57 protein-coding genes and 2 pseudogenes are annotated in these 54399 nt (G+C 63.9%); 34 read left to right on the top strand and 25 right to left on the bottom strand.

Annotated features, from left to right (window positions below; all coding sequences use genetic code 11):
- The 4 genes and pseudogenes from CHB74_RS22270 to CHB74_RS17145 form a co-directional block, all read left to right on the top strand.
- Positions 1-311: pseudogene (locus CHB74_RS22270) on the top strand (hypothetical protein); the annotation flags it as partial.
- 258 nt (positions 312-569) lie between these two features.
- Positions 570-1928, top strand: a complete 1359-nt coding sequence (locus CHB74_RS17155) for an MBL fold metallo-hydrolase RNA specificity domain-containing protein (RefSeq protein WP_010123252.1) — start codon at positions 570-572, stop codon at positions 1926-1928.
- Entirely contained in the window at positions 1925-3451 is a 1527-nt protein-coding gene (locus tag CHB74_RS17150) for a thymidine phosphorylase family protein (RefSeq protein WP_010123254.1), read from the top strand. The genes CHB74_RS17155 and CHB74_RS17150 overlap by 4 nt, the downstream gene beginning before the upstream one ends.
- Before the next feature lie 38 nt (positions 3452-3489).
- Complete coding sequence (locus tag CHB74_RS17145) at positions 3490-4530, top strand: type II glyceraldehyde-3-phosphate dehydrogenase (protein WP_037495007.1); 1041 nt, start codon at positions 3490-3492, stop codon at positions 4528-4530.
- A gap of 104 nt (positions 4531-4634) precedes the next feature.
- On the opposite strand, the gene CHB74_RS17140 is transcribed toward CHB74_RS17145, so the two are convergent.
- The gene (locus tag CHB74_RS17140) at positions 4635-5204 is read right to left on the bottom strand and encodes a hypothetical protein (protein WP_029624233.1); all 570 of its coding nucleotides are present in this window, start codon (positions 5202-5204) and stop codon (positions 4635-4637) included.
- 221 nt (positions 5205-5425) lie between these two features.
- On the opposite strand from CHB74_RS17140, the gene CHB74_RS17135 reads away from it, so the two are divergent.
- The 22 genes from CHB74_RS17135 (at position 5426) to CHB74_RS17025 (ending at position 28765) form a co-directional block, all read left to right on the top strand.
- Complete coding sequence (locus CHB74_RS17135) at positions 5426-6187, top strand: helix-turn-helix transcriptional regulator (protein WP_089220805.1); 762 nt, start codon at positions 5426-5428, stop codon at positions 6185-6187.
- On the top strand, positions 6111-6947 hold the full coding sequence (locus CHB74_RS17130) for a LuxR family transcriptional regulator (RefSeq protein ID WP_245842992.1): 837 nt from the start codon (positions 6111-6113) through the stop codon (positions 6945-6947). Before CHB74_RS17135 ends, CHB74_RS17130 begins: the two co-directional genes overlap by 77 nt.
- 74 nt (positions 6948-7021) lie before the next feature.
- On the top strand, positions 7022-7633 hold the full coding sequence (locus CHB74_RS17125; RefSeq protein WP_089220803.1) for an acyl-homoserine-lactone synthase: 612 nt from the start codon (positions 7022-7024) through the stop codon (positions 7631-7633).
- A gap of 11 nt (positions 7634-7644) precedes the next feature.
- A complete protein-coding gene (locus CHB74_RS17120) occupies positions 7645-8589 on the top strand; it encodes a phytanoyl-CoA dioxygenase family protein (protein ID WP_144033836.1) in 945 nt (314 codons plus the stop codon).
- Positions 8590-8638: 49 nt separating this feature from the next.
- A complete protein-coding gene (locus tag CHB74_RS17115) occupies positions 8639-8980 on the top strand; it encodes a hypothetical protein (RefSeq protein ID WP_089220802.1) in 342 nt (113 codons plus the stop codon).
- Positions 8977-9642: a lytic transglycosylase domain-containing protein gene (locus CHB74_RS17110; RefSeq protein ID WP_089220801.1), complete on the top strand. Its 666-nt coding sequence runs from the start codon at positions 8977-8979 to the stop codon at positions 9640-9642. The genes CHB74_RS17115 and CHB74_RS17110 overlap by 4 nt, the downstream gene beginning before the upstream one ends.
- Positions 9639-9977 carry a TrbC/VirB2 family protein gene (locus tag CHB74_RS17105; protein ID WP_089220800.1) on the top strand — a complete coding sequence of 113 codons (339 nt, stop codon included), beginning with the start codon at positions 9639-9641 and terminating at the stop codon, positions 9975-9977. The genes CHB74_RS17110 and CHB74_RS17105 overlap by 4 nt, the downstream gene beginning before the upstream one ends.
- Entirely contained in the window at positions 9974-10324 is a 351-nt protein-coding gene (locus CHB74_RS17100; RefSeq protein WP_089220799.1) for a VirB3 family type IV secretion system protein, read from the top strand. The genes CHB74_RS17105 and CHB74_RS17100 overlap by 4 nt, the downstream gene beginning before the upstream one ends.
- On the top strand, positions 10311-12728 hold the full coding sequence (locus CHB74_RS17095) for a VirB4 family type IV secretion/conjugal transfer ATPase (protein WP_089220798.1): 2418 nt from the start codon (positions 10311-10313) through the stop codon (positions 12726-12728). Before CHB74_RS17100 ends, CHB74_RS17095 begins: the two co-directional genes overlap by 14 nt.
- A gap of 3 nt (positions 12729-12731) precedes the next feature.
- Positions 12732-13451 (top strand): TrbJ/VirB5 family protein, encoded by a 720-nt coding sequence (locus tag CHB74_RS17090; protein WP_089220797.1) that lies wholly within the window; start codon positions 12732-12734, stop codon positions 13449-13451.
- Positions 13448-13663: an EexN family lipoprotein gene (locus CHB74_RS17085; protein WP_089220796.1), complete on the top strand. Its 216-nt coding sequence runs from the start codon at positions 13448-13450 to the stop codon at positions 13661-13663. The genes CHB74_RS17090 and CHB74_RS17085 overlap by 4 nt, the downstream gene beginning before the upstream one ends.
- 18 nt (positions 13664-13681) lie before the next feature.
- Entirely contained in the window at positions 13682-14626 is a 945-nt protein-coding gene (locus CHB74_RS17080; protein ID WP_089220795.1) for a TrbL/VirB6 family protein, read from the top strand.
- Positions 14627-14969: 343 nt separating this feature from the next.
- Positions 14970-15668 carry a VirB8 family type IV secretion system protein gene (locus tag CHB74_RS17070; RefSeq protein ID WP_089220793.1) on the top strand — a complete coding sequence of 233 codons (699 nt, stop codon included), beginning with the start codon at positions 14970-14972 and terminating at the stop codon, positions 15666-15668.
- Positions 15665-16522, top strand: a complete 858-nt coding sequence (virB9, locus tag CHB74_RS17065; RefSeq protein ID WP_089220792.1) for a P-type conjugative transfer protein VirB9 — start codon at positions 15665-15667, stop codon at positions 16520-16522. The genes CHB74_RS17070 and virB9 overlap by 4 nt, the downstream gene beginning before the upstream one ends.
- Positions 16523-16525: 3 nt before the next feature.
- Entirely contained in the window at positions 16526-17755 is a 1230-nt protein-coding gene (virB10, locus tag CHB74_RS17060) for a type IV secretion system protein VirB10 (protein WP_089220791.1), read from the top strand.
- Between the two features lie 3 nt (positions 17756-17758).
- Positions 17759-18763 (top strand): P-type DNA transfer ATPase VirB11, encoded by a 1005-nt coding sequence (virB11, locus tag CHB74_RS17055; protein ID WP_089220790.1) that lies wholly within the window; start codon positions 17759-17761, stop codon positions 18761-18763.
- Positions 18747-20711 carry a type IV secretory system conjugative DNA transfer family protein gene (locus CHB74_RS17050; RefSeq protein ID WP_089220789.1) on the top strand — a complete coding sequence of 655 codons (1965 nt, stop codon included), beginning with the start codon at positions 18747-18749 and terminating at the stop codon, positions 20709-20711. Before virB11 ends, CHB74_RS17050 begins: the two co-directional genes overlap by 17 nt.
- Complete coding sequence (locus tag CHB74_RS17045) at positions 20701-21585, top strand: LPD7 domain-containing protein (RefSeq protein WP_089220788.1); 885 nt, start codon at positions 20701-20703, stop codon at positions 21583-21585. Before CHB74_RS17050 ends, CHB74_RS17045 begins: the two co-directional genes overlap by 11 nt.
- 353 nt (positions 21586-21938) lie before the next feature.
- Positions 21939-23174, top strand: a complete 1236-nt coding sequence (locus CHB74_RS17040; RefSeq protein ID WP_089220787.1) for an EVE domain-containing protein — start codon at positions 21939-21941, stop codon at positions 23172-23174.
- Positions 23175-23210: 36 nt separating this feature from the next.
- Positions 23211-24134, top strand: a complete 924-nt coding sequence (locus CHB74_RS17035) for an aminotransferase (RefSeq protein ID WP_218821454.1) — start codon at positions 23211-23213, stop codon at positions 24132-24134.
- Entirely contained in the window at positions 24134-27835 is a 3702-nt protein-coding gene (locus tag CHB74_RS17030) for a DEAD/DEAH box helicase (RefSeq protein ID WP_089220785.1), read from the top strand. Before CHB74_RS17035 ends, CHB74_RS17030 begins: the two co-directional genes overlap by 1 nt.
- Before the next feature lie 6 nt (positions 27836-27841).
- On the top strand, positions 27842-28765 hold the full coding sequence (locus tag CHB74_RS17025; RefSeq protein ID WP_089220784.1) for a DUF2726 domain-containing protein: 924 nt from the start codon (positions 27842-27844) through the stop codon (positions 28763-28765).
- Between the two features lie 12 nt (positions 28766-28777).
- Here CHB74_RS17025 and CHB74_RS17020 read toward each other — a convergent pair whose 3' ends face one another.
- Entirely contained in the window at positions 28778-29521 is a 744-nt protein-coding gene (locus tag CHB74_RS17020) for a helix-turn-helix domain-containing protein (protein WP_179220890.1), read from the bottom strand.
- A gap of 222 nt (positions 29522-29743) precedes the next feature.
- On the opposite strand from CHB74_RS17020, the gene CHB74_RS17015 reads away from it, so the two are divergent.
- The 6 genes from CHB74_RS17015 to CHB74_RS16990 all read left to right on the top strand — a co-directional run bounded on the left by CHB74_RS17015 (position 29744) and on the right by CHB74_RS16990 (position 35169).
- On the top strand, positions 29744-30925 hold the full coding sequence (locus CHB74_RS17015; RefSeq protein WP_089220782.1) for a hypothetical protein: 1182 nt from the start codon (positions 29744-29746) through the stop codon (positions 30923-30925).
- Positions 30926-31005: 80 nt separating this feature from the next.
- The gene (locus tag CHB74_RS17010) at positions 31006-31383 is read left to right on the top strand and encodes a hypothetical protein (protein WP_144033835.1); all 378 of its coding nucleotides are present in this window, start codon (positions 31006-31008) and stop codon (positions 31381-31383) included.
- Between the two features lie 21 nt (positions 31384-31404).
- Positions 31405-31956 carry a hypothetical protein gene (locus tag CHB74_RS17005; RefSeq protein ID WP_089220780.1) on the top strand — a complete coding sequence of 184 codons (552 nt, stop codon included), beginning with the start codon at positions 31405-31407 and terminating at the stop codon, positions 31954-31956.
- Positions 31957-32066: 110 nt separating this feature from the next.
- Complete coding sequence (locus CHB74_RS17000; RefSeq protein ID WP_089220779.1) at positions 32067-32261, top strand: DUF6961 family protein; 195 nt, start codon at positions 32067-32069, stop codon at positions 32259-32261.
- Positions 32258-34036 (top strand): class I SAM-dependent methyltransferase, encoded by a 1779-nt coding sequence (locus CHB74_RS16995; RefSeq protein WP_179220889.1) that lies wholly within the window; start codon positions 32258-32260, stop codon positions 34034-34036. The genes CHB74_RS17000 and CHB74_RS16995 overlap by 4 nt, the downstream gene beginning before the upstream one ends.
- Positions 34033-35169: an AlbA family DNA-binding domain-containing protein gene (locus tag CHB74_RS16990; protein ID WP_089220777.1), complete on the top strand. Its 1137-nt coding sequence runs from the start codon at positions 34033-34035 to the stop codon at positions 35167-35169. The genes CHB74_RS16995 and CHB74_RS16990 overlap by 4 nt, the downstream gene beginning before the upstream one ends.
- A 23-nt stretch (positions 35170-35192) precedes the next feature.
- On the opposite strand, the gene CHB74_RS16985 is transcribed toward CHB74_RS16990, so the two are convergent.
- From CHB74_RS16985 to CHB74_RS16950, 9 genes are all read right to left on the bottom strand, one after another.
- The gene (locus CHB74_RS16985) at positions 35193-35396 is read right to left on the bottom strand and encodes a hypothetical protein (protein WP_089220776.1); all 204 of its coding nucleotides are present in this window, start codon (positions 35394-35396) and stop codon (positions 35193-35195) included.
- A gap of 279 nt (positions 35397-35675) precedes the next feature.
- Positions 35676-36725, bottom strand: a complete 1050-nt coding sequence (locus CHB74_RS16980; RefSeq protein WP_013849905.1) for a nucleotidyl transferase AbiEii/AbiGii toxin family protein — start codon at positions 36723-36725, stop codon at positions 35676-35678.
- On the bottom strand, positions 36718-37326 hold the full coding sequence (locus tag CHB74_RS16975) for a DUF6088 family protein (protein WP_013849904.1): 609 nt from the start codon (positions 37324-37326) through the stop codon (positions 36718-36720). The genes CHB74_RS16980 and CHB74_RS16975 overlap by 8 nt, the downstream gene beginning before the upstream one ends.
- 167 nt (positions 37327-37493) lie before the next feature.
- The gene (locus CHB74_RS16970) at positions 37494-38615 is read right to left on the bottom strand and encodes a relaxase/mobilization nuclease domain-containing protein (RefSeq protein WP_013849903.1); all 1122 of its coding nucleotides are present in this window, start codon (positions 38613-38615) and stop codon (positions 37494-37496) included.
- Entirely contained in the window at positions 38608-39144 is a 537-nt protein-coding gene (locus CHB74_RS16965) for a plasmid mobilization protein (protein WP_016743824.1), read from the bottom strand. The genes CHB74_RS16970 and CHB74_RS16965 overlap by 8 nt, the downstream gene beginning before the upstream one ends.
- Positions 39145-39374: 230 nt before the next feature.
- Positions 39375-40322 (bottom strand): ParB/RepB/Spo0J family partition protein, encoded by a 948-nt coding sequence (locus CHB74_RS16960; RefSeq protein ID WP_013849901.1) that lies wholly within the window; start codon positions 40320-40322, stop codon positions 39375-39377.
- Positions 40322-41086: a ParA family protein gene (locus CHB74_RS16955; protein ID WP_013849900.1), complete on the bottom strand. Its 765-nt coding sequence runs from the start codon at positions 41084-41086 to the stop codon at positions 40322-40324. The genes CHB74_RS16960 and CHB74_RS16955 overlap by 1 nt, the downstream gene beginning before the upstream one ends.
- 12 nt (positions 41087-41098) lie before the next feature.
- Entirely contained in the window at positions 41099-41275 is a 177-nt protein-coding gene (locus CHB74_RS22080) for a hypothetical protein (protein ID WP_013039042.1), read from the bottom strand.
- 192 nt (positions 41276-41467) lie between these two features.
- Complete coding sequence (locus tag CHB74_RS16950; RefSeq protein ID WP_013849899.1) at positions 41468-41860, bottom strand: DUF3768 domain-containing protein; 393 nt, start codon at positions 41858-41860, stop codon at positions 41468-41470.
- Between the two features lie 259 nt (positions 41861-42119).
- On the opposite strand from CHB74_RS16950, the gene CHB74_RS22265 reads away from it, so the two are divergent.
- Entirely contained in the window at positions 42120-42470 is a 351-nt protein-coding gene (locus CHB74_RS22265; RefSeq protein WP_030091328.1) for a hypothetical protein, read from the top strand.
- 138 nt (positions 42471-42608) lie between these two features.
- On the opposite strand, the gene CHB74_RS16940 is transcribed toward CHB74_RS22265, so the two are convergent.
- Together CHB74_RS16940 and CHB74_RS16935 are read right to left on the bottom strand one after the other, a co-directional pair.
- Positions 42609-43130, bottom strand: a complete 522-nt coding sequence (locus CHB74_RS16940) for a hypothetical protein (RefSeq protein WP_013849897.1) — start codon at positions 43128-43130, stop codon at positions 42609-42611.
- Positions 43131-43237: 107 nt separating this feature from the next.
- Positions 43238-43402, bottom strand: coding sequence for a hypothetical protein (locus CHB74_RS16935; RefSeq protein WP_013849896.1), 165 nt, complete (start codon positions 43400-43402; stop codon positions 43238-43240).
- Positions 43403-43708: 306 nt separating this feature from the next.
- Here CHB74_RS16935 and CHB74_RS16930 point away from each other — a divergent pair, with 306 nt between their 5' ends.
- Positions 43709-44143, top strand: coding sequence for a thermonuclease family protein (locus CHB74_RS16930; protein WP_013849895.1), 435 nt, complete (start codon positions 43709-43711; stop codon positions 44141-44143).
- A gap of 75 nt (positions 44144-44218) precedes the next feature.
- On the opposite strand, the gene CHB74_RS16925 is transcribed toward CHB74_RS16930, so the two are convergent.
- The 12 genes and pseudogenes from CHB74_RS16925 to CHB74_RS16870 all read right to left on the bottom strand — a co-directional run.
- Entirely contained in the window at positions 44219-44626 is a 408-nt protein-coding gene (locus tag CHB74_RS16925; RefSeq protein ID WP_013849894.1) for a single-stranded DNA-binding protein, read from the bottom strand.
- Between the two features lie 407 nt (positions 44627-45033).
- Positions 45034-45702, bottom strand: a complete 669-nt coding sequence (locus CHB74_RS16920; RefSeq protein WP_007688068.1) for a hypothetical protein — start codon at positions 45700-45702, stop codon at positions 45034-45036.
- Positions 45703-45814: 112 nt separating this feature from the next.
- Entirely contained in the window at positions 45815-46756 is a 942-nt protein-coding gene (locus tag CHB74_RS16915; RefSeq protein WP_007688069.1) for a DUF2493 domain-containing protein, read from the bottom strand.
- 347 nt (positions 46757-47103) lie between these two features.
- Positions 47104-47844 carry an arsenical resistance protein ArsH gene (gene arsH / locus CHB74_RS16910; RefSeq protein WP_007688070.1) on the bottom strand — a complete coding sequence of 247 codons (741 nt, stop codon included), beginning with the start codon at positions 47842-47844 and terminating at the stop codon, positions 47104-47106.
- Positions 47844-48275, bottom strand: coding sequence for an arsenic resistance N-acetyltransferase ArsN2 (gene arsN2 / locus CHB74_RS16905; protein WP_013849893.1), 432 nt, complete (start codon positions 48273-48275; stop codon positions 47844-47846). The genes arsH and arsN2 overlap by 1 nt, the downstream gene beginning before the upstream one ends.
- Positions 48272-49339, bottom strand: coding sequence for an ACR3 family arsenite efflux transporter (gene arsB, locus CHB74_RS16900; RefSeq protein WP_007688072.1), 1068 nt, complete (start codon positions 49337-49339; stop codon positions 48272-48274). Before arsB ends, arsN2 begins: the two co-directional genes overlap by 4 nt.
- Positions 49336-49776: an arsenate reductase (glutaredoxin) gene (gene arsC, locus CHB74_RS16895; protein WP_007688073.1), complete on the bottom strand. Its 441-nt coding sequence runs from the start codon at positions 49774-49776 to the stop codon at positions 49336-49338. Before arsC ends, arsB begins: the two co-directional genes overlap by 4 nt.
- Entirely contained in the window at positions 49773-50309 is a 537-nt protein-coding gene (locus tag CHB74_RS16890) for an arsenate reductase ArsC (protein WP_007688074.1), read from the bottom strand. The genes arsC and CHB74_RS16890 overlap by 4 nt, the downstream gene beginning before the upstream one ends.
- A gap of 12 nt (positions 50310-50321) precedes the next feature.
- Positions 50322-50741, bottom strand: coding sequence for an ArsR/SmtB family transcription factor (locus CHB74_RS16885; protein WP_007688075.1), 420 nt, complete (start codon positions 50739-50741; stop codon positions 50322-50324).
- On the bottom strand, positions 50713-51636 hold the full coding sequence (locus tag CHB74_RS16880; protein ID WP_089220775.1) for an ArdC family protein: 924 nt from the start codon (positions 51634-51636) through the stop codon (positions 50713-50715). The genes CHB74_RS16885 and CHB74_RS16880 overlap by 29 nt, the downstream gene beginning before the upstream one ends.
- Positions 51637-51728: 92 nt before the next feature.
- Positions 51729-53741 (bottom strand): ParB/RepB/Spo0J family partition protein, encoded by a 2013-nt coding sequence (locus CHB74_RS16875; RefSeq protein WP_007688079.1) that lies wholly within the window; start codon positions 53739-53741, stop codon positions 51729-51731.
- A 111-nt stretch (positions 53742-53852) separates the two neighbouring features.
- Positions 53853-54399 (bottom strand): annotated as a pseudogene (locus CHB74_RS16870) (hypothetical protein); the annotation flags it as partial.

The raw sequence follows: 54399 nt of genomic DNA, 5'->3' as shown, positions 1-54399 counted from the left end.
CTCCGGTTCCGCTTCGCTCCACCTACGGCCGACACTGGCGATGGAGGCTTCAATGCACTAACAATCCCAGCGGGCCACTCGGCGGGGGCCGGTCAACTCTTTCGAGCCGCATCGTCTCGTCCGATGCGGTGCCACATCCGACGAACGCGATCGGCCTCGCGCCGCTTGTCGCCCGCGCGCTCGCGCAAGCCCATGTGGGCACAGCAAACCTCATTCGCCATCGTCGACCGCCCGAGCCCCTCGACAAGGTCGACCGCGCGGGTTTCGACTCCTTCCCCGCCAGCGACCCGCCGCCCTGGACGGCAGGCTGATCCGTCACGCTCATCCTGACAATGACAAGAACAGGCGACGATGACCCAATCAGATACCTTTGAAACGTGGCGCAAGGGTTTCCGCACCATGCTGTCCGCCATTTGCTCAACCTGGCCGCCTCTCGCCGAAAGCGCCGCGCGGCTGCTCGGTCGGTCCCGCAATGAGTTTCTCTCTCCCGCCGAATGCGCTGCCATCAATGGTCGCGGCGATTCCTACGACCTCATCACGCCCCCGCCGGCGAACTCAAAGGCTGCATTATGCTCACCATGACCTCGCTTGGCGCCGCCGGAACCGTCACCGGTTCGAAGCATCTGCTGGAGCACGACGGCAAGCGCATCCTGATCGACTGCGGCCTGTTTCAGGGCATGAAAAATCTGCGCGAACTCAATTGGGAGCCGCTACCGGTCCCGCCCGCCAGCATCAATGCAGTCATTCTCACCCATGCCCATCTCGACCATTCCGGCTATCTGCCGCGCCTCGTGCGCGACGGCTTTCGCGGTCGCATTTATGCGACCGCGGCAACGCGCGACGTGGCCGCGCTCATTCTCAAGGACAGCGGCTATCTCAACGAAAAGGACGCCGATTTCCTCAACCGCATCGGGGCCACGCGGCACAAGCCGGCGTTGCCGCTCTATGGCGTGCGCGATGCCGAGCGTGCGATCGAGTCCTTTACGCCGGTTCAGTTCTCCAAATCCACCGAACTTCCGGGCGGCGCGAGGGTCACCTTTCGCCATGCCGGGCACATCCTCGGCGCCGCGACAGCCGATATCGAATGGGGCGGCCAGCGTATCGTCTTCTCCGGCGATCTCGGTCGCTATTCCGATCCCTTCATGCTGGACCCGGAGGCGGTCGCCCAAGCCGACTACGTCGTGATCGAGTCGACCTATGGCAACCGCATTCATGACCCGACCGACGCCGCCGAAGCGCTGGGCGCAGTCGTCGAACGCACCGTCCGCCGCGGCGGGACGGTCATCATCCCGGCCTTCGCTGTCGGACGTGCGCAGGCACTTCTCTACTATCTCTGGAAGTTGCGGGAAGCGGGCCGACTGAAGAACGTGCCGATCTATCTGGACAGCCCGATGGCCATCAGTGCGTCCGACTTGCTATGCGAACATCTCGGCGATCATCGACTGACGCCACAGGTTTGCCGCGACGCCTGCGATATCGCGACCTATACGCGCGAGGTCGAGCAATCGAAGGCAATCACCGCCAGCCCCTATCCCAAGATCGTCATTTCTGCGAGCGGCATGGCGACCGGCGGCCGCGTGCTTCATCACCTCAAAGCGTCCGCGCCCGATCAAAAGAACACTATCCTTTTCTCCGGCTTTCAGGCTGCGGGAACGCGCGGTCGCGCGATGCTCGAAGGTGCGCGCGAGATAAAAATCCATGGCCAGTGGGTTCCGATCGAGGCGGAAGTCGCTGATCTGCCAATGCTTTCGGCTCATGCGGATGCCAATGAGCTGATGCGCTGGCTTTCGGGATTTCAGCGTCCGCCGAAGCGCGTCTTCATCGTGCACGGCGAGGCGCAGGCCTCGGAGGCGCTGCGCTCACGCATCGACCAGGAGCTTGGATGGGATGCCGTCGTTCCGCGCCAGGCGCAGATGTTCGAACTATGACGAGGCCCGATCCCGGCGCTATTGTCCAGCCGACGTTGCGTGCACGGCGCCTCGGTCTCCACACGCAGCACCAGCCGGTCGTCCTCATGCGCACGGACTGCCACGTCTGTCTCGCCGAGGGACTGGCCGGGCGGCCCCAGGTGTTGCTTTCGGCCGCGGGCCGGGAGGTGCGGGCTGCGCTCTTTCAGGTCGAAGGGAACAGCTTGCTCGGGCCGGATGAGGCCGCCCTTTCGGAAACCGCCTGGGAAATGCTCGGTGTCACCGAAGGCGCTCCGATAGCAGTCACGCATGCGCCGGCGCTCGAGTCGCTCGCCAGTGTGCGCAGCCGCATCTACGGGCATCGCCTCAATGCAGCTGCATTCGCCTCCATCGTCGGCGATGTCGCAACCGCGCGCTACACCGACGTGCACCTCGCCGCCTTCCTGACCGCGAGCGCAGTGCTGCCGCTCGACGAGGAGGAAACAATCGACCTCACCGCAGCGATGATCGGGGTCGGCGACCGCCTGTCATGGGATGCCCCGGTCGTGGTCGACAAGCATTGTGTCGGCGGCCTGCCGGGCAATCGCACCACACCGCTCGTCGTGGCCATTGTTGCTGCGAACGGCCTCATCATGCCGAAAACCTCATCGCGCGCGATTACATCGCCTGCCGGGACCGCCGACACGATGGAGACGCTCGCGCCGGTCGATCTTGATATTGCCGCGCTGAAGCGCGTCGTCGAGCAGGAAGGCGGCTGCATCGTCTGGGGTGGCGCGATCCACCTCAGCCCGGCCGACGACAAGTTCGTGCGGATCGAGCGCGAGCTCGACATCGACACCGAGGGCCAGCTCATCGCCTCGGTCCTGTCGAAGAAGATCGCTGCAGGCTCGACCCATGTGGTCATCGACATTCCGGTGGGGCCGACCGCCAAGGTGCGTAGCGAAGAGAATGCACGGCACCTTGCCGAGCGCATGCGCATGGTGGCCGAGCGCTCAGGCTTGGAGGCGCGCTGCCTGCTCACCGATGGCACCCAGCCCGTCGGGCGCGGCATCGGACCCGCACTGGAAGCACGCGACCTGCTTGCGGTGCTGCGCAATGCGCCCGGGGCGCCGGACGATCTGCGCCGCCGCGCCGCATCGCTTGCCGGCGTGGCGCTTGAGATTGGTGGCAAGTCTGAACCGGGCAAGGGCGCGGCTCTCGCGCTCAAGACATTGGCGGATGGACGCGCCTGGACCAAGTTCCAGGCGATCTGCGAGGCTCAGGGCGGCATGCGCGCGCCTCCGCTGGCCGCGCAGACCCACCCCATCGTCGCCGACCGCGCGGGGCGCGTCGTCCATATCGACAATCGCAAGCTGGCGCGCCTTGCCAAGCTGGCCGGGGCTCCGGACGTCAAGGCCGCGGGCATCTTCATGGAGGCTCGTCTCGGTCAGGATGTGGAGCGGGGCCAACCGCTGCTGCACGTCCATGCCGAGACCGCCGGAGAGCTCGCTTACGCGCTCGATTATGCCGTAGCTGCGGGTGACATCATTCGGGTAGAAACATGAGAGAGACGACCCGAACCTATAGTGGGAGCATGACAAAGATGACCCAGCACGATCCAGTTCGTGTCGCGATCAACGGCTACGGTGTTATCGGCAAGCGGGTGGCAACCGCCGTTTTGGCGCAGAAGGACATGCGGCTTGCCGGAGTGGTGGACATTGCCACGGACTGGCGGCTGCGCCCGCTTGAAGAGCAGGGAATCGATCTTTACGCAGCCTCGTCCGAACATGCCCAGACGATGCGGGGCGCTGGCTTCACCATCGCCGGTACGCTCGACGCGCTCCTCGGACAGGTCGATGTGGTGGTGGACTGTACGCCCAAACGCATCGCCGCGCAGAATGCAGAGATCTATCGGGCAAACGGCCGCAAGTTTATCGTTCATGGTGGTGAGAAGCACGATGTCACGGGACACTCCTTCGTCGCTGAGGTTTCGTTCGACAGCGCGGCAGGACGAGCGGCGACGCGGGTGGTATCCTGCAACACGACCTCGATCGTGCGCACTCTGACAGCGCTCAAACGGGCAGGGCTCCTGAAGCGTGCTCGCGGCACTCTCCTACGACGGGCCACCGACCCGTGGGAAAGTCACTTGGGCGGCATCATGAACACTCTCGTCCCCGAACCTGACATCCCCAGTCACCAGGGGCCGGATGCTCAAAGCGTGGATCCCCAGCTCGATGTCGTGACGATGGCGGTCAAAGTTCCCCAAACGTTGGCGCATCTTCACTATTGGTCGGTACTGTTGACCCGGAACGCGAGCAAGGAAGAGGTGCTCGACGCGTTTCGGGCTTCGTCCCGCATTGCCCTGATCCGAGCCGGCGATGGCCTCGCCGCGATCAATACGGTCAAGGAACTGATGGCCGACCTCGGCCGACCACACGACAATCTTTATGAGGTCGCGTTGTGGGAGGACATGCTCAAGGTAGAGGGCGACGAGCTGTTCTATGCCTATATGGTCGACAACCAGGCCATCGTCATTCCCGACACGATCGATGCCATCAGAGCACTGACGGGCCTAGCGAGGACTGCCGAAGACTCGATAGCGCAAACGAATGAGACGCTTGGCATCCGCGCTGCGTTCTGCTGACAAAGACAAGCCATTTTCTAGCTCGCAAAACTCGGAGTAAGCGGATCTCGACCAATGAAGGGCTGCTTCTGCTGCACGGGGTCGTGGCCATAGCTCCATCCCACTCATTCCACCAACACAAGCTCACCTTGTGCGGACGGAAGCGGCTTTGGCTGGATCGCTGACAGCAGGCGCAGAGCATCGCCAATCAACGTATAGACCGCGTGACGCTGGCCGCCGCGGTTGTGGTGATCAATCCGGTAACCCTGGTAATGCCGGTCCAAGAGGCCCGCACTCACCAATTCCGATACCGCGCGGCTGAGGTTGCTCTTTCCCGCCGTTCGCACCCGAGCGCGCGCCTCCGCCTCGATTGCTTGCCGCCTTGCCGCATCGCCATCCGGTAGGAGGCCGCGCTCGTCGAGGTCGATCCGAACCCGCTCAAAGAGCGCTGCGGCGCGCGGACCACGTTGGGCCATGGGCCTAAGGGCGTCACACAGCCAGTCGCGCAAGGAGATAAGCTCCGTCCCGCGCTTGATCCAGGGGCCGGCCCTTCCGTCTGGCCTCGCGACCTGTGCGATCAGGTTGAGGACCATGAACGCATAACGGGGCCGGCTCGATGCGCTTGCCAACCTCTCGAGCACGACCGCGACATCACAGCCACTAGAAGGTTCAAGAGGCTTGGCTGTTTGAAACATAACATGGTGGAATCAAGCACAAAGCAGGATCAATGTGAATCCCAAATCGGCGATCGCTGCCGGATTGTCGGTCATGACACTTTGCCCACCGGTAAAGTGTCGCAGGCGATCCATTCTGAGCACAAATTGTTGCGAATCGTTCTCAATTCGTCTTGATAATCACGGCGCTCGCCGCTTAGGCCTCGACGGGGAGACCTCTCGCAGACGACCTATCACCCTCTATGGCGAAAAGTATTAAAGACTGCGGCCGCCTTGATGATCTTACGCGCTTTGCAACAGAATGTGGGCGCGCTGGAAACCTCGGCGAATTGCATGGCACGATCGATGCGGCTGCGCGCGAATTCGGCTTCCGCTGGTTCACGCTGCTTCATAACGTCGACCTTAGGCGAGGAGGCGAGGAAACATTGTTTCTCACGACCTATCCCTCGCCCTGGCTCGAAGAAGTGCTCGAAGAGCGCCATTATCTGGAAGATCCCATCCATGCGGCTTGCGCCCGTACCCCGTCGGGGCTCGCCTGGGACCGGATCGGCGATGTGCTGGAGCTTACGCCGCGCCAGCGAAGCATCCTCGACCGCGCCCGAGATCATGACCTTGCATCTGGTTACAGTTTGCCGATCCGGACTCCGGGCGAGCCCGAGGCGATCTTTACCGCCGCCCGATCACGCGACGAGCCGCTCAGCGCGGAGGAGATACTGACGGCCCGTCTGCTCGGCTCGGTCGCTTATGATCGTGCCCGCGAGCTGCTGGGCGAGGCAGCGAAGACATTGACCTGCGTGCCGCTCAGCCCACGACAGGTCGAATGCATCGCACTCGTCGCGCAAGGCAAAAGCGACTGGGAGATCGGCCAGATCCTCGGTCTGAGCCGCGACACCGTGCACGAATATGTTGAATCGGCCCGCAGGCGCTATGGCGTGCGACGACGCACGCAGCTGGTGCTGCGCGCGGTTCGCGATGGTCATCTCAACATGGAAGCGCTTCTCTGAGCTCGCCGGCCGAGTGATGATCGGGCTTGGGCAAGTTCAGGATTTTTGCGCTGTCGCTGGCGTGATCAGGGACAGCGCAGCCTTGTCTGACCTGATGGCCGAAATCACGAAGGCCATGGGCTTTCGGCACTATGCTCTGGTCCATCATGTCGACCTGAAGCCTGCGGTTCGCTCGGTCCACATCGTCGACTATCCGCAAGACTGGGTGGAGCGCTTCCAGGCGAGACGTCTCTATGCAAGCGACCCGATCCACCGCGCCAGCCATCGCACCAATGTGGGCTTTGCCTGGTCGGCGGTTCAGTCGATCATCTCTCTGACGGCCGCCGATCGCTCGATCCTGGCAGAAGCGTACGAGGCCGGGCTGGGCGACGGCTTCACCGTTCCGGCCCATATACCCGGCGAGCTCAATGGATCCTGTTCCTTCGCGATGGCGGCGGGCGAGATGCTCGACCATCGGCAACTGCCGCTCGTGCAGCTCGTCGGCAGCTTCGCGTTCGAAGCGGCACGCAAGATTTCCCGGATCCACGCGCCGCAATCCGAATGTCCGAGCCTGACCGAACGGCAGGCCGAATGCGTGGCGCTGGTCGCGCGGGGCAAGACCGACTGGGAAATCAGCCAGATCCTCGGCATCGGCCAGGAAACGGTGATCCAGCATGTGAAGGATGCGCGCGACCGCTATGGCGTCACCAAGCGCACCCTTCTTGCCATTCGCGCCTTGTTCGACGGGCAAATCAGCTTTGCCGATGTGTTCGGCCGATGATCTCCCCAGAACTGGGGATAACGCAAGAAAGCCGCCTCTGATCGACTGACAGGCCTCACAAAAAGGAGGCTGTCATGCACATCGGGACCGGCTTTTCACAAGCCATGGAACATCACCTGTTTCGCGCCATGTTCGAGGAGCGTAAGCGGGTGTTCGTCGATCTTCTGCGCTGGAATGTGCCGGTCGTCGCTGGCCGTTATGAAGTCGATCAGTTCGACGATGATCGCGCTATCTATATCGTCATAACCGGGGACGATGGCGACCACCGGGCATCTGCACGGCTCCTGCCCACGACGCACGATCATATTCTCGGCACGATATTCCCAAACCTTTGCAAAGAGGCGCCGCCTCGTGGCGCCGCCATTCTGGAGATCACCCGCTTCTGCCTTGCGCGCAAATTACGCGCCCGAGAACGTCTCGAGGTCCGCAATCAGCTGGTCACGGCGCTCGTTGAATATGCCCTTGCCCATCAGATCCGTAGCTTCACAGGGGTCGCGGAGTGGGTATGGTTCCAGCAAATCCTTAGTTTCGGCTGGATCTGCCGACCATTGGGTCTTCCCACGTCCGAGGAGGGGCGAAGCCTCGTCGCCTTGCAAATCGATGTGGACGACCAAACGCGCGAGCAGCTGCGCGCGAACGGTATTTTGCGCCCCGTCGGCCTTTCCGATCTTGCCGCAGCAGCGTGAGGAGAAAAGTCATGGCAACGATTGCGCCTCGCAAAACCCCTGCTGCAACCAGAAGCGATGAGACACTGCGGCGACAGGGCTTCTGCGTCTTGCAGGACGTCGTGCCCGGGTCGCGGATCGAGGACATCAGTCGATCGCTTCACCCGCGTTTTGCCGCAACCCCATTCTGCCAGGGAGGTTTCTACGGGCCCCGCACCAAGCGCTTCGGGGGATTGCTGAAGCGGGCGCCCGCGGTAGAAAGTCTTGTCCGGAACCCTGCCGTCATGCGCTTCGTCCGCGCCTTTCTCGAGCCTTGGTGCGAGACCGTCCAGCTCAACCTTACGCAGGCGCTTGAATTGCATCCGGGAGCGCCAGCGCAATTTCCACACAGAGACCAGGACATGTGGCGCGGGCCGACAGGCGAACTCGAATATCTCGTCAACGTGATGTGGCCGATTACTCCTTTCAGGGCCGAGAACGGGGCCACGCTCATTTGGCCAGGGAGCCACAATGGCGGGCAGGGTGACGGCGGCCAGGAACCGGTCGCCATCGAAGCCGACCCGGGATCGGCGATCATATTTCTGGGATCGACCCTCCATGGCGCTGGCCCGAACCATACTGACGCGGTGCGCCGCGGGATCATCGTCAGCTACTGCCTTGGCTGGCTGAAGCCCTATGAGAACCAGTGGCTGACCTATCCCCCCGACGTGGCCAGTGCTTTCGACCCTGAGCTTGCCGCGCTGGTCGGCTATCAGCAGCATCGCCCCAATCTCGGGAATTACGACGGGCAATGCCCGTCCATCCTGCTCGGGGGCGAACCGCCGGATCATCTGGCCGCGATCGACGCTCTCCGACCCGATCAGGAAGGCGCTCTGTCCGAGTTCCTGCGACAGCAAACCGAGCAACTCCCCCCGGTTGGGGGGATTGCCGAAATCGAGCGGGGTCGGAACAAAAGAGAGGTGAAATCCAACGGATAGCTGACGCCATTTCCCGACGCGGGAGGTGTGTCTCGCGGGGGGAAACCCAATGCAACGTGCGATTTACGGCTTGGCGATGCTTGCCTTCGCCACCGCCCTTCCCACTGCTCCGGCGCGAGCGAACGATCTGGGGTGCCAGGTTCTCATCTGCCTTTCCAATCCCGGTGGCGCGACCCAATACGCGCAGTGCGTGCCGCCGATGACCAAGCTCTGGAAGCGCTTGGCCACCGGCGGCGCCTTTCCCGGTTGCAGTGGCGGCGGTGTCGCCCGCAGTAAGGTCTATGATCGCGATTCCGCAATTCGCCGGCGGGTCGAGATCACGTTTAACGATGGCCGCCGCCAGACCTACTCGCTGGCCAACATCGAGCGACTGAACGGTAGCGTCCAATGATTCTCGACGTCGCCAGCCTCCTGTCGATTGCAGGAGCATGCGCCCCGTCAGTTGCGCCCGAGACGCTCCTTTCGATCGTCCACACCGAGAGCCGGTTCAACAGCCTTGCCATCGGCGTCAATAGTCCCGGCGTGCGCCAGCCAAGACCCGCGACCAAGGCGCAGGCGATTGCGGCGGCCCGAAGCCTGATCCGTCAAGGCTACAACATCGATCTCGGCTTGGGGCAGATCAACAGCGCCAATCTCGGATGGCTGGAGCTTTCGGTCGAAGATGCCTTCGAGCCGTGCCGCAATCTGGCGGCGGCCGCCCGCGTCCTTGCCAAGAACTATCAGGCGGTCATGCGCATCGCGCCGAGCCGAGATCATGCGATCGCGACGGCGCTTTCGCTGTACAATACCGGCGACCGGCGGCGCGGCTTTCGCAACGGCTATGTCGCCAGGGTCTATGCTAGCGCGTCAGTCGTCATTCCCCTGATCCGGGGGACGGCGCCGGTGGCCACTGCATCGGCGATTGCCCCGACTGCGCCGGCCTTCACCCCGCCACCCGACACCACTGTTTCGACGCCGCTCGCTACCGGATGGAACACGGCCGCGCGGGCGAGCCAGGCCTCGCTCATGGTGTTCGGAGACGGGGCAGCATCTTTGAAAGGACTGCATCCATGACAGCAATCACCGCCCCCTTGGGCGGATGGCCCCAGTGGGCGCGACTTCTGGTGCGCATCGTCGGTGTGGCGGCATTGGCGCTGCTTGTCTCGCTATTGCTCAGCGATCCTGCGCACGCGCAAGGCGCCGACGGCATCACATCGATGGCGGAGAACATCAAGACCTGGCTCACCGGGACCTTCGCCAAGACGATCGCGGTGATTGCGGTCGTCATCGTCGGTTTCATGTTCTTCACGGGGCGCGCCAGCCTCGGCCTGCTCGTGACCGTCATCGTCGGAATCTTCATCGTCTTCAGCGCGCAGTGGATCGTCGACACGATCACGGGTGGCGCGTGAAGGGGAGCGCCGCCCCGGACGAGCGGCTACGCGAGGAAACGCTGTTTCTGGCGGTTACGCGACCTACGATGTGGCTCGGCGTACCGCTCGAAGCCTCGCTGCCGATCGCGCTTGCTGCCTGTCTCACGCTGATCGTCAGCGGCAATCCGCTCTATGCCGGCGCCATTGGAGGCGCCTGTCTTGCCGTGGCGCGGCTCATCGTGCGGCACGATGCCAATGCTTTCCGGCTGCTGTGGCTGTGGACCATGACCAAGGCGCGCAGCCGGAACCGCGCCTGGTGGGGCGGAAGTTCCTATTCGCCGCTCCCGGTCGCCGGGCTGAAGCGCAAGGGCTTTGCGCGTGGCTAGCACGGCGACCCAGCTCCCGCCGCGCAAGACGCCGTGGCGCATCTTGCGGCAAGAGGCCGAGCCTGGGCGCTATCTGCCCTACGCACGCCATGTGACGTCCGAGGTGATCGCGCTCGATAGCGGCGATCTGATGATGATGTTCCGCCTCGAGGGGCTCGCTTTCGAAACCGCGGATCCGATCCACCTCAACGACTGGCACGAGAAACTCAATGGCACTTGGCGCAACATCGCCGACGATCGGCTCGCGCTCTGGACCCACATCGTTCGCCACCCGGTCGACGACTATCCCGAAGGTGAATTCCGCTCAGCCTTCGCAGCCGATCTGGACGGCAAATATCGCGCGCGCGTCACCGCCAATCGCATGTTCGTCAACGAGCATTATTTGACGCTGATCATGCGACCCGCAGTTGGTTCGGCCGATCGGACGGGGCTGCTCCTCAAGCGGATCGCCAAGGCGAAGGCAGTCGACGAGGAAGTCGACCCCGACGAATTAGCCCGCTTCGAGGAGAAGGCGCGCGACATTGAAAAGCTCCTTCGGCGGTGCAGCCCCGCGCGGCTCGCCCTCTATGAGAAAAATGGCCTCATATTCTCCAGGCCCCTCGAAGTGCTCGAGCAGGTCATGATGGGCGCCCGGGCCAAGGTGCCGCTGGTCCGAGGCCATCTTGGGTCGACACTCTACGGCGAGCGGCTGATCTTCGGACGCGAGACGGTCGAGATCCGCGCTCATGATGCGAGCCGCTGGGTGGGGATTTTCGGCATCCGGGAATATCCCGCGCTCACCCGCCCCGGTCAGATGAACGCTCTGCTGGGCCAGGATTTCGCGTTCGTCGTGTCGCAGTCCTTCACCTTCATGAGCAAGGCGCGGGCGGCCGAAAGGCTTCGCCGGCGACAGAACCAGATGGCCTCCACCGAAGACGCGGCCGCAAGCCAGGCGCTCGACCTTGAGGACGCGGCCGACGATCTTCAGAGCAATCGGTTCGTCCTGGGCGAACATCATTTCTCGCTCGCCGTGTTCGCTGAGAACCAGAAGCGCCTCGCCGATAATCTGTCGGCGGCGCGGGCCGCGCTCGCCGATGCTGGCCTGGTATCAGCGAGGGAAGGGCCGGCGCTCGAGGCGGCCTTCTGGGCTCAGCTTCCCGGAAATTTCGCGTGGCGGGCGCGGCCGGCGGCGATCACCTCGCGGAATTTCGCCGCCTTGGCACCCTTCCACACTTACCCTGCGGGACGGCCGAGCGGAAATCATTGGGGTTCGGCGATCGCGTTGATGAAAACGGCCGCGCAATCACCCTACTATTTCAACTTCCACGTCGGGGATCTCGGCCACACGCTGATCATTGGTCCCTCGGGCGCGGGCAAGACCGTCGTCCAGAACTTCCTGATGGCGCAGCTCGAGAAGACAGGCGCCCAGCAGATCTTCATCGACAAGGATCGCGGCGCCGAGATCTACGTGCGGTCTGCTGGCGGAATCTATCTGACGCTGAAGAATGGCGAGCCCACCGGCTTCGCGCCCTTGCGGGCGCTTGAATATGGACCGCGCAACCTCGTCTTCCTCGGCCGTCTGATCAGGCAGCTGGTGACGCCGGCTGGCGGTACGCTCGGCGTCACCCAAGAGCGCATGATCGACGAAGGCTTGGCGTCTATGGGGCGGCTCGCGCCGGAGAATCGATCCATCCTCGCTCTGCGCCAGTTGCTCGGCCAGCGCGATCCGGAAGGGATTGGCGCACGGCTTGAGAAATGGTCGCGAGGCGGACCGCTGGGCTGGGTTTTCGACAACGAGAGCGATGCCCTGTCGCTCGATGCGCCGTTCCTCGGTTTCGACATGACCGATTTCCTCGACAATCCGGAGGTTCGGACGCCGATCGTGATGTACATGTTCCATCGCATCGACGGCCTCCTGGACGGCCGGAGGCTGGTGATCGACATCGACGAGTTCTGGAAGGCGCTGGATGATGACGCTTTCCGCGCCTTCGCCCAGGATGGCTTGAAGACTTATCGTAAGCAGAACGCCTTCCTGGTCTTCGGCACGCAGAGCCCAGCCGATGCGCTGCGCTCCGACATCTCGCACAGCATCATGGAGCAGGTCGCGACCAAGATCCTGCTCCCCAACCCCTATGGCCGTGCAGCGGATTATGTCGACGGGCTGGGCCTGACCCAAGCGGAATTCAAGCTCATCCGTCATGACCTGAACCCGGAATCGCGTCGCTTCCTCATCAAGCAGGGCCATGACTCGATCGTGGTGGAACTGGATCTTGGCGGGCTCTCCGACGAACTGGCTGTGCTCTCGGGCACCACGGAAACCGTGACGCTTCTCGATGCCATTCGCGCGGATGTCGGCGACAACCCGGCGAAATGGCTGCCTCTCTTTCACCAGCAGCGTCGGTCTGCATCGATCAGGAAAGGATGAGCTATGGGTAATGGCAAATGCGCAGCGCTTGGCGCCATCGCGTTGGGAATGGCAGGGCCGGCGGCCGCCCAGGGTATCCCGGTCTATGACAGCTCCGGCTATCTGCAGGCCTTGGCCACGGTGAAGAACACCCTGTCGATGATCGATCAGGGGAAGGAGCAGATCGCCGAGGCAAAGCAGCTCTATGGCAGCTTCAACCAAGTCACCGACGTCAACGGCATTGCCTCGTCGCTTTCCACTGACGCCATGCGCCATCTTCTGCCGCGGGAGGCGCGTGACATCAATCGGCTGATGTCTTCGGACAATGCCAGCCTGGGCTCGCTCGGGAGTTCCGCGACCCGCATTCGGAACGCCAACCGCGTCGCCCTGCCGGAATTGCGGCCGGGTGCTTCAGCTTATGAGCGCGCTTCCCGGGACAACCTCCTGCGCAACGGCGATCTCGCAGCGCGTGATGCGGCAATCGCGGAGGCCGCCTATGGCGTATCCGCGCAGCGTACCACCGGCCTTGAGGAGCTGAGAACCTCGCTTGATACGGCGTCGGACGCGAAGCAGGTCATGGACATTCAGGCGAGGGTAGGGGTCGAGAACGCCCATATCCAGAACGATGCTCTGCAATTGCAGGCGCTGCGGATGAGGCAGGATGCAGAGGATCGTCTTCGCTCGCAACGCCAGGGGGAGGAGTCCCTCGCGAAGCTCGAACAATCTCTTAGTGATACCAAATGAAAAGGCAGTCTGTAGGCTTCGCTCTTCTTGCGACCCTATCACTTTGCGCCTGCCACGAAACCAAGGGGAAGGACGAACTCGCCAACTCACCCCAAGAGAGGTCGAGCATTCTGGAGGCTTGCGCCAATGGTACACACGGCGACCCGCAGGAATGCAGCAACGCCAAAAGCGTGGAGAACGCTAGAAAACTTGAACAGTCGCTGGGCCGCTGAAGGTCGCGGAGCCACCATATGTCTTCGACGATATTTTCGACGATCTACGACAATGTTGACGGAAAGCTCGACCTCTTTCTCAATGAGCGGTTGTCAAACGTTGTCGACGTAATTCGCGGACCGTTAGCTGCGGGCCTCGTGATCTACATTGTCTTGTTCGGCTTCATGGTGATGCGAGGCATCATCAGCGAACCTTGGGGCGAGTTATTCGCGCGCATGGTCAAACTTTGTCTCTTATACATGGCCGCCACCACAGTTGCCTATTCCGAATGGATAACCGAACCCCTTTTTCACGGGATGCCAGACGCGATAGCTCAGGCCCTAGCCGGGAAGACGATCGGCACCGCTGGTGCAGTTTTCGACCAATACTTCAGCCAAGTCGATGACGTCATCCGGCTGATCAGGACCGAAGCGGAGACTTATCTCGATATCAACCCGTGGAAGCTTGTGCTCCTGACCTTGGCCATAGTGATATATGCGGTGGCTGGCCTTTCGGCAGCGATTGGCTTCGCAATCACGATCTTCGCGAAGGTCGCCCTTGCAATCATTATCGCCTTGGGACCCATTTTTATCGCGTTGGCTTTGTTCGAGCCAACGCGACGGTTCTTCCATGGATGGCTGGGCCAAGCATTCAACTACATCGTCCTCATGGCCGTAATTATTGCGATCACAACACTAGTATCTGATCTTGGCGCATCGGCGTTGGCTGAAGCGGAAACCAACTCCGATGTCACGATCGCAGCCGTAATATTTGCGGTTTACCTCTTTCTAGGGACTATTTTTTTCTTCCAGGCTCCAGCCATCGCCACAGGAATAGCCGGAGGAGCCGCTGCAGGTGTGGGTGCCTTCGCCGGGACGGCATGGGGCACGATGGCATCTCCCTTCCGACAGCGTCGCGTCATGCGCAACAGCCGCAACTTGGAGCGCGCCGCTCGTCGCGGCGGCACCATTGAAGCGGCGTAGCGAGGCATCATCATTATGACTTTCCTTTTTCCGCGAATTCCCGCCTCGATCTCCCGCCACCGTCCCACTTGCGTGGGTGCATGTCTGGTTATGCTGGCCCTCGCCGGCTGTGCTTCCGGACCCAAGAAGCTCGCGGTGTGCAATGGGCGTCACCTGCGCGATGTAAACATCTACGGAAGCGTCCTGCCCGGCTCGCCGGTGCCTGCCACCACGGCGCCGAGAGCCGCGCCGCCCATACCGCCCCTGTCCCATCCACGAGATAGCGATCCGCCCCCGCCGCCCCCTGTGCCATCGCCGTCAACCTCGGGCGACAAGGTCTCGTTCGCACCTAGGGAGCCGCGCTATGCGAGCTGCTGATGATCAATCGGAGGCCGTGCCGGCGTCGGGATTGCAGCGCTATTTCCGAGACGCGCGAAGCTGGGATCAGGACAGAATCCGGAACGCGCTGCGCTCGACCCGTATCGCGTGGAGCATCGCAGTCATCGCCTCGCTCCTGGCTGCGGCATCGATCTTTGCGGTTGCCGCATTGACGCCCCTCAAAACCGTCGTGCCCTATGTTATTCGCGTCAATCAGACCACCGGCGCAGTGGACGTCCAGACCGCGCTCACCCAGCGGCCGATGCGCTATGATGAGGCGGTCACCAAATATTTCCTCGCCCAGTATGTGAGAACCCGCGAAAGCTGGATTCCGGCAGCGGCCGAGGAAAACTTTCGGTTTGTGACTATCCTCTCGCAACCGACCGAGCAGCAGCGCTGGGCGCGCTTTTACAGCAGCAACAATGGTGCAAGTCCCCAAAATGTCTGGGGCAAGAATGCGGTCGTGCAAGCGCGCGTTCGCAACATTGCCTTCATCAACGATCGGGTCGCCAACGTCCGCTTCACCCGGACAGTCCTGACCGAGACCGACACGCAGAACACCGATTGGATCGCCACGATCACATTCGCCTACGCCAACGCGCCCATGGCGGAGGGCGATCGCTACCGGAACCCGCTGGGATTCCAGGTCGAGAACTACCGTGCCGATCCGGAGGTGATCCGGTGAAGGCGCTCTCTGCCGTCATCATTTGCGCGCTCGTACCCGTAGCGGCGGCGCGCGCGGTCGAGGTTCCGCGAGGTGCTGCATCAGACCCGCGGGTCAAGTTCGTCGAATATGAGGAGACCCAGGTCTATCGGATTGTCGGCACCTTCCGGACGGCAACACAAATTGTCTTGAGCGACGATGAGACGATCCAGCATGTCGCGCTCGGCGATACGGTCTCATGGGAGGTGGCCGTTGCCGGCCATATCCTCTTCCTCAAACCCCGCGAGCGGGCCGGACCGACCAATCTCATAGTCACCACGTCGCGAGGCGGCGAACTGCGCAGCTATGCATTTGAGCTGACCGCCCGGAGCGGGCCCATCACGGGCCGCAACGGGCAAGCCTATTTTCAGGTCCGGTTCCGATACCCCAAGGATGACGCCGCACGCGCGGAGCGTCTCAGGGCCGCGCAGATGGCCATGCAGGCGGCTACCCTGGAGGCCCGGGCCGTTCGCGGCGCCCTTGATCACGCGGTCATCGAGGGGCCTCGCAACATGAACTACAAGGTTCAGGGCGCCAGCGAGCTCCAGCCGTCGGAAGTCTCCGACAACGGGCAGTTCACGGTCCTGCGTTTCCCGGCGAACCGCGAAGTGCCAGCTATATATCTGGTGCGACCCGACGGGTCGGAAACGCTGGTCCCCTTCGACGTCCGCGACGAATTCGTCGTCGTCCATCTAGTGGCGCGTCAATTGCGCCTTCGGCGAGGCGGGGAGGTGCTGTGCATCTATAATCAGGCACCGGAGCCTTATGGGGCCGACCATGGGACGAACACCGGCTCGCCCCATGTCGAGCGCACCATCACACATCCGCAGGAATGAGCCATGGCCGAAGATCCATCCCCTGTTTCGCGCCCTCTGCCCGGCGCCGATGTCACACCGGAAAGGGACGAGATTCTGCACGAGCGCGGTATCGAGCCGATCGGCGGAATGACGCCTGCCAAGCGCAATACGGCTCTGATTTTTGCCGGCACCGCAATGGTGCTCGGCATCTTGTGGGTGAATTCCGGGACAAGCCAGCAGGCCTCCAATCGTGATCTCACGGCCCCGGGCGGGGCGGCCCGTGAACGGCGCGATATCGTCGCGCGGGAAACCGTCGATTACGCAGCCGTTGCGCCGCAGCCTCGACCGTTGGGCGTCGGCGGAAGCGATCCCAACGCGCCGGTTCTCAATCCTCAAACGGCCGTTCCTGGCCCCGACGGTCAGATCGTCCCTGCCATGCAGGCGGGAGCCGCGCCGGGACCGACAGGAGGGGCGGCGGCCCGGCCCAACCTCGCTGACCAGGCGCGACGGTCTACACTCATCGCCTATGGCGGGCGCAATCTCGGCGGCAGGCCCTCTCAGGACCCAGCGGGAGTTCCCTCGGGCGCGCAACCGGCCGAGATTTCAGGAATTCCAGCGAGTGCCGAGGGCGGGGCGCCCAACGCGCTGGACGTGCTGCGGCAGAGTTCGGCGATCGGCGAAGCGCGAGCCTCGATGCTCCCCAATCGGAACTTCCTGATCACCGCGGGCACATTGATCCCTTGCGTCCTTCAGACGGCCATCAACTCCGCGCAGCCTGGATATACATCCTGCCTGATCCCCCGCGATGTCTACTCCGAGAATGGCCGGGTCGTGCTGATGGAAAAGGGTACGCGCGTGCTCGGCGAATATCGCGGGGGGATCCAACAAGGGCAGAACCGCCTCTTTGTGCTTTGGACGCGGGCGGTGACGCCGCAAGGCGTCCGCATCGACCTTGCCTCGCCTGGTTCCGATGCCCTTGGGCGCGCCGGGCTCGCTGGGGCGGTCGACAGCTTCTTCTGGGCACGGTTCGGCGGCGCGCTCCTGCTCTCCCTCGTCGATGATGCCGCCTATATTGCCGGGCAGGCCGCCTCGAGCGGCAACGGCAATTTCAACAATGTGACGCGCGCGCCGAGCGAAGGCGCCGCGATCGCGCTGCAGAACAACATCAACATCCGGCCGGTGCTGAAGAAGAACCAGGGCGAGGAGGTCGGTATCTTCGTAGCCAAAGACTTCAACTTCGCCGACGTCTACAATTTGGAACTGCGGCGGTAAGCCATGCGCGACACCGCGGTCCTTCGCCACTATCTCGAACCGCTCCTTCCGCTGCTGGAGCCGGATGATGTAACCGAGCTAGTCATCAACCGCCCGGGCGAGGCAGGAATCGAGGATCGGCAGGGGTGGCGATGGCATGAGCTGTCTGAACTCGACAGCGAGTGGCTTGGAACGCTCGCCGTCGCCGCCGCAAGCTTCACGCACCAGGACATCGATGGGCAGACGCCGATCTGTTCGACCGTGCTACCGGGTGGGGAGCGCTGCCAGATTGTGATCCCGTCGGTGACGCCGAGCGGCTGCCCTTCCTTTACGATACGCAAACCCTCGACCGTAACCCTGCCGATCGACCAGCTCGCACGCGCGGGCCTCTTTGACACGACGCGCGTGAGCGCCCGGGGGCTCACCGAAACCGACGCCGAGTTGGTCGCCCTGCGTGACGCGGGCGATTGGCCAGCCTTCTTCAAAGTCGCGGTCGCGGCGCGCAAGAATATCCTCGTTAGCGGCGCAACCGGGTCGGGCAAGACGACTTTGGCAAAGGCGCTCGTTCAGCTTATTCCGCACGGCGAACGACTGCTTACGATCGAGGACACGCGCGAACTCATCGTGCCCCATCGCAATGTCGTTCACATGGTCTATTCGAGCGAAGGGCAGGGCCTTGCAAAGGTCGGTCCCAAGCAACTCCTCGAAAGCGCGATGCGCATGCGCCCGGACCGCATCCTCCTGCAGGAGCTGCGCGATGGCACCGCCTTCTTCTACCTGCGCAACGTCAACTCCGGGCACCCTGGGTCGATCACCACGGTTCATGCCGGCTCGGCTGCGGGCGCATTCGAGCAGCTGACGCTACTCGTCAAGGAGTCCGAGGGCGGCCGCGATCTCGCGCGCGATGACATCCGCGGACTGCTCCGAATGCTGATTGATGTTGTCGTCCAGACCCGGCGTCATGGCGGCCGTTTCGAGGTGGAGGAGGTCTACTTCCAACCAAAGGTGGGCGATGCCGGGGCAGCGTAATCGTTGGGCGGTCGGCCTGTCCGTCGCCGGCGGGGCGTTGCTGTGCTGCGCCATCGCCGTGCTGGTCGCCCTCTTTGGACTGGGCCAGGTCGGCCCCAACACGGACATCACCGCCTTGCCCGCGTGGCTGTGGTACTATCGGGCGGACCCGTTGCTTATCGAGTGGTTGAAGCGCGGGGCGCTCGCGGGCGCCGTTGTGGTCGGGATAGTCGCGATCGCGATCTTGCGCCGCGGGCCGGCGTTGCACGGTACAGCCCGCTTTGCGCGCGAGGGCGAAATCCGGCGGGAAGGGCTCCGCGCCGCTGCCGGGATCGTCGTTGGTCGCAAGGCTGGACGTTTCCTGATATTCGGCGGGAGCGAGCATGTCCTGCTCGAGGCGCCCACGCGCGCGGGGAAGGGCGTCGGCGTCGTCATACCGAATCTGCTGACCTGGCCGGACTCGGTGGTCGTGCTCGACGTGAAGCGGGAGAATTGGGGTGCAAGCGCGGGCTATCGTGCGCGCGCCGGACAGGCTGTGCACCTGTTCGACCCGCTCGACGTGGAGGGGCGGACGGCACGGTACAACCCTCTGGCGCACATCAGGCGGACCGATGACACCGAGGTCGTCAACGAGCTGCAGAAGATCGCGGGTATGCTTTTTCCGGCGCCGGAGCGATCCGATCCATTCTGGGCGGAGGCCGCGCGAGCGGCCTTCATCGGCGTCGGCGCCCTGGTCGCATCCAATCCGGGCCTGCCTTTCACGATCGGCGAGATCTATCGCCGCCTTACGACCGGTGATCCCAAAAGCGACCTTCCCGTAACGCTTCAGGAGACCCGCAGGGTCGGCCAGCGCCTCAGCCAAGCGTGCGTGTCCGCGATCCAGGATTTTGCCTCGGCCTCGGACAATACATTCTCGGGTATCAAGCAGACGATCACGGCCCGGCTCAACCTCTGGCTGAACCCCATGGTGGATGCCGCTACCTCGGAGAGTGACTTCGACCTGCGCGAGGTGCGGCGTCGGCGCATGTCGATTTACCTCGGCGTGTCGCCGGACAATATCGACCGCATCGCGCCGATCTACAGCCTGTTTCTGCAACAGCTTGTGGATCTCAACACCCGCGACCTTCCTGATGGCGCGAGCAATATCCCGGTCCTGGTCCTGCTCGACGAGTTTGCCAGGCTCGGAAAAGCCTCGGTGATTGCAAGCGGCTTCTCCTACGTCGCCGGCTACGGCCTGCGCCTGGTTCCGGTCATTCAGAGCCGATCCCAGCTTCGCGCCATCTACGGTCCCGACGTCACCGACGAGATCATCGCCAATTGCGGCCTTGAAGTGGTCTTCACGCCGAAGGAACTGAAGGTCGCGAACGAACTTTCCGAGCGGCTCGGCTTTTTCACGATGAACGTGAAATCCCGCAGCCGCACCATCCACGGACTGCTGGCGAACCGAAGCATCTCGGAATCTGACCAGCGCCGCGCGCTCCTGCTGCCCCAAGAGCTCATGCAGCTGCCGAAAAGCGAGCTCCTGCTTCTCCGCGCCGGCATCCCCCCAATTCGAGGGCGCAAGATCGCCTATTACCGGATGCCGCGCTTCACGCGGCGGGTGATTGCTCCGCCCCTGCTGTCCGCACGTCCAATTGCGGCAATGCTTTCTGCCCCCGCGCCGGCTTCAGCGCAGCATGGCGCTGGCACGCCTGAACGGAGCGGCACCCAACCGCAACCAGCGACAAGCTCGGGGGGCGCCATACAGGAGGAAATAGCGATGCGGGAAATGACCGACGCCGAGCTGGCGGGCGCCGCCGAGATAACGGATGACATGCTGGTTCTAAGCGACCTGGCCGAACTGCCGCCGCCGGGCGATGAGGCCGCCGCGATCGCCTTCGTATCGGCGATGGTCGAGCGAGCGCTTGTGCCACCGACCGGGCCGGCCTCCATATCAGTAATGCAGGAAAGGGCAGCCCATGTCCGCTGAAAAATCCGAGAACCCGCGTAATGCCAGGAAACGCGGCAATGCCATTTCAATCGGTGAGGGTCCCTCCTCGACGCGTTCTAAGACCGGCGCGCCCGACCGCATCCCCGAAGCACCTGAGGCCCGCGGCACTGCCAGGGAGAAGGGTCAGCCACCTTCCCGATCGGTTTCGACCGGCGACATGCCTGAGGCGCTGCAAAAACGCTACTTTTCGTCGACCAGCAAATGGTCGGGCGAGCCGGCTTACTTCACGACGGCCCAGGCCAAAGAACCTGCATTTCGGGACCAGGGGCGACGCCTTGTCACCTCGAACGAGAGCGAAGAGGTTGTGCGTGATCTCGTCGCCATCGCGCGCCATCGCGGCTGGTCGAACGTTCATGTCACCGGCAGCGAGGCCTTCCGCCGGGCGGCATGGCTCGAGGCCAGCCGCCAAGGCTTGGAAGTGCACGGATATCGGCCGAACGAGCGCGATCTGCAAGAGCTGGACCGCCTTCGGCGAGACAATAGCCGCAACAGCATCGCGCCGGCGACCGTTCCGCCAGTCGCCCAGAAGTCCGGTCGAGATGAGGCACACGCTCGCGAGCGGTCCGCGCGATCCCGTCCGGCCGCGGCCGGGTACAGAAACGAACGAGCCGCGCAAAGTCAGCTGAGGATCATCGAGGCGGTGGTGCGAACCGCATTATTCGACGATCCTGCGGCGATCTCACGGGTGATGAACGTCGCGACCAAGAAACTACAAAGCCACATCGAGCAGGGTCATCATATTCGCCCTGCCATGGTCAGGGAAGCGCGCGAGCGAAAGCCGGTCGAAGTTGCATCTACCCGACAGGAATCGTCTAAGGTTCACCCGCCTATCCAGCGATCTCGCAGCCGATAAAAACCAGCCCCATCATTCCACGGTTCCAGATTCGCTCAGCAGCACTCTATCGAGAATTTCAGCATTGCCCCGTCCGTCGGGAATGGCGGACAATTTGGAAAGTCGTCTAGTGGGAAGCTGAACCTGAAAAGCGGTCATTCGATCCCCAGGCCGACCCAAATCCCCAATGTCTCAGTTGCATGCCGCAAAGGTGACACAGTGGGAAGCACGATTGAGGGAAAGCGACAGTGGGTCCAGAATCCGAAGCAAAAAACACGACGGGGGCAAGCCAATCGCGACAAGATAAACTGAAGATACTATGGTGATCGTCTAGGCGCGGGGGCGCCCAACGTGACCGGATTTTGGCGGGGGATATGCAGGAAGACGCCTATAGGGCCTGGCTAGGGACTCTTCCGATCGTCGACAAGACAACGGGCAACCAGACTTCGCGCATTCACCGGCTGGAAATCGCATTTGGCGACCTTGATGTCGCTTTCGACGCCGACGGGATGGCGGCGGTGATCGCTGCGCTCCAATATTCCAGCAAGGACGGCGCGGCGAAAAAACCGCTCCCACCCGGCATTGTCTCGAAAGGCGATTACTACCGAACGATGTCGACGCTGCGCCATGCCGCAGGCAAATATCGCTCGTTTCGCATGTGGCAGGCAGCAAGCCAGCCCGTCATGGCGGTTCCCGAGACCTTCGCGCCGCTGGCACAACCGAAATCCGCTCCGGGCCGATCGGTCCCACCGACGGGATACTGGATTTTCCAGGCCAATCCCACGCGGTGGGATGCTGATGCGTGGGCATCATCGGGCGAGAGGTCGTTGCTCTATTATGTGACTCCGCATGATCGCGATTTGATCCAGCTCGGCGATCTTGGCGTGATCCGCCGAACGGCCCATCAGGGGACTCCGGCTGCGATCGTAGCGCTGGTCGAAGTCGTGGAGGCTACCAAGCAACAGCCTGAGCCCGATCCCAAATTCTTTATCGACCCGGTGCTTGGCGCAAAGCCAGAATATCGCGTGCGCCTCGAGCGCCTCGCCACATTCGATGCGCCCGTCATCGCGAAGGACCTACCAGGCGACGATATTTTCGACCTGCTGCGCAAAGGCCTGCAATGGGCAACGACCCCATTTCCGGCAGCCGGCTTCGCCCATCTGGCGCAGCTGGCCGAGTTCACACCGCTCGACCTGACGGCGATCCGAGGTTCGCGCTCCCACGCAGGGCTGACGGCGTTGCAAGCGATGACCGCAAGCCTTCCTCCGAAGCGGCGCGTCGTGGTCAGCCGTCGGATCGAGCGCGGGCCGATCGGCGACAAGGTGAAAGCTGCACGCAAGCACCGCTGCCAGGTCTGCGAGGCGCTCGGCCGCGACGCGGTCGCGTTCGTCAAAAGCAGCGGTGAGCCTTATGCCGAAGCGCATCATGTGATCCTGGTGAGCACGCTGCAGGCTGGTGTGCTTGAAGCTACGAACGTCATGGTGCTGTGCCCCAATCATCATCGCCAGGCACATTACGGCGTGTTCGACGTGCTCGCGGCCGATGGCGCGGGCTGGACCATCATGGTCGACGGCGAGACGTTGACCATCCCCCAGACCGCGATCTGGTGAGGCTCAATACAAATGCTCCATAACTGTCCTCCCCCGATGCTCCTCCTCAACCGCTGGCTGCGGGGCGCCGCCCGAATGAACGGCAATTACGGACATCTGCTGTTCGAGCAAGCGGAGCCGATCGATGATGGGGTGGTCGCCGAGCTACGGCCCTATTTCGAGTCCGCGCACCTCGACGCGCGTGACGTGTTTCACCGCGCCGCCCGGATCGACTTGCATCCCGATGCCGATGGACCGGGTGGTAATGCGCAATATCCCAATTGTCTTCCGGCGACTGCCAAGAAGGGTCTGTTCGGCGAAGTGATGGCCGGGCTGATGACCCAAGCCTACCAGTTCGTCGGCGGTCACCAATGGTCGATTCCGATCTTCCTGTTTCGGTATCACGCGGAGGTCGAGGCCTATATCTTCGATCTCGCGCGGGATCCGGCGCGCGTCCGGGAAATCTCCGGCCGCCACGGTAACGACTTTATCGCGCTCGGGATCGATCCTGCCACCGGCGAAGTGGTGCGGCTCATCGCCGGCGAGGCCAAATGGCGCGCTTCGCTCACGCCAAGCGTGATGGACGAGATGATGCTCGGCGGCTGGACTGGTCCGCCAGAGGCGCGGGTCCGGGCCAATGATGGCGTCTGGAATGAGCTCAACCGCGGTCTGGCGGCGCCGCAGGGCCTGGAGCAGATGCACCGCTTGCTGTGCGAGAAGGCACGCGAGCAATATGCCGAGGCGATCGTGTCGCTCGATCGCGCTCTGCTGATCGGCGCTGCCCCGCTTCCGCGAACCGATTTGATCTTCGTGGCCGGGAATAAAGCCGCCCGACGAAATCCCGGCGAGACCTACCTGCCGGGTGCCGCGCCACCAGCGGAATATACTGCGGGGCGGCCACTCCAGGTCGTCGAACTCGTTGTCGAGGGTGGCGTCGATCTCATCGAGCGGCTTTATCGCTCGCTCTGGGTCAACCCCTGATGGCGCGGCTCGATGAACAGCGCCGCGCGCTGGCGATGAACATTCGCTTCAATCGCGCCGCCGAGAATGAGTTGACGCCCGCACAGGCCCGCTTGTTCGTTCGAAGCCTGCAAACCTCATGGCAGGTGCCGCCGATCGCATGGGGGCCGCGAGAATCGCATGAGCAGTTCGATGATGCGCGCCGGCTTCTGCATGCGGCAGGGATCTTTCGTGAGATCGACGGCGAGGGCTCGCCGGAATCGCTCGGCTGCTATCGACGCGCGGCAGAGCTGCTCGAATGGCTCGCGCGATCCTCCGATCCGGTGACGCGCGACGTGCCCGTTGGCTTGCTCGCGGCAGGCGCATACCAGATGGCAGGATTGCCGGCGATGGCGACGAGTCTGCTGCGCCAGGGTCGCCACGGCGGCGGCGTCGCGGAGATCTTCGCCGCCTTCCTCGGCGCGGATTTCGAGCGGCTGCTCGCGCGCACCGCGGCTTTTTGGAATGACCACGCAGCGCTGACCGGCCGCGACGGCTCGGGGCCGTTATTGGCCGTCGAAGACGAAGCGGATACCGAAACGGACGACCCTGCCGAGGACGATGCCCAAGCCGCTTTCGTGGTGGGTGAACCGGATGCGGGCGATGCACCGCCCGCGGACAGCAAGATCGGCTGGTATGTGGTGGTCGAGCTGGTGAGGGCCGTCGGTCTCATCGGCGACAGCCTGCGCAGAGGCAATGATGGCAGGCTCGCCCAGGCCATCGACAAATTGTCTGGGCTCAGCGCGCTGGCGACGCGCCTATCCAGCGATGAGCTATGGATCCTGATCAACCTTGTTGAGGCGACCGCGAGGCGCTTTGCGGCCAACAGCCTGCATGGCCGCGTTGCGCGGCTCGCCGCGCGCGCGCCCGAGCAGCAGCTTCGTATGTGGCGGTTCGCCCGCGAGCAGTTCGCCCGCGGACGAGGTGTCTTGTGGACGTCGCAGGTCCAGGGTCTCGAGCGTCTGATCGCGAGCGACAGGTTTGCCCTCTGTACGCCGACTGGATCGGGGAAGACGCTTGTCGCCAATCTGGCGATCGTGAAGGAGCTGCTCCTCGTTGACGCTCCACCAGGGCAAGCGCCGCTGGCGCTGTATCTCGTGCCATCGCGGGCCTTGGCGAGCGAGGTGGAAGCAAAGCTGACGGCTGAGCTGGGGAGCGACCTGATCGTGACCGGCCTCTATGGTGGGGCAGACTGGGGCATCACCGACTATTGGCTGACCGCCGATCGCCCCGTGGTGCTGATCGCAACCGTCGAGAAGGCCGAGGCGCTAATGCGCTATGTCGGCCACTTACTCGTCCAGCGGCTGCGCCTTCTCATCATCGACGAGGCGCATCAGGTGGTTAGCGAGGGCGACGCCGGGGCGCAGGAAGAGCTTGCCTCACACAGCAGCCGCGCGATGCGGCTTGAGGCAATGGTGTCACGACTGCTGGCGATAAAGCCCGACATGGCGCGGATCGCGTTGACTGCGGTCGCTGGCGGCGCCGCGCTCCCGGTTGCCCAGTGGATTGAAGGCCGGATGGACGCGACGCCGGTTGGGCTCAGTTATCGCAGTAGCCGACAGCTGATTGGCGGGCTGCGGGTCGATTCCCGGCGCGCACCGGAAGCCGTGCTCGACATCATGAACGGGCAGACACTCTATGTTCGCGGGCGTGACACACCGGTCTACCTGCCGCTGCGCATCCCGGCGATGCCGCTTCCTGCCGCGATCATCCGGAACAGCTTGCCGCACTACAATCAGCTCTATGTATTGTGGACCGCGCTGCATCTGCTCGAGGGCAATCGGCGCGTTTTGATATCAGTGGCCCAGTCGCCCGAGCGGCTGATGAAGCGCTATGCAGAGGCGTTCGACCTCCCCGGCTGGCAGAACGTGCCGCCTTTCACACCTCCTGCCGACCTTGATGGACAAGCGCGCTTTCAGGAGACCCGCGCGGCCTGCGTCGATTATTGCGGCGCGCAGTCGTTCGAGGTGCGGTTGCTCGATCACGGCATCGCCACGAGCCATGGCCAGATGCCGCAGCGGCTTCGCCGACTTATGACAGATCTGATCGACCGGAGAATCTGTCCCGTCACGCTGGCGACCGCGACATTGACGGAAGGCGTGAACCTGCCGTTCGACATCATATTCCTGACCAGCCTGGAACGGCGAAGCTTTGACGCGCAGGCGCAACAGCCGATTGTCGTGCCGATGTCGACCGCGGAATTCCGCAACCTAGCGGGTCGGGCCGGACGGCCGGGTGCCGCCGAATCAATCGAGGGCATCACGCTGGTAGCTGTACCGGAGGCGCCCTCGACTACGGCACCGGGACAACGCAACGAGCAGCTAAATCAAATCCAGAGGGCGACGCGGGACTATAACAACCTACTCGGCCGGCTTCAGGCTGAAGATGCAGGTGGTGTCGTCCACAGCCCGCTCGTCGTCTTGTTGCGCTCGATCTGGCAAAAGGCAGCGGCGCAGCTCGGCTTGCAGACGTTGGAGCAGTTCCTGGCCTGGCTGGAAGCCACGTTGCCCGAAGCGGCCGGCGCCAATCTCGGCGTCGGGTCGCGAACAACGGCTGACCAGCTCGGCGACAGCCTTGATGAGCTTGACGGGTTTCTTCTCGCCGCAAGCGAGGAACTGACGCGGATTGAGCTGGTGGGGATAGATGGTGCTCGAACCGAAGCGTTCCTGCGCGCCCTGTGGCAACGCACATTCGCTCGGGTCGCCGCCGCCGAGGAAGCATGGCTGGAGGCAAGTTTCATCAAGCGGGGGCGCGCATTTGTCGAGAGGCTCTACCCGGATCCCCAGCAACGGCGGCGGCTCTATCAATATGGATTCACGCCCTATATCGGCCGCCGCTTCGAGCTGGTCGCCCCGCAGCTGATCGCCGAGCTTCAGGGGGCGGCCGAGTATGGTACGTGGACGGCTGAGCAGCGTTTCGCTTTGCTGGTCCGGCTGGGTGAGCGGGTACGTGCCGAGCCCGGGATCGGCTTTCGGGTCCGCGACACGGCCGGCGACCAGCTCGTTCTCGCCAACTGGCGCGGCGTCGTTGGATGGTGGATGCAATTGCCAGGCGCGGTTGCACCTGACGCCGAGCGCCTGCGTGCGTGGCAGCGGTTCGTCACCGAAAATGTCGAGTTCAAACTTGGGGTCGCGGTTGGCGCAGCGGTGGCGCAGGCTTGGGGTCAGAACGCCGGCGCGCTGGAAACGCCCACTCTCGAAACATGGCGCGCAACTAGCGGACTGCCCTGGGTCGGGTTCTGGTTCCGCGAGCTGCTGCGTTGGGGAACGCTCGATCCCTTCGTCGCCTTCGCGCTTGCGCAGGGGTTGGCGGGAACGCGCGAGGAAGCAGCCGCTCGGCGTCCAGCGTTCGAAGCCTGGCTTGTGCAGGAGGGATTCGATCGCGACCCGGAGACGCTGATAGATCCGCAACGCTTCCTTGCGTGGCAGCGGTCGCTCGCGGCAGATAGAGATGCCGTCGACGTGGTACGGGCGAGCGTTGCGCAGCTCACGCATGTGGATGGGCGGCGCGGATCCTATGATGTGCGCCCCATCGTTCGCACGGACGGGATCGACTGGATCGATGCGGCGGGATACTCGGTCGCCCGCTCGCCTTACTCCGCCGCATTGTTGACCGGCCGCCCCGATCGGCACGATTTCAGGGTGACTGCTTGGCCAGCGGTCGAAGTGACCCGGACTTTCTGACGCGCCATGAAGAAACGCCTTTCAAACCTCAACGAGCAACGCATGTATGAGGAGATCATCGGTACGGTTGGCCATTACCGGGCGGAGATCTACCGCAAGGTCCGTGTCGCGGACGTCGTCGATATCAGCGCTCTCCCGACACGTGCCACTGGGACCTATGCATTGCAGGCGCATTTCGACATCTGCGTGTGTGACGAGGATCAGATACCCGAGTTCGTTATCGAGTTCGACGGTGGCGGGCATGATCCGCAGCATGACGAGAAAAAGGACGCGATCGCTGTCGCGGCTAGTCTTGCTATGTTTCGGATCGACGAGACCCTGCTCAACCGCGACCAGCGAGGCATGACTTTCCTCCAATATCTCGTCCACACATGGTTCCTGGGCAGGGAGTTTCGGCGCATGCGCGAGACTGGCGAGATGCCTGCGGACGAACCCTTCGTCATGAGTGGTTTCCTCAAGCCCGACGCCAAAAATATCTTCGACTCCGAATTTGATTTCAGGATGCCGGCCATCGGCAAGCTGAGCCGTATCATGAAGCGCGCAGGACATTGGACCGGTCCCCTCGACCATCTCGGAATGTCGTCGCTCATTATGGGACGCGATGACTCCAGCTTCATCGCATTCGCGGCCGTTCGGCTCGGCGCCAGCGTCGCCTGCGGACGTGCGAGGATCAACGTCGGCACGCCGTGCCTCGGCGGTCTTGAGGAGCTGCCGTTCGGCTGGTCGGCGCTCTCCGACTTTTGCGAAGGCTTGGTGGTCGAGGATCTATGCGACAGCGTCGAGATGACGCTGGCTGGCGGCGGCCATGTTGCTCTGCGCCATGATGATGTGCTTGGTGAAATTCGTGAACTGCAGAACAACGGCTATCATCTGCTGCGCGGCATGAGCGGGCCGGAATCGCCTTCGCTGGAGCTTGCAAAGCGGCCCTAGGGCGTGCGCATTTCAGCGCGCCGGCGGCGGCTCATCAACTTCCATAGCGGTGATCCAGTTCTCGAACGTGTCAGGTTGCGGCGGAAAAATCACTTCGGACCCGGGGTTTTCCCATTTTCCGAGCCCATCCATCACATAAGCGCGATCGATCATCTCGTCCTTAGTGCCGACGCGCAGCACCCCACGGACATAGTCCCATTGGCCCATCAGGATCGGCTGGCCCGCGCCGCAATCGTCATCGACTTCGTAGGCGGTGACGGTGAAACTGGCGCCAGTCACCAGCAGTCCGCGCTCCGCCATGGCCCTCAACAACTGGGTCGCTTCTAGCTCGAGCGTCACCTGGGCCACCGCACCAGACGGAATGCGCTCCGGTCCCAGCGGTGCGCACCAGGCCTGCAGCCGCTCAACAAGCTCCGCCTGCTCAAGGTCGGTGAGCTCGACAAAGCCGAAGTCCAAAGACTCGCTGCGGCCGATCAGGCGAACGAGATGGCGCCCCGTGCTGATCGTCTCGAGGGGCAAATAGGGCTGGTCATCCTGTGCGCTGACGGCGCAGGTCAGGTCGGTCGCTTGCAAGTCGAAGGCAGCGGCAAGCGATGCGATAGTGTCGGCCGACAGCCGCTCGCCTCGCTCAGCGCGCTGGATTGTCGCAAGACCAAGCCCGGAGCGCGCGACCAGATCGTCCTGGGTCATCGCCCGCTCTTTCCGCAGCTTCTTCACACGATCGCCCAGTGCCATGATGGGTGTATAGTGATTCATCCTCGGTTCCTCCATTGTTGGTGGACGGATTGTCGCGGAACTGGTGCCCTTCAGAACACTGCAGCCAGCCTCAACATGGACATCACTCGATGATGCCCACGTTCGAGCGGGGCGCGTATTCGTTCACAATGGAAGACGCAGCCGGGGGAATTAAAATTGGTGTCTTGAACCCAAATTGATGCTGGCCTAGATTGGTGTCGCAACACCAATTGCGAGGCTGCAATGGAACTGCCCAGCGTCACCACCGCGCGCGCCGCTGAAATCGTAGGAATCGGCTATGAAGGCCTACGGTCTCAGCTCAAGCGTGGCTTGCTCAAGAACGTCGGTGTGATGGCGCCCTTCTATGGTCGCGATACCGAAGCTGAAGTCCTCTATGCCAAGCGGTGGCGCTGGTCGAAGTTTGGCGTCCCCGATCTTTGCCTGATGCGGGTCGCGAAGCTGTTGATGGATGCAGGTTGCTCGTTCGACGTCGCAAACGACATCGCCTCGAGTGAGGAATTGTGGCGATGGTTCAATCACGCCAGCGACCTTGCGGGAGCCTATCTGACCGTCATTCCGGGGCTGAACAGCTACTGCCTATACCGGCCGGAAGAGTATGAACGGCTGACCGCAGACCATGCTGACTACGGGGACACCGTGATTCTGGTGAGCCTCGGCGCGATCTATGGAGAAGTGACCGGGGCCGTTGCCGAACGTATCGACGTGGACATATCGGAAATTGTGGACCGTGCTGCGGTTGAAGCGCTCTGCGAGCAGCTGGCTGAAGAGGAAGGTCTCGAGATTTCCGAGTTGACGGCGAGGTTGGCGGACCTGTTCGATCGCCCGCGCGACGAGATCATGTCACAGCTGCTCGCCGAACGGCGCCCGCCCTGGAAAGTCCTGACCGATGAGGTCATCCCGATCAGCGACTTCCTGCGGACACAGGGTATCACATCCGGGCGAATTCGCTTTCCTCAAGACGATAAGGCCTATGATGCATGGGTGAAGCGCGACGGTGGGGATTGGGAGGGTATTGAAGCAACCGTTGCACTGGCGCGCTCGCAAATCCTTCTGGCGAATGCTCAACGCGGCGAAAAGGTGAAGGCGGGTTTTCTCGGCTTGCCGGACAAGACAGCTGGTCCTGTCGTTGCGGCAGCGCTGAAGCGTCCGCGGGTCATGCATTCGCGGCGAGGTGTGGAGGCCCAGGTCGAAGCCGGTATCCGCGCGAGTTTGGTGACGAAGAACAAGCCGCAGAAGTATAGTGGCGGCACGCTCCTCATCTCTGCGCAGCTGATGCGCCTACCGGACGATGGCTGGGACGAAATGGGCGAGCGAATCCGCGATGATGCCAAGGAGATGCCGTTCGATGAAGTTCATGTCATCGACGATCGGCAGGAGCCACCGCGAGTACTTCGATTGAAATGAAATTTTGACGTTAGCTAAGAACCTGGAGCAGCACCGGCTTTCCCTGCACGGGCGCCTCCATGCAAGACAGGAACGAGAACGTGGAAGAGATCGACTTACGGATCGCCGGGGCGATTGCCGCACAGGGGAGACGGCAAGATCAGGCGCCTTCAGCAGAGATCCTCACTCTGCTGTCGGAATTGGCCGATGAGGGTCGTATCGCCGACCTGTCGATAGCCTTCTCGGCCTTCGCGCGCGCTCATCCCGCCAATGCCCCCCATGTCCTGGGCCAGATCGCGGCAAAGGTTGTGAATCGATATTATTATCTAAGACTTAAACTGCCTCGGAAAGCGATCGAGCGCTGGCAAATCGACCACCCCGATTGGGCGGACACCTTTCGCGACCATATCAATGATAGCTCCGGGTTCGTGGCCGTGGTTGAGAATGGGGCCGCCTTGATCCGGCGCCTAGACAGATGATCCTGTTCGAGACGCGCAGCCATGTCTCTTAAGCAACGAGAAGCACTCGTCGATGATATCGTGGAGAAGCAGCCCTCCCTACGCGGGTTTGTGCGCGACCTTTCGACAGACTTGACCGCAGGATCCTGGGATCTGGTGTCGTACAGCTTTCAACGCGGTTTCGAAGCAATGTGGGATTTGGCACGGGCCGATCACACTGGATTGCTGCAGAGACCTTTGCTCGTGCTTTGGCGACAAAGCGTCGAACTCGCGATCAAGTCGGCGGTCCTTGAGATCGCGGGCCGAATCGACGGCAGACCGGACCACAATCTTCAATCGCTGTTTGAACAGTTGCTCCAGGTTCGCGCTGCGGCAGGCTGCTGCGACAACGACGTTCTTGCCCGAGACGTCCAGGCGATGGTTACCTTGGTCCAGTCCTTCGATCCTTTTGCGGATCGCTTCCGCTACCCGGCCGAGAAGGGGGGCAAACCGTACAAGGGGTTTGACGTCGATTTAGATGAGTTGTTCCAGGCGCACTGGATCATTGTAACCTGGTGCGAAGGTGGTGTCGTCGAACTCAAGGGAGATTTTTGATTAGGCGCCGGTGACGCAAACGCGATGCCAATTTGTAGTGGATACATCGCGTGTTACTCAACGCATAGCAAACTGCCATGTAAGCCAGTTGGAGTAAAATTGGAAAGCGCATGACGACTGATCGGGAACGATTTGCCGAGGCGTTGGCTATCGACAAGCTGCATGGCGACCGCGCGCGGCTGTTCGTTGCCCAACGCATCGGCGCGTTCGCGCTCGCAGGCGATGCTGGGGGGGTGACGCGTTTCAACGCGATCGCATGCCGCCTCGATGTGCTGATCGCGGCCGGGCGCCTAGCAAACGCATGAGCGCGAGCGAGGGCGCAATTTCCGGCTATCACGGCCAAGCTGCGCTGCTCGCTCAGCGCTATGACGATCCAGCGCTTTTAAAGATTTACGACCCTATCCGCGCGCTGCTGCCTGAAGTGCGCGACGAACGGCTCGCACTAGATGTCGGTGCCGGCGCCGGACGCGACGCGGGCTGGCTCGCGGACCAAGGCTATAATGTGGTCGCCGTTGAACCGGCAGCCGCGATGCGCGAAGAAGGCCTGCGCCGGCATGGCGGGTCCGCGATCCGCTGGCTCGACGATCGGCTCCCCGCGCTGCCGGCGGTCCATGGGCTTGGCCTCTCCTTCGATCTAATCCTGCTCTCGGCCGTCTGGCAGCATGTGGCGCCCGCGGATCGCCCGCGCGCCTTCCGCAAGCTCGTGACACTGATGAAACCCGGCGCCTTGCTGCTTATTTCGCTGCGCGACGGTCCTGTTCCTCCCGACCGGCCGATGTTCGACGTCTCGCTCGGTGAAATCGAGGGGCTCGCCCGTCTGCACGGGCTCGAGCTCATTCGCGCAGTGCCGAGCGACGACGGCCAGGGGCGCGGCGATGTCCGCTGGACGCAGGTCGTGCTCAAAATGCCCGATGACGGGACCGGTGCGTTGCCGCTGATCCGCGGCATCATCCTCGCCGACGACAAAAGCTCGACCTATAAACTTGCCCTGCTGCGCACTGTCGCGCGGCTCGCCGAGGCTGCGCCCGCTGCGGTCCGCATGTCGACGGGCGACACCGATAGCATCGAGCTCCCGCTCGGCCTTGTTGCGCTGACCTGGATCCGGATGTTCCTGCCGCTGGTACGCAGCGGTCTGCCACAAGCGCCAAAGAATAGCGGTCCCGATGGGCTCGGTTTCGCCAAGGCAGGGTTTCGCGCACTGATGACTGATGGCGTCGCGCCCGTCGATCTCAGGGTTGGTCTAGCCTTTGCGGGCGACCGGGCAGCGGCTCTTAGTGGGGCAATTGCCGAGGCGGCGGCGACAATCGCCGCGATGCCGGCCAATTTCACACGCTTCCCCGGCAGTGATCTTAGGGTATTCGGGGCGGCGCGCGCTCGCACCCGTCCGCGTCAGCAACTGATCCTCGATCTCGAGACACTGGGGAGCTGGGGCAGCTTTACCGTGCTCGGCCACGTCTGGCGCGCTCTGACACGCCTCGGATCCTGGGTTGAACCCGTGCTGGTCGCCGAATGGGCGCGGCTGATGCGTAGCTATGGCGAGCGCATGGGCCGGCTCATACCCGTTGGGCAGGCAGAGGCCGCGCTCGCATGGGAGGAGCCGTTACGCGACACCGCGCTCGGGCGGAACGCAGCAGCGCGGCTGTCGAGCCGCGGCCAACGGATCGAGTGTGTCTGGTCTGGAGTGGCGCTGGGCAGCGCCCGCCTCGATATCGATCATTGCCTGCCTTGGTCGGCGTGGCCGTGCGGCGACCTTTGGAACCTGCTGCCGAGCGATCGGCGCGTAAACCAGCATCAAAAGCGCGACCGCTTGCCATCGTTTGCTACGCTCGCCGATGCACGGCCACGCATCCTCGCTTGGTGGCAGCAGGCATGGCTCAACGACCCGGCACTCAGCGACCGTTTCCGACGCGAGGTTGCCGCTGCCCTACCGGTCGAACCCGACCCGCAGCTTGACGACGTTTACGCCGCGCTTGAATGGCGGCGTCTGCGCCTGCGCCAGGACCAGCAGGTGCCCGAATGGACGCCCGCACGCTTGCAACCCGAAGGAGCCGTGCCCTATGAGATCGGGCCCGCTCTATGATCCCGCGGCCGCTGCAGGACATCACCCGGCGCGATCTCGAGGCATTGGTCATCAATCAGGTTGCCGAACGGCGTACACTTGAGTTCAAGCGGGAGCTCCCCGGTAATAGCGATAGTCAACGCAAGGAATTCCTGGCTGACGTCACCTCCTTCGCGAATGCGCAAGGCGGCGACCTGCTTTTCGGCATTGAGGAAACCAGAGGCATTGCAACCGGCATCCCTGGAATCACCGTTAACGACCCTGACAAGGAGGTTTTGCGCTGGGAGGAGGTTCTCCTCGCTGGCGTCGAGCCGCGGTTACCAGGCCTCCGCCTGCGCTGGATCGAACTCGACGAAACACGCGGCGTCCTGCTGATACGCATACCGGCGAGCAGCAATGCGCCACACCGGGTCATATTCAAGCAAAGTAATCGCTTCTACGGCCGCAAGAGTAACGGCAAATATGAAATGGATACGCACGAGCTGCGCGACGCCTTCACCGCGAGTGAGGCGCTCCCCGTACGGCTGCGCGCGCTCCACCTCGACGCGGTGGACCAGTCGCTTCGCGGCGACTTGCCAATCGGCCTCGGCGAGGATCCGAAGGCGATCTTGTCGCTAATCCCCATCACACTGTTTAAGGAGGGGAGGGACCTCGAAATTACCCCTGAGAACGCCCTCGCCCCGCACAAGCCCTCGGGGTATATGGACGCCATCCGAATGATCGAAGGGGTGCTCCTCCATACCAATCCGGCGGACAACGGCGCCGTGCGGTCGTATGCGATCACCTATCGTGCTGGCCGCATCGACATGGTTTGGACGATCGGTCGTATCGTCAACGAACTTCGCAAGGAAGAGGCCCCGCTGGTCTGGCCCAAGCGGTTCGAGGACGGTGTGATCGATGCTGCGCTTTCCGGTGCAGCGAAGCTTGCGCCGTTCGGCCTCGAAGGTCCCTGGGTGGTGCTCGTCACCGTTACCGGAATCAAAAACTACCGACTGGTGGTCAACAATGAATATTGGTCGGACCCAGCTTGGCGCGAGCAAGTGAGTTTGCCGCCGCTGATGGTCGAGCAAATGGACCAGACGGGTCTGCTGCCGCTGCTGCGGTCCTTCTGGTTAGCGTTCGGCATTGAGCGTCCGTCGGCAAATGGAATCTAAGCTAGCCCCATGCCATCCGCTCATCACACGGGTGGGTTGATGTCGGCCCAATGGGTGACTTCTTCCAGGACGTGCATGCTTTCCGGGTCTTCCCAACTCTCGCGACCGCTATCCCATCGCCCGATCACAGGGACGTCAATCTCCCAGAGCAGCAAGCGGCGCCCGTCCTTCCGGTCCTCCGGCAATGTTGCGATCGGCTCCCAAGGGATGTACTTGGCGGTGATCATTGCAGTTTCACTCGCGTGAGTTCATTGGCCCCGCATTTAGCCCATCTTTGTGCGGGGACGAAACCCAGCTAGTTACCCAGCGATTGTAACCTTTCAGAACCCCGGCCTGAACGCAGCTGGTTTCGGAAATGCCGTTTCGGCTCTGGAGACCCAACTTCGGTGGGTGAACAATCGCTTGCTAAGACGTGGCAAGCTGTGATTTAACATAATCCCTATTATCAGTCTTTTGTCGTTTTATTTCAAATACTTAGTTTACTTGCTCATTCGCGGTCTCCGACATCAACGTCCGTTGATCGTCGCCTCGATCGCCGCCAGACCTTTCATCAACACTTGGAATTTCGGCGGCGCGGCCATGAACATCTCCGACATCGCGCCATAGTCCCGCTCAAGCTTCTCCCAAGTCGCGCCATCGGGCGACAGGCGCAGCGTTCCAACCACGGCGGTGTCATAGGAGGCCGACCTGTCCGCGAACATCAGGCTCTTGTTGTGCACGACCTGCTCGAGCAGATCGATCCGCCCCATCGCCTCGTTCGTGATGCCCGCCTGGTCGAGCATCAGCACGTCATAATAATGGCGCGACATGCCCTCGCGCAGCTTGCCGTTATGATGGATCGCATGAAGGATCGTGACCTTTTCCCAGAAGGTCCGCGCAACGGCCAGCGTCGGCACTGCGGTCACCGGATCCGGCAGTTCCTCGGGAAAGTCTTCGGCCAGATAGGGCAAGATCGGTCGAAGCGCGAACGGTTCCGTGTCGCCGCGGGCGCCAAATTCCAGCTTGATGCGCGGCTTGATGTAACCGCTTTCATCCGCGCCGCCGTAATTCTCGCCATAGGCGAGCCCGTAACCCGAGGTGCGCGGATAGACGAAGAGCAGCGTCTGCTGGTCCTTGTCGTCGGGATCGAGCGCCAGGCTCCAGCCCTCGGCCGTGCCGAGAGCGACTTCGATTTCGCGCGCCAGGATCGGCATGGCGACCGTGGCGACATAAGCCTGTGCCGCCGCCTTGAGCGCCTTGGTCCGGCGCTCGCGCTCCTTGCCGGTAATGTCGCTGTCCATCGGCGAGGCGACTTCGCTGAGCAGCGGCGCCGCGCGGCTGATGGTGAGGTCGATATCTTCGGAGAAGCGCGCGATGATCCCATAGGCTTTCGACAGCGAGGTCCCACCCTTGAAGGTCATGTGACCGGCGAGGTCGGGACACATGACGAGGCGGCGTAGCGTCCAGCAGACCCAGAAATCCTTCTCGATGATGATCGGCGTCAGATCCCGCCGCGCCGCCGCTTCATCGATATAGGCGCGCCGATCCACGGCCGGTCTGCGTGCGAACTCATCCATTGCGGGCGGCGCCGATCTTTAGGACGACGTCGCCCATCCATCCGGGCATCTCGGCCCGGGCCTGGGCGAGCATCCGCATGTCGCGATCATCGAGGCGGGCGGCGAAGTGCCGGATCTTGTCGCTATCGATATTGTCCTTCCCCAGATGCGCGAGCGCCTGCAGAACCGCGTTGACCGAGTCAGGCGCATTGTCGAGCACCGGTGCGCGGCTGTGCTTGAGCGTCAGGCTGCGCCCGCCCGCTTGCCTGACCCGGGTCCGCCCGGTCGTGGCATAGCTGGCCCGGGCGGGAACCTGGGTCGATAGCCCGAGCCTGTTCGCCGCCGCCGCGCCCGACGGTGCGAGCTTGTCCCCACTTTGCGTCGAGAGGGCCTTGGCGACATTGGTGGGATCGGGACTGAGCGCACCGAGCTTGTCATGCTGGCGCGGATAGTCATAAAGACCCCGGCCGATGCGCCGGATGTCGCCGGCGGTCGCGAGGCGCGACAGCGCCATGTCGACCGACCCACGCGTCCCGAAGTCGACGAAGCTCTTGGGCGTGAATACCCAGCCGCGGCCCTTGCCGCGCACGCGCTTCATGATCCGATCGGCTACCGCAGACATTGGCTGTGCTCCTATCTGTTAGATAATAGCATGATTTTTTCTAACAAGATAGGAGCGCGTATCAGCGCCTAAATCAGCTATTTTGCGAGATATTTTGACATCGCATCCAGATAGGATGCCCAGGCCGCACAGGCAAGGTCCGGCAAGCCGGCCGGCAGCGCCGGCCATCATCGTTCCCGATCCCGGTGAGGCGGCGGCCGCCCCTCCTCGGAGCCTGTAGGCGGCGAAACGCCCTCCGGCTCGTTTCGGCGCTCCTGCGGCGGCCGTTCGGATTGCAGTATCTCCCGTGCGCGCGCGAGCCGCCGCGACACCGCTGGCGGCATCGCCGCCAGAAAGCCGGCGATTTCTTGCCCCAAGGCACGATCTTCCGCTTTTCCGGTGCCGGCGAGCGCGACCGCGGCCTCGGCATAGGCACCGCGGATCTGCTTCTGGCGAGCCAGCGCCATGACATCTTCTGCCCGGCGCTCCTGGTCGGCCCCGCGCACGAAGCTTTGCGCGCGCAGTTCGTTGAGCTGCGCGAGATTGAGCCGCCGTCCCTCGGCTCCAAGCCGGGCATCGAGATGGAGCGCGGACGAACGGACCCGCTTCTGGACATGACCGCGCGCACGCCGGGGTGTCGCTTCCGCCGCGACACCGCGCGCGCGCAGCTCATGCGCAAAGGTCTCACGCATATGATGGAGATCCGCCTTGCGCGGATTGAAGCGGGTTCCGTCCGCCCCTTCGGTCGCCACCGTCAGATGGACGTGGGGATGATCGGTGTCGGTATGGAGTGCCAGCATATAGGCATGGTTCCCCTCGAACAGGATTCGCGCGAATGCCTGCGCCGCATCATGAAGCGTCTCGGCGTCGGTCGATCCCCCGGGCATCGACAGCACCAGCGACATCGACGTCGGCCGCTCCCGGCCATGCTCGTTCATGGCCTCGTCGAGCATCGCCCAGTCCTGAGCGATCGCCTTGAGCCGATCCGGCTCGGTGATAATCTCGCCTTCGCTCGATCGGACGGCGAGCTTCCCGTGGCGCGCCACATAGCCGAAATGCTCGGCGACATGATGAGCGCCATATTGCTTGCCGGAGACCTTCACCATCACCTCGGGCGCCTTGCGCACGATCCGCTCGAGCTTGGCGCGCGCCTCGGCCTGGTCCATCGACATCGGCCGGGCGGCCCCGCCCCCGCTTCCGCCCGGTTTGATCCGAACATAAGCGCCGCGCAGGGTCCGCTTGCCGCCTGCCGGCGGCCGCCAGGCCTCCATCAGGCTGGGAAGCGGGAGAACCCCCTCCTCCTCACGCATCGGCCGTGTCCCAGTAGCGAAGATCGCCCTTGAGCGCGGCCCCGAGACCGGCGAGCGCATCGACGATCTCGGACCTAAAGCTTGCGACCCTGGCCGCTTCCCGCGCGACGTCGAGGCCGGATTCGACCATCACCGAGGCGTTGAGCGCGCGGGTCGCCTGGTTGAGGTTGATCCCGATCCGATTGAGCTCGCGCCACGCCTGCGCGATGGCCGCCCGCTCCTCGCGCGGCAAGGGCGCGTTTGCACGCAAGCGCCGCGCCAGCAACGTGGTGATCCAGTCGGTACGCTTCATCCCCAGCACATCCGCCGCGCGGTCGAGCGCGGCGATCTCTTCCGGGATCAGCCGAACCTCGACCCGGCAGGTTGCGCGCTGGCGGGCGCGCCGCGCCTGATGCCCCTCCCCCGCCTCCATGGCCAAGGCGTCACCGATCAAGCGGCGCAGCAGCGCCGAGCGGCCGCCCGATACCGCCGCGAGCGCGGCGAAGCGCTGGGCGACATCATCGTCGAGCCGAAAGGTGAGGACGGGCATGTCCCCAACGCTATTGTCATACATCCCCGGCGCCAAGCCTATCCGGCCCTCACCTTTACTCAACTCATCTTATAGTCTGCTTGGGCAGACTTTCGTTCTTCGGCCAGCAAACCCCTCTCGAACATCGATCGTCCGCAGCAAGGGGCGGCGCCTTCGGCGCCGCCCCCGCCCATCGACACGAAAAGGGCCGCACCCCGAAGGGTACGGCCCAAACCATCGTGCAAGATAAACTACGAACGCGGAGGAGGCGGGTCAGTTGTTGGCAAGGCCTCGCTTCTCTCGCCGGTCGGACCGATCGACGAGGCAGCGACTTCACGCTCGCGGCCATCCTCGAAAATCACCGTGACCAAAGGCGCCAGCGGGAGCCACGCAGGGAAGCCGTCGACCAAGACCGGTAGTCTAGGAGATCGGATCGGCGCGGAGGGTTTGTCCGTGAGGCCCGATCGAACCGGATCGCGGTCGGTGGGGGCCAATGGCTGTGCCACAGGCGCCCGCGGAGGGACCGGCGCCGGGTGCGTCTGCTTGAGTTCGGCGATGAAGCGCGATCCTGCGGCGAGCGTTGCGCCGGCGTCGCCCCAGCTGGCGACATATGCCTCGACCTCGGCAGGGTAGTCCCTCGCCGTCCGGTGCAGATCATAGAGAAGGCGAATAGGCGCAAACGGCAGGGCCGCCTTGAGATAGGCCGGCATGTCGCCATAGGCGGCATAGAGCGAGACGAACTGCTTGGATCGGCCGAGTGCCGCCGCGATCTCGACCTGGTTCATCCCGCCCTTCAGCATCCGGGCGATCGCATGGGCGAGCTCGACCGACGACAGATTGGCGCGCTGGTCGTTCTCGACGATCTGGTCGGCCAGCAGTTGCACCCCCTCGCCGACCGGCACGACGATCGCGGGGATCGTGGCAAGGCCCGCCAGCTGCGATGCGCGGAAGCGGCGCTCGCCCAGACTTATCCGGTGCATGCCCTTCGCGTCGGGCGGCGTGACCGTGATCGGCTGCAGCACGCCGCGCGACGCGATCGAGGCGGCCAGCTCGGCGAGCGCGTCATCGTCGAAGCTGCGCCGGGGATTGCCGGGGTCGGGCAGGATGCGCGCAAGTTCGATATCCTCGACCCGGCGCGCCCGTTCATGGTCGCCGACAAGAAGTCCGAACTCCTCGATGCGCTCGTCGAACTTGCCCATCAGGCGGCCACGACCTCCTGGCTTGTCATGCGCCGCTCGATCTCGGCGAGCACCGCGCGGATCTCCTCGGCCGCCGCCTTGGCGCCGCTGCCGTTCTCCTGCCATACCGGACGATGATTTTCCGCGGCATGCTTGTAGGTCGGCCGCGCCTTGATGAAGGCCGGGAACATGAGCTTCTCGCCGACCGCATGCGCGAGCTTCACCGCATTCTCCATCTCGCGCCGGTCGAACGGATTGACCATCGAGGGGAGGAGCCCGAGGAAAGCGATCTTGCGGCCGGCGCGCGCGGCCTCGGCCTTGCGCAACGCGGTCAGCAGCATCTTGGCGCATTCGACCGAATCCTCGGCAACCTGCACCGGGGCGATCACGGCATCGGCGACCGCCATCGCGCTCAACGTGAGCTCGTCCCACTTGGGACCGGTGTCGATGACGCAATAGTCGAAATGCGGGCGGAGCGCCGGGAAGCGCCCGATGAAGTCGCGCACATCCTGCGCCGCCTTGACCATCTGCAGGCGGGGATCGGCGCCGAGCACGGTCAGCCCGGCCTGCCCGTCGGCGCTGAGCGCAGCGGCAGGATCGAACAGGTCGGCGGAAAACCCGCCCTGCCGCTCGCCGCCCAGGCGCCGCGTCGAGCTGCCCTGGGGATCGAGATCGACGAAGGCGACGCGGCGCTCAGGCGGTTCGGCGAGATACCAGGCGAGATGGGTGGCGAGGAAGGTCTTGCCGACCCCGCCCTTGAGCAGGCTGACCACGATCGTCTTCATGACCGCGGCACCTCAGCAATAGTCGTCCGGACCATCGCGCAGGTTGCGCTCATAATGATCGCGCGAGGACCAGTCGCCGCCACCGCCAATGCCGGGACCGACATAGCGGAACAGATAGACGGTGAGGGCGAAGCAGCCGAACGCGAAGAGAAACGCGTGATCGGGATGCGCGGCGAAATATGCGGCCATGATAGGTCTCCTTGGAGCCGGTGAAGGGCAAAGCGAACGGCGCCACTGGCGCCGGCCACGCGCAATCGCGCGGCATCTCGGACCCGCGCCCTCCCCTCCCACATTTGCGGACGCGGCGTCCGTTGCCCGCATAGTCTGCTCAAGCAGACTTGGGCGGGCCATCCCCCCGGTCGGGGGGATGGCTGCGCCGGATCAATATTCGTCGGCCAGCAGGATGGTGAGCACGCGCGTCGTGACCTCGGGGTTCGCGGCATCCGCCGAGCCATAGGCGAGCTCGAGGTCATAATAGTCGATCTTCCAGTAGAGGATCGCATCCTCGAACTCGAAGCGGCCGAAATCATGCTCGCCGATCGGATCGTTGTCGGGCGTGAAGCTGTCATAGTCGCGCACGATCCGGATGATCTCCGCGCGTCGGCGAAAGCCGCGGAACAGGGCGACCTCGCCGATCAGCGCCGCAACGCCGGCGGTCATCACGATCTGGTTGCGGCCCGGGCTATGGATGGACCGGCGAAGCGCGTCATTGAGTTCGGCGACGCGGGCGATCCGCTCGGCCTGGCTCATCGCATTCGGGGAGGATTGGGACATGAGAACGCTCCTGATCTGTCCAGCCCCGCCCGCCGGGGCCTTCCGACAGGCGTGCCAAGGGCCGGCGGCAGAGCGCGGCCGAGCACCCGCAGGGTCGCAACGGCAGTGGAGAAGCGCGCGGAGCGGGCTTGCACGGGCGCGCGCGCCGGCCAGGCGAGCCGACAGGAGGAAGGTCTTGGCGGGCGGGATCGCGAAGAGATGATCGCGGTGTCCCGATCCTCTGGCTCCGCGGAGAGCCCGGCGCTATCCTCCGCTCATTATGACGAGCAGCGCCACTCTCTTCCGCCTTGCCCCGGCCTGGACCGCGTCACTCCAGGCGATGCGGCTGCGCCAGATCCTCGTCCGATCGCAATGCCGCCGCTGCGGCGGGTTGATGCGCGAGGATGTCGATGCCCTGATCGGGCTCCATGGAGCAGGCGCCAGCCTCATCGACCGGCAGGCCCGATGCCGCATGGTCGGCTGCGACGGCGCGGCCTATTATCTCGCGGCGCGCGGCCATGACCGTCCCTGGCACATATTGCTGCACGATGAGCACCTGCGCGCAGGCCTGGCCAACTGCCCTCCAGCGCGCGGCGCGACCGGCCGGGCCATCGTTTGCGCGCAGGGTTGAAGAGTGCGAGCAGCCACGGCAGGGATCGTCACCCGAATGGGCTGAGACTTGGCACAAGGCTCAGGGCGAAGCCTAGAGCCCGGTCCGGCCGCGCCGGAGCCGCCATTCTCAGGGCATAGATGCAGAGAAATCCGACTTTCAGACGGCAACCGCCCGTCGCAGATTGCCAAGTGCAGAACACAATTTCTGCGATACCTTACGGAGCTGCTGAAGCCTCTCCGCCGCCTCGTTCTCTTCGATCACGAGCGTCGAACGATCAGCCTGCCGTGCCCGGATCGCGATCACACGAAAGATGGCGGCCCATCGACTGGTCCGTTCGACTGTCAGCTTCGCCTGGCCATGGGCGAGCATCGTGCGCAGCCCTTCCTGGTGCCGAAATTCCGCCAGCAGGCTCGCGACACCCTTTCCCTCCACGGAAAAGGGGCCGCCCTCATTGACGAGTGCAGCAAGGTCATCGAGCCGTTGCCCGACCAAATGCCGCAGCTTCACCGACTGTCCTCGTCCCGGCTGAGCGCTCAGATGCAGCAAAGTCTCGGTAACGGCCACCTCCACCGAGGCGAAGCATTGCAGACAGGCACCGCGCCAGGCGTTCACCTCCTGGGTGATACGCGCCCACAGGGCATCATCGCGGGCATTCGCTATCTCAGCCTCAATCGTCATTATCACAGCATAGTCGCGGCATCTGAACAATCGGTTCTCGTCGTCGGCGCAAGCCGCGAGCGAAGCGAGGGGAATAACCGGGAGCCGAGCGGCTCCCGGACGAGCCGTCAGGCAAAGGGATCGAATTCGGTGACGATGGCGACGCTGCCGTCGGCGTCTTCGGCGGTGATGACACCATAATGCTGCCCGATCGCGATGACGAAGGTGACCACCATGAGGCTGCGCGAGAGGCTGAAGGCATGGCGGCGTGCGATTGCGATGTCGGTGAACATGTCGAGGCTCCTTTGCGCGCCGGCGGGTTCGTCCCGCTCGACAGGCGCCCGATGTGTCCGGCCGGTGGCCGCGATCACTTTTTCGGCTGTAGGCCCAAAAAGCCGTAGCGAAGCGACCGGACCCCTTGCGGGTTGATCGCAAAAGGTCACCGGGTGGACCAAGGATCGCGCCGATTGAGAGCGGGCGAACCCGCCGGCCAGGAGGCCAGGTCCCCGCCGATGTCGCGCCCCACCCCTTGCCCTGCCTGCCGCTCCATCCAACGGGGTCCGGATGACAGGCCGCCGCTTGTCGGTTAGCCCCGCCGGATGCTGTTCCCGCTCCTGCTTGCCGCCGCCGTGGTCCCCAATGGTCAGACCTTCGCCTGCACACCGACGCGCGTCTGGGATGGCGATGGCCCGATCTGGTGCCGCGAGGGCGCCCATGTGCGGCTCGCCGGCATTGCCGCGCGCGAGATCGACAACAGCTGCCGCCCCGGCCAGCCCTGTCCGAGAGCAAGTGGCCCGGCCGCCCGCGATGCGTTGGTGCGCTTGCTTGGCGGACCGCGCGGCCAGACATCCACCGGGCATATCCGCGTGGCTGGCTCCACCATGCGCTGCGTCTCGACCGGCGAGGCCAAGGGCAACCGGACCGGCGCCTGGTGCAGCGCGCCCGGCATCGGCGATCTCAGCTGCGCGATGATCGCTACCGGCACCGTGCTGCGCTGGGAACGCTATGCCAAGGGGCGATGCCGATCCCGCTGATCCGCTTGGGACCATGCCGCGCCTGAACAGGATAAGAGGCCCGGCGGCGATGCCGCCGGGCCGCCCTGTCCGACCTCAGAACGGGATTTCATCGTCCTCGGGCTCGTTGCCGCCGCCGCTATTCTCGTTCGACTTGGCGCGGGTGAGGAAGGTAACCTCGTCGGCGATGATCTCGACGCCGTAGCGTTCGATATTCTCGCTGTCGGTCCAGCGGGTGTAGTGGATACGGCCCCGGACCATGACCTTCATGCCCTTGTCGACATATTGCTCGACCGTCTTGCCGACGCCGTTGAAGCAGGTGATCCGGTGCCATTCGGTGTCCTCGAGGCGGCGATTGTTGTCGTCGCGCAGGATCTTGCCGTTGCTGTCGCGCTTCGGGCGCGAGGTGGCGAGGCTGAAATGGGTGATGCGGGTGCCGCCCTGGGTGGTGCGGGTTTCCGGCATGCCACCGACATTGCCGGCGAGGATGACGAGGTTCTGCATGGCTTGGGTTCCTTCGATGTGGGTCCAAGGGACCGTCCCTTCGACTGATCCCCGGCCAAGGCGGACAGGACGGCCCATCCACCGGCAGCGCAGCGCCGGGGAACCCCGAGACAAGGGGTGGTGCGGGCAGCCGTGGCACACGGCAACTCGGCCCGATGGCTCGCGGGTTGGATGCGGCGGACGGCCGGCTTAGGGATCAGATGAGGAGAAGGACGGTGCGTCGCTTGGGCCATGACCGGAGCCCACCCAGCGAAACCGCCGATATTGCCGGCTTTGCCGAGCACGCCGGTCCGGCATCTCGCGGACCTTACGCCCGTGCCTTATCTGCCCGTCCCTTGAGCCGCAGGACGGGATTGTAGATCCTTCGCATGGCCACTCGCGGGCTCGACACGACGTCCGTTGCACGATCACGCGGAGGGGGAAGAGGAGGTACGCAAGGTGGCGGCGCCTGGCGTGGCTGGCCTCAGGCAGGCCGCCACGGCATCGAGGAGCTGCCCGGTCTCGCAAAGCACGGCGCCGATGTCGCAGGCATAGCCACCTGCCACCAGCGCGTCGATCCGATGCACGGCATAGGCCGGGCCGAGGCTCTTGATGAAATCGGCCAGCGGACGACCGGGCGCCGGCAGGCCTAGCTGCCGCGCCTCGTCGAGGGCGCGGACAAGGTCATGACGGATATCGCGGGCCAGCGCATCGTCCGTCCAGCCATGACCCAAAAGATGCGCCTTCAAACCCAGTTCGCAGGAGATCGCGAGCAAGTGCAGTGCCGGCGCAAGCGCAATAGGCGCGCCAATCTGCGCGCCGCGATGAAATTCGCGCGCTCGATCGAGAAACACGGCTGCAAGCACCGGATCGCCGGGCGCCGCCAATCTTTCGATCGCGCGCCAGCGGCGCGGCGTCAGCTGGCGGAGCCAGGAGGGACCGGCCTGGTTGCGAAGATGCCGTAAGTAAGCGCCATCGGCTTCGTCCACATCGCGGCCTGTCGACCATAAGGACAGCAGCTTCGCCTTCCAGTGGCGGCCATGCGCGGCGCGGAAGGCAAGGAGCGCGCACGCACTGGCGCGATCGGGCATGAACATGATGCGGAACCTCCGAAGGGAACAAGGGACGCATCCGCCCCGCCCCCTCCCCTCCGGCACCGGAATCCGCGAGATTGAGAAAAGCCGGCCGCCGAAGCGGCCGGCACGGCGGTCAGCCGCGAGATAAAGCCGCCGGCGGCGTTCCGAGCGGTCCGCGGCGATCGACGACATGGATGCCGCGCGCCTTGGCCTCGACCACCAGCCTTTCGGTGACGCCGTTGCCCTGGAAGGCAATGACGTAGCGCGGCTTGACCGAGAGCATCTGCTCGTTGCGCCGGAAGCCGGCACGATCGCCAAGCTTGCGATCAAGGCCGAACCGCAGCTGCTGGATGCCGTTCTGCTCGGCCCAGGATGCTGCAAGACGCTCGATGCCCTTCATGTCGCCGCCATGGACGAGATACATGTCGCCCACACGTTCGCGCACGGCCTTGAGGGTCCGCAGCAGATTGTCGGCAAACTGCTTGGCCTCGTCGTCGCTGGCGAAGCGAAGGCGCCCGCCGGCGAAGACCACGGGCGTGCCATGGACCATATTGGCATCGCGCACCCGCTCGCGCCGCGCCTGCAAATAGGCCCGGCCATCGACGATCGCAGCGGTCGTGCCGAGCGAGATGCGGTTGCCGGTCGCGGGCACCCAGGAGCGGCCGGTCTCATGCAGATAGTGGCGCGCCGCGGTGTCGCGCATCCCCTCATAGGCCTGGGCGGACTGCTCGACCTTGCGGGCGAGATCGATCTTGTCCTCGAGATCAGCGGTCGCGATCTCCGATCCGTCCTGCTCGGCGAGCAGGAGCCGGATCTCGTCGGTCAGGCGGTCGATCAGCTGATGCTTCTTGGCGGCCGCGCGGTGGAAGAGATTGACGAAGCCCCAGCCCAGATCCTCGATGTCGCGTTCGAGCGCGGTGAAGGGGAAGAGCGCGAAGAGATCGCTCCAGATGGCGCTGACGGTCTGTTCGAGCGCTTCGGCCGGCGGCGGCGCTTCCATCGAGCGTTGGTCGCCCATCAGGTCGAGATGGCCGAGTTCGAGTGCTTGGAGCACTGCTGAAAGGGAGCTGGTCATGAGGGATTGCCTTTCCGTGTCGCAGGGCCGGCGGCCTTCCCGCCGGATGCGCACCCTCCGGGCCATCGAAAAAGCGGCGGCGGCACCGCCGGGCAACGCCCAAGGGGAACCCGATAAGGTCCGGGTGGTGCGGGCAGGCGCGCCTCGGCGCGCCAACACGGCCGGAGCGTTCGGGTTGCCGCCGCCAGCGCGATGGCCCATGTGCCGCATCCTCTGGCGAAAGGCGCGAAGGCCCTGTCGCGTCAGGCATTCATGACGCAGAGGACCTTAAGAAGGGCACCCGCAACCCGATCTCCCGATACGCACAGGACGGCATGAAAGCGCGTCGCATCGGAAGAGCCCGGCCGTCAGGCCTTCGACCGTGAGGCCAGATCTTGGGCCGCGTCGCGCTTGGCGGCTGCCGCCTTGCGTTCCGAATAGCGGTCCACGAGTTGATCGGCATGGCGACGTGTCAGCACCGTGAAGCGCACCAGCTCCTCCATGACGTCGACGATCCGGTCATAATAGCTTGAGGCACTGAGACGGCCGTCCTCGTCGAACTCCTTGAACGCCATAGCAATGCTCGACTGGTTGGGGATGGTGAACATGCGCATCCACCGCCCGAGCAGCCGCAACGTGTTGACCGCGTTGAACGACTGCGATCCGCCCGAAACCTGCATGACGGCCAGGGTCCGGCCCTGGGTCGGACGCATGCCGCCGAATTCGAGCGGCAAATGGTCGATCTGCGCTTTCATGATGCCGGTGATCTGGCCGTGCCGTTCGGGACTGCACCAGACCATGCCCTCGGACCAAAGCGCATGCTCGCGAAGCTCATGCACCGCCGGGTGATCATCGTCCTTGATCTGGTCGGGGAGCGGGAGATCGGCCGGATCGAAGATCCGCACTTCGGCGCCGAAGAGGATGAGCAGCCGGGCCGCTTCCTCGACCGCGAAGCGACTGAACGACCGCTCGCGCAGCGAGCCGTAGAGGAGGAGGATGCGAGGTTTCGGCTCAAGCGCGCCGAGCCCGGCGGCGAGATCGGGCCGGATCATTGCGCGGTCCAGCGCGGGCATGTGATCGGGTTCGGGAAGGATACGAAGACGCGACATCAGGCAATCCATTTGTACAAAAGGGCGGCGCTCGCCGGGCATAGCGATCGGAACTCGGCCGATTGCACGATGACGGCAGGAACGTCGGTCCGTTCGGCTGTTTCATAGCCGTGACGGCGAAAGAAAGGCTCGGCGGTCGTGGTGAGCAGGTACAGGCTAGTCGCGCCCTCATCAGCTGCAGCGCGTTCGACTGCCGTGAGAATGGCACCGCCCAATCCGCATCCGCGCCGATCGGCCTTCACGACCAGCGAGCGCAGCAGGCGGTCGGAGCCGTCGCCTTCGATCCCGCCATAGCCGACAAGGCCAACATCATCCTCGAACCGAAAGAAGCGGCGTCCCGCCTCGGCGAGATCACTGGCAGGCAGACCCGCCGCGCTCAGCTCCGCCATCAGGTCGGAAAGCGACCTGGAATCCAGCAGTGTAGCGATCATGCAGGAACGCGTTGCTCGTACCAGGGCCGCGTCTTCTTGACGATGCTGACGACAGACAGCATTACCGGCACCTCGACCAGCACGCCCACCACGGTCGCGAGCGCGGCCCCGGAATTGAGGCCGAACAGGCTGATCGCGGCTGCAACCGCGAGCTCGAAGAAATTGGACGCGCCGATCAGCGCGGCCGGAGCGGCGACGCACCAGGCCACGCCGAAGCGCCGGCTGAGCCAATAGGCCAGGCCCGCATTGAAGTAGACCTGGATGAGGATGGGAATGGCAATCAGTGCGATGACCAGCGGATGAGCCAGGATCGCCGGGCCCTGGAAGCCGAACAGGAGGACGAGCGTCGTCAGCAGCGCAACCAGCGACACCGGCCCAAGCGTTGCCAGCAGCCGATCGAGCGCCGGCTGCCCGCCTGACGATAGCAACGCCCGACGAATGATCTGCGCGACGATGACGGGCACGACGATATAGAGCAGGACCGAGATGAGCAGCGTGTCCCAGGGCACTGTGATCGAGGCGACCCCGAGCAGCAGTCCGACCAGCGGTGCGAAGGCGAAGACCATGATCACGTCGTTGAGCGCCACCTGGCTCAGCGTATAGGTCGGCTCGCCGTCGCACAGGTTCGACCAGACGAACACCATCGCCGTGCAGGGGGCGGCGGCGAGCAGGATGAGCCCGGCGATATAGGCGTTGATCTCGCCCTGCGGCAGCAGCGGCCGGAAGAGCCATCCCAGGAACAGCGTGCCGAGCAGCGCCATTGAAAAGGGCTTCACCGCCCAGTTGATGAAGAGGGTGACGCCGACGCCCTTCCAGTGTTGGCGAACCGACCCCAACGCGCCGAGGTCGATCTTGAGCAGCATGGGGACGATCATCAGCCAGATCAGCACAGCCACGACCAGGTTCACGCGCGCGATCTCAGCCGATGCGATGGCTGCGAACAGATTCGGCAGCGAATAGCCGAGCGCGATGCCGACAGCGATGCAGAGCGCCACCCAGACGCTCAAATAGCGTTCGAAGCTGTTGATCGCCGGCTTGGGTCGTGCCGCAACGGTCGCGTTCACGCCCCGATCCTCTTGCCGGCGGCGTCGATGACCTGCTCGCCATCTTCCTTGGTGAAAGCCCCGCGCTGGGCGGACGGGAGAAGATCGAGCACCTCTTCCGATGGACGGCAGAGTTTCACGCCGAGCGGCGACACAACGATTGGCCGGTTGATGAGGATCGGATGTTCGATCATCGCATCAATGAGCTGGTCATCGCTGAGCGTCGGATCGGCAAGACCCAGCTCGGCGAAGGGCGTGCCCTTCTCGCGGAGCAACTGGCGTGCGCTGATGCCCATGCGGGCGATGAGCGAAACCAGGCGCGGGCGGTTGGGCGGCGTCTTGAGATATTCGATCACATGCGGCTCGATCCCGGCGTTGCGGATCATCGCCAGCGTGTTGCGCGACGTCCCACACTCGGGATTGTGATAGATGACGATATCGATTGCGGCATTGCTCATGCGCTGGGTGCCTTTTCGCTTGGGAGGTCGGCGCGGCCCTGTTCCTTGCCGATCCGGTTCAGCCGGTTCTGTAGACTCATCTTGTCGAGGCCTTCGAACGGCAGGTTGGTGAACAGCGAGATGCGATTGAACAGCATCCTGTAAGTATCGAAGAAGGCCGCGTGCTGCACCGTTTCGCTGTCCTCGATAGCGGCCGGATCGGGCACCCCCCAATTGGCGGTCAGCGGCTGCCCCGGCCAAACCGGGCAAAGCTCATTGGCGGCATTGTCGCAAACGGTGAACACGAAATCCAAGGACGGCGCATCGGGGCCGGAAAACTCTTCCCAGCTCTTCGAGCGGAACCGGCTTGCGTCGTAGTTCAGCTTCTCCAAGAGATGAATGGTGAACGGATGGACCTCGCCCTTGGGCTGGCTGCCGGCGCTGAACGATTTGAAACGGCCTAGCCCCTCACGGCTGAGGATCGCCTCGGCCATGATGGAACGGGCGGAATTGCCCGTGCAAAGAAACAGTACGTTCAACAGGCGATCCGTCATGTTGATGTCCTTTCAGGCAGCACGACAGGCAAGCAGTTCATCCGCAAGTGGATGGCAGAGCTCGGCCCGGCCACCACAGCAGTCCTTGACGAGGAACAGCATCACGGAGCGTAGCGCATCGAGATCGGCGCGGTAGTTGATGATCCGGCTGCGCCGCTCGGATGTGACCAGGCCGGCACGCGCCAGGGTCGCCAAATGCACCGACATCGTGTTCTGCGGGACATCCAGCGCCTTGGCGACCTCGCCGGCGGGAAGGCCTTCGGGTTCGTGACGCACCAGAAGGCGGAAGGCGTCGAGGCGCGTGGCTTGGGCAAGCGCGCCCAACGCGACGATGACAGATTCGTTATCCATATATCCACGATAGCGGATATATGGATATAGTGCAATCGGCGACATGGCGAGATCAAGCAGCCGCCTGCTCGTCCAGATCATCCTCGCAAGCGAGATCGGTTGACCGCAGCAGAAACCCGGCGGCTTCCTCGGCTCGCGCAGCCGCCGTCAGCAATGCGCGATTATCCTTGCGCAAAATGGCGAGCCAGGATCCGATATAAGCCGCGTGGTCGTCGAGATGGGTGGTTGGGAGACCCACATCGGCGCCAACCAGCGCTGCTGTCAGTTCGGCGACCAACTCCTCGAACGCATATGCCTGATCGCCGAAGCGCTTCCCGAACGATCGGGCAAGCCGGGCTGGATGGCCTGTCCAGTGGCCGGCCTCATGCGCAATGGTGGCTGCCCAGGCGGCGCGCGTGTCGAATTGCTCGACCGGCGGCATGGTGATGACGTCCGCGCGCAGATCATAATAAGCACGATCGCCGCCGCATCGCAGCCGCGCGGGCAGCCGATCGACGAAGCGCTCCGCCCGCGGACCGAGCCGGTCGCCCGGCGGGACGAGGGAGAGGGCTTCGGGATAGAAATCGCCCGGCAGTGTATCGATCTGATCGGCATTGAAGACCGCATAGGACCGCATGACCCGGCGCTGCTCATCGACGAGCTCACCCGGACGTTCGTAGGAATCGACCTTCTTCGAATAGGCTTTGTAGAAGATCGCAAATTGCGACTGCTCACCGGCACGGACCTGCCCGCCGAGGCTTTGTGCTTGCCGATAGGTCATCCAGTAGCGGGACCGATAGCCGCACTGCTCGGCGGCCAGCCATAGCCAAAAGGTGTTCATGCCGCGATAGGGCTCGCCATTGGCGCGCAGCGGGCGCCCTTGCGCGGCGCATGATCGCCAGGGCCGTACCCAGGGACGCACACCGGCCTCGAGCCGGTCGATGATGGCGCGCGTGATGGTCTCGGCCGGCGAGGGCCGGCCCGATGATTGGGTCATGGTGGATACTCCGCGAAAGAGCGGCTGTTTCAGCGCCGCCGATGAAGGGCGGCGGGCGACACGAAAGCGCCGCCCGCCGTTAGGCGTTCGCCTCAGGCGGCCTGTTCGAAGTCGCCAGCATCGCCATCGGGGGCGATCTCCCCTGCCCCGCCGTCGCTGTCGTCTTCATCGCTGAGGAAAGCGGAATAGCTCCGGAAGCTTTCGGGCTTTTCGATCGCGCCGAACCGCATCTCGTCGGGCAGCCAGGAGAGCGCCTTTTCCCGGACTTCGGCCTCGACGATGCCCTGCCCCGAACAGAGCGCAGCGCAGGCATTGGCAAGGTCACCCTTCTTGGCGTCCTTGTATCGGCCGCGCAGCACCGGCCCGCCGATCTCGTCGAGCGCTTCGAGCATGACGTCCTTCTTCACCCGCCCGAAAAAGTTCTGGGCATCGGGCCGCCACCATTGCGCGACATCAATGTCGAGCAGCCGTCCGAGATGATCGTGGAAGCCGTTGCGGCGCCCGCCATCGTCGACGTTGAGTGTCGGCTCCAGCGTCTGCGCCATGACATGGGCGAGCCAATCGGCGCGCGCCTGTTCATCCAGTTGCCGGAAGGCATCGAAGCGGGACGACAGCGTGTTCCCGCCTGCCCAGCTCACATCGAGCGCCTGGCGCTGTTCGGTCAGGACATTGCTCGCCGCGCTACCTTCATCGCGGAAGCTGACGATCGGGAAGCTCGCGGCGGCGGCCTGCAACGTCGCGTGGTCCCGGACATAGCTGCTGGCGAACACCGTCCGGTGCGCCATCAGGAATATCGTGAGATCGAGCGCGAACCCGGCATCCGAGGCGACATGGGCTGCCAGGATCTGCCGGCGCTGGGTCGCGAGTTCGTCAACCAGCGTCGCGCTGAGCCGGGAGGCCGCGACCTTGCCGGACGGTGCTTCGGGTTCTGCATCCTCGCCCGCCTGCCGGATGGCGCGCTCGCTGAACATGCGGCTGTGCACCCGCGGACTGCCATCGGGCGCCAGATAGATGAAGGTGCCCAGCTGGTCCTTGATCGCATCATCGACCATCGTGCGCGACGCCTCGATCGTATCGAGTTCCCGCTCGATGTCGGCGAGACGCGCCGAAGCCGCCTCGGCCTCGGGCGTGCCGTCCTCGAGTTCGGTCTCAAGTTCGCGGATGAGCGCGTCGCCCTCATCCGAGAGACTATCGACGCGCTCCTGCTCGTCCCCGCTCAATTCGCGCAGCGGCGGATGATATTCGTGGAGCTGGCACTCCGTATCATAGGGCACATGCGTCGCGAGAACCGGCGTCACGAACGCCAGCTTCTGTTCGGCAGCGAGCGCTTCCGCGGCCGCTTCAAGCTTCTGGGCGGCCAGCTGCTCGATGAGCTCCACGTCGATCCAGCTCTCGTCCACATCTTCACCGAACAGGTCGCGCTCGATCCGGCCGCCCGCGCCGACATAGGCCTCGCGGCCGACGAACCGTGCCTTGGCGTCGGTCGCCTTGACCGTTCCGTTGAGGAGCGCACGGCGGATATTGTCGGGATTGTCGCCATAATAGGACCGGCTCATGCTCTCGAACACGCGCGCCTGGCGATCGACGTCGGGCGTGACGGCATAAGCCTGGGCGACCCCCAGCGTGATCTCGCCCGCCGCCAGCGCCGCGAATACGAGAGGAGCCAGTTCGGCAAGCCGTACCCGCTGCTCAACGAAGCGGGTCGTGACGCCGAAACGTTTCGCCACATCCTCGGCACTCGCGCCCTTGTCGAGGAAGTGCTTGAAAGCCGAGCACTCATCCGCCGGGTTCATCGCGACGCGGTGGAAATTCTCGGCAAGGCTCGCTTCGGCCGATCCGGCATCATCCTCGAGCACCAGCACCTGAACCTCATGGTCCCCGGCAAGCCGACCTGAATCGATCAGCCGCTGGAGCGCCCGCAAGCGGCGGCCACCCGCCTTGACGGTGAAATGTCCTGCCTTCTTGAGCGGCGTGACCACGAGATTCTGCAACAGGCCATGCGCGGCGATATTGTCGGCGAGGCTGTCGAGGTCGGCATCGCGATTGGATTTGCGGACATTGTCCTTCGAGAGCGAGAGGTTCTTGACCTTCACGGACTGGATCATCGGTTGTCTCCTTCGAGGGTTGCGCCGACCTCGTCGGCCGGCTTGAGCCACTCAGGCCCACCCGGCCGAAGGCCCCCTCCCCTCTCTTCGGTCGCTTGGCGCGGCCGCGGGTCAGTCCGTGATCCTGGCGAGGATCTCGAGGGCGCGGCTCGGGGGAACGAACAGCCGCGTGCGGTGCTGGATGATCTCGGTGAAGCAGCCCGCCGCCTTGAGATGCGGCAGCGCCTCGGGCTTCCAGTCCAGCAATTCGAGGCGTTGATCGCCGGCGACCAAGGCGCGCTTCAGCCGCAGCGCTCCGATCGGCATGATCTCGCCCGAGGTGCGGACGTGCTCGACCCGCGCGCCGAGGTCGATCTCGACATGGGCCGCGATGCCGAATGCGCTGGCAATCCGCTCAACCAGCGGCGCCGGAATAAGACGCCCGAGAAGCGACTGGCCGTCATCGCTCGTCAGCCGCCAGACCTGGACATGATCGTCGGGCAGCTTGCCCCACACCGGAAGCAGCAGGCCAGTGACCAGATAGATGATCTGCGTGCGCGTCTGCGCCGCCATTGCGTCGCATTCGGCCTGCCAGGCTTCGTCGAAGCTCGCCCGGTCCACGTCGGTCCAATGGGTTTCGGCGAAGAGGTCCTGCCGGTGCCGTTCGGTGCGCGTCGGC

Source organism: Edaphosphingomonas laterariae (assembly GCF_900188165.1).
Lineage (GTDB): Bacteria > Pseudomonadota > Alphaproteobacteria > Sphingomonadales > Sphingomonadaceae > Sphingomonas_E > Sphingomonas_E laterariae.
Note: the sequence above shows the minus strand (reverse complement) of the source record. Positions and strands in the feature narration are given on the sequence as shown.

Coding starts and splice junctions, on each gene's coding strand:
- CHB74_RS16935 (WP_013849896.1), bottom strand. CDS start 43,402: ATGTTCACCGACATCGCAATCGCACGCCGCCATGCCTTCAGCCTCTCG.
- CHB74_RS17030 (WP_089220785.1), top strand. CDS start 24,134: ATGGCGCGGCTCGATGAACAGCGCCGCGCGCTGGCGATGAACATTCGC.
- CHB74_RS16930 (WP_013849895.1), top strand. CDS start 43,709: ATGCTGTTCCCGCTCCTGCTTGCCGCCGCCGTGGTCCCCAATGGTCAG.
- CHB74_RS16940 (WP_013849897.1), bottom strand. CDS start 43,130: ATGACGATTGAGGCTGAGATAGCGAATGCCCGCGATGATGCCCTGTGG.
- CHB74_RS17020 (WP_179220890.1), bottom strand. CDS start 29,521: ATGAATCACTATACACCCATCATGGCACTGGGCGATCGTGTGAAGAAG.
- CHB74_RS17085 (WP_089220796.1), top strand. CDS start 13,448: ATGAAAAGGCAGTCTGTAGGCTTCGCTCTTCTTGCGACCCTATCACTT.
- CHB74_RS17110 (WP_089220801.1), top strand. CDS start 8,977: ATGATTCTCGACGTCGCCAGCCTCCTGTCGATTGCAGGAGCATGCGCC.
- CHB74_RS16980 (WP_013849905.1), bottom strand. CDS start 36,725: ATGGATGAGTTCGCACGCAGACCGGCCGTGGATCGGCGCGCCTATATC.
- CHB74_RS17040 (WP_089220787.1), top strand. CDS start 21,939: ATGCAGGAAGACGCCTATAGGGCCTGGCTAGGGACTCTTCCGATCGTC.
- CHB74_RS16885 (WP_007688075.1), bottom strand. CDS start 50,741: ATGATCTGGACGAGCAGGCGGCTGCTTGATCTCGCCATGTCGCCGATT.
- CHB74_RS16925 (WP_013849894.1), bottom strand. CDS start 44,626: ATGCAGAACCTCGTCATCCTCGCCGGCAATGTCGGTGGCATGCCGGAA.
- CHB74_RS17000 (WP_089220779.1), top strand. CDS start 32,067: ATGACGACTGATCGGGAACGATTTGCCGAGGCGTTGGCTATCGACAAG.
- CHB74_RS17105 (WP_089220800.1), top strand. CDS start 9,639: ATGACAGCAATCACCGCCCCCTTGGGCGGATGGCCCCAGTGGGCGCGA.
- CHB74_RS17155 (WP_010123252.1), top strand. CDS start 570: ATGCTCACCATGACCTCGCTTGGCGCCGCCGGAACCGTCACCGGTTCG.
- arsH (WP_007688070.1), bottom strand. CDS start 47,844: ATGTCGCGTCTTCGTATCCTTCCCGAACCCGATCACATGCCCGCGCTG.
- CHB74_RS16955 (WP_013849900.1), bottom strand. CDS start 41,086: ATGAAGACGATCGTGGTCAGCCTGCTCAAGGGCGGGGTCGGCAAGACC.
- CHB74_RS16950 (WP_013849899.1), bottom strand. CDS start 41,860: ATGTCCCAATCCTCCCCGAATGCGATGAGCCAGGCCGAGCGGATCGCC.
- CHB74_RS17150 (WP_010123254.1), top strand. CDS start 1,925: ATGACGAGGCCCGATCCCGGCGCTATTGTCCAGCCGACGTTGCGTGCA.
- CHB74_RS16880 (WP_089220775.1), bottom strand. CDS start 51,636: ATGACCCAATCATCGGGCCGGCCCTCGCCGGCCGAGACCATCACGCGC.
- CHB74_RS16890 (WP_007688074.1), bottom strand. CDS start 50,309: ATGACGGATCGCCTGTTGAACGTACTGTTTCTTTGCACGGGCAATTCC.
- virB11 (WP_089220790.1), top strand. CDS start 17,759: ATGCGCGACACCGCGGTCCTTCGCCACTATCTCGAACCGCTCCTTCCG.
- CHB74_RS16965 (WP_016743824.1), bottom strand. CDS start 39,144: ATGCCCGTCCTCACCTTTCGGCTCGACGATGATGTCGCCCAGCGCTTC.
- CHB74_RS16995 (WP_179220889.1), top strand. CDS start 32,258: ATGAGCGCGAGCGAGGGCGCAATTTCCGGCTATCACGGCCAAGCTGCG.
- CHB74_RS17070 (WP_089220793.1), top strand. CDS start 14,970: ATGCGAGCTGCTGATGATCAATCGGAGGCCGTGCCGGCGTCGGGATTG.
- CHB74_RS17115 (WP_089220802.1), top strand. CDS start 8,639: ATGCAACGTGCGATTTACGGCTTGGCGATGCTTGCCTTCGCCACCGCC.
- CHB74_RS17090 (WP_089220797.1), top strand. CDS start 12,732: ATGGGTAATGGCAAATGCGCAGCGCTTGGCGCCATCGCGTTGGGAATG.
- CHB74_RS17080 (WP_089220795.1), top strand. CDS start 13,682: ATGTCTTCGACGATATTTTCGACGATCTACGACAATGTTGACGGAAAG.
- CHB74_RS22265 (WP_030091328.1), top strand. CDS start 42,120: ATGACGAGCAGCGCCACTCTCTTCCGCCTTGCCCCGGCCTGGACCGCG.
- CHB74_RS17140 (WP_029624233.1), bottom strand. CDS start 5,204: ATGTTTCAAACAGCCAAGCCTCTTGAACCTTCTAGTGGCTGTGATGTC.
- CHB74_RS17125 (WP_089220803.1), top strand. CDS start 7,022: ATGCACATCGGGACCGGCTTTTCACAAGCCATGGAACATCACCTGTTT.
- CHB74_RS22080 (WP_013039042.1), bottom strand. CDS start 41,275: ATGGCCGCATATTTCGCCGCGCATCCCGATCACGCGTTTCTCTTCGCG.
- virB10 (WP_089220791.1), top strand. CDS start 16,526: ATGGCCGAAGATCCATCCCCTGTTTCGCGCCCTCTGCCCGGCGCCGAT.
- CHB74_RS17050 (WP_089220789.1), top strand. CDS start 18,747: ATGCCGGGGCAGCGTAATCGTTGGGCGGTCGGCCTGTCCGTCGCCGGC.
- CHB74_RS17120 (WP_144033836.1), top strand. CDS start 7,645: ATGGCAACGATTGCGCCTCGCAAAACCCCTGCTGCAACCAGAAGCGAT.
- CHB74_RS16875 (WP_007688079.1), bottom strand. CDS start 53,741: ATGATCCAGTCCGTGAAGGTCAAGAACCTCTCGCTCTCGAAGGACAAT.
- CHB74_RS16975 (WP_013849904.1), bottom strand. CDS start 37,326: ATGTCTGCGGTAGCCGATCGGATCATGAAGCGCGTGCGCGGCAAGGGC.
- CHB74_RS17005 (WP_089220780.1), top strand. CDS start 31,405: ATGTCTCTTAAGCAACGAGAAGCACTCGTCGATGATATCGTGGAGAAG.
- CHB74_RS17130 (WP_245842992.1), top strand. CDS start 6,111: ATGGCGTGCGACGACGCACGCAGCTGGTGCTGCGCGCGGTTCGCGATG.
- CHB74_RS17145 (WP_037495007.1), top strand. CDS start 3,490: ATGACCCAGCACGATCCAGTTCGTGTCGCGATCAACGGCTACGGTGTT.
- CHB74_RS17135 (WP_089220805.1), top strand. CDS start 5,426: ATGGCGAAAAGTATTAAAGACTGCGGCCGCCTTGATGATCTTACGCGC.
- arsC (WP_007688073.1), bottom strand. CDS start 49,776: ATGAGCAATGCCGCAATCGATATCGTCATCTATCACAATCCCGAGTGT.
- CHB74_RS17015 (WP_089220782.1), top strand. CDS start 29,744: ATGGAACTGCCCAGCGTCACCACCGCGCGCGCCGCTGAAATCGTAGGA.
- CHB74_RS17045 (WP_089220788.1), top strand. CDS start 20,701: ATGTCCGCTGAAAAATCCGAGAACCCGCGTAATGCCAGGAAACGCGGC.
- CHB74_RS16920 (WP_007688068.1), bottom strand. CDS start 45,702: ATGTTCATGCCCGATCGCGCCAGTGCGTGCGCGCTCCTTGCCTTCCGC.
- CHB74_RS16990 (WP_089220777.1), top strand. CDS start 34,033: ATGATCCCGCGGCCGCTGCAGGACATCACCCGGCGCGATCTCGAGGCA.
- arsN2 (WP_013849893.1), bottom strand. CDS start 48,275: ATGATCGCTACACTGCTGGATTCCAGGTCGCTTTCCGACCTGATGGCG.
- CHB74_RS17035 (WP_218821454.1), top strand. CDS start 23,211: ATGCTCCTCCTCAACCGCTGGCTGCGGGGCGCCGCCCGAATGAACGGC.
- CHB74_RS16985 (WP_089220776.1), bottom strand. CDS start 35,396: ATGATCACCGCCAAGTACATCCCTTGGGAGCCGATCGCAACATTGCCG.
- CHB74_RS16970 (WP_013849903.1), bottom strand. CDS start 38,615: ATGCGTGAGGAGGAGGGGGTTCTCCCGCTTCCCAGCCTGATGGAGGCC.
- CHB74_RS16960 (WP_013849901.1), bottom strand. CDS start 40,322: ATGGGCAAGTTCGACGAGCGCATCGAGGAGTTCGGACTTCTTGTCGGC.
- CHB74_RS16915 (WP_007688069.1), bottom strand. CDS start 46,756: ATGACCAGCTCCCTTTCAGCAGTGCTCCAAGCACTCGAACTCGGCCAT.
- CHB74_RS17025 (WP_089220784.1), top strand. CDS start 27,842: ATGAAGAAACGCCTTTCAAACCTCAACGAGCAACGCATGTATGAGGAG.